Origin of the sequence: Nocardioides sp. YIM 152315, assembly GCF_029210375.1 — a bacterium.
GTDB lineage: Bacteria > Actinomycetota > Actinomycetes > Propionibacteriales > Nocardioidaceae > Nocardioides.
This window is the reverse complement of sequence record NZ_JARGER010000028.1, coordinates 55,719-111,841: the sequence shown is the minus strand read 5'-3', so window position 1 is coordinate 111,841 and position 56,123 is coordinate 55,719. Positions and strand designations below refer to the sequence as shown.

Annotated in this window: 56 protein-coding genes and 1 tRNA gene (2 of these 57 cut by a window edge); 22 read left to right on the top strand and 35 right to left on the bottom strand. The window is 72.1% G+C overall.

Going from position 1 to position 56,123, the window contains the following annotated elements; all coding sequences use genetic code 11:
* The 12 genes from PZ894_RS09320 to argS form a co-directional block, all read right to left on the bottom strand.
* Positions 1–477: the 5' end (the start) of an MraY family glycosyltransferase gene (locus PZ894_RS09320; protein WP_275744225.1), read on the bottom strand. Its footprint begins 735 nt before the window's first position; 477 of the gene's 1,212 nt are visible here — the first part of the coding sequence; it begins with the start codon at positions 475–477; its stop codon lies off the left edge, out of view.
* Between the two features lie 10 nt (positions 478–487).
* The gene (locus PZ894_RS09315; protein WP_275744224.1) at positions 488–1,147 is read right to left on the bottom strand and encodes an L-threonylcarbamoyladenylate synthase; all 660 of its coding nucleotides are present in this window, start codon (positions 1,145–1,147) and stop codon (positions 488–490) included.
* Positions 1,148–1,166: 19 nt separating this feature from the next.
* On the bottom strand, positions 1,167–2,009 hold the full coding sequence (prmC, locus tag PZ894_RS09310) for a peptide chain release factor N(5)-glutamine methyltransferase (protein ID WP_275744223.1): 843 nt from the start codon (positions 2,007–2,009) through the stop codon (positions 1,167–1,169).
* A gap of 7 nt (positions 2,010–2,016) precedes the next feature.
* Positions 2,017–3,102, bottom strand: coding sequence for a peptide chain release factor 1 (gene prfA / locus PZ894_RS09305; RefSeq protein ID WP_275744222.1), 1,086 nt, complete (start codon positions 3,100–3,102; stop codon positions 2,017–2,019).
* Between the two features lie 85 nt (positions 3,103–3,187).
* Positions 3,188–3,412, bottom strand: a complete 225-nt coding sequence (gene rpmE / locus PZ894_RS09300) for a 50S ribosomal protein L31 (protein ID WP_275744221.1) — start codon at positions 3,410–3,412, stop codon at positions 3,188–3,190.
* Positions 3,413–3,593: 181 nt separating this feature from the next.
* On the bottom strand, positions 3,594–3,965 hold the full coding sequence (locus PZ894_RS09295; protein ID WP_275744220.1) for a response regulator: 372 nt from the start codon (positions 3,963–3,965) through the stop codon (positions 3,594–3,596).
* Positions 3,966–4,066: 101 nt separating this feature from the next.
* Positions 4,067–5,884, bottom strand: a complete 1,818-nt coding sequence (gene rho / locus PZ894_RS09290; protein ID WP_275744270.1) for a transcription termination factor Rho — start codon at positions 5,882–5,884, stop codon at positions 4,067–4,069.
* Between the two features lie 345 nt (positions 5,885–6,229).
* Complete coding sequence (thrB, locus tag PZ894_RS09285) at positions 6,230–7,132, bottom strand: homoserine kinase (RefSeq protein WP_275744219.1); 903 nt, start codon at positions 7,130–7,132, stop codon at positions 6,230–6,232.
* 5 nt (positions 7,133–7,137) lie between these two features.
* Positions 7,138–8,226, bottom strand: a complete 1,089-nt coding sequence (gene thrC, locus PZ894_RS09280; RefSeq protein ID WP_275744218.1) for a threonine synthase — start codon at positions 8,224–8,226, stop codon at positions 7,138–7,140.
* Positions 8,223–9,548, bottom strand: coding sequence for a homoserine dehydrogenase (locus PZ894_RS09275; protein ID WP_275744217.1), 1,326 nt, complete (start codon positions 9,546–9,548; stop codon positions 8,223–8,225). Before PZ894_RS09275 ends, thrC begins: the two co-directional genes overlap by 4 nt.
* Complete coding sequence (gene lysA, locus PZ894_RS09270; protein WP_275744216.1) at positions 9,548–10,945, bottom strand: diaminopimelate decarboxylase; 1,398 nt, start codon at positions 10,943–10,945, stop codon at positions 9,548–9,550. Before lysA ends, PZ894_RS09275 begins: the two co-directional genes overlap by 1 nt.
* A 4-nt stretch (positions 10,946–10,949) precedes the next feature.
* Positions 10,950–12,626: an arginine--tRNA ligase gene (gene argS / locus PZ894_RS09265; protein WP_275744215.1), complete on the bottom strand. Its 1,677-nt coding sequence runs from the start codon at positions 12,624–12,626 to the stop codon at positions 10,950–10,952.
* 139 nt (positions 12,627–12,765) lie between these two features.
* Here argS and PZ894_RS09260 point away from each other — a divergent pair.
* Positions 12,766–12,838: transfer RNA gene (locus PZ894_RS09260), tRNA-Arg, on the top strand.
* A 42-nt stretch (positions 12,839–12,880) separates the two neighbouring features.
* On the opposite strand, the gene PZ894_RS09255 is transcribed toward PZ894_RS09260, so the two are convergent.
* The 4 genes from PZ894_RS09255 to PZ894_RS09240 all read right to left on the bottom strand — a co-directional run bounded on the left by PZ894_RS09255 (position 12,881) and on the right by PZ894_RS09240 (position 18,215).
* Positions 12,881–13,996 carry an NDMA-dependent alcohol dehydrogenase gene (locus PZ894_RS09255; RefSeq protein WP_275744214.1) on the bottom strand — a complete coding sequence of 372 codons (1,116 nt, stop codon included), beginning with the start codon at positions 13,994–13,996 and terminating at the stop codon, positions 12,881–12,883.
* Between the two features lie 79 nt (positions 13,997–14,075).
* Positions 14,076–14,675, bottom strand: coding sequence for a cupin domain-containing protein (locus tag PZ894_RS09250; protein ID WP_275744213.1), 600 nt, complete (start codon positions 14,673–14,675; stop codon positions 14,076–14,078).
* A 1-nt stretch (position 14,676) separates the two neighbouring features.
* Positions 14,677–16,275 carry an AMP-binding protein gene (locus PZ894_RS09245; RefSeq protein WP_275744212.1) on the bottom strand — a complete coding sequence of 533 codons (1,599 nt, stop codon included), beginning with the start codon at positions 16,273–16,275 and terminating at the stop codon, positions 14,677–14,679.
* Positions 16,269–18,215, bottom strand: a complete 1,947-nt coding sequence (locus tag PZ894_RS09240; protein ID WP_275744211.1) for an alpha-ketoacid dehydrogenase subunit alpha/beta — start codon at positions 18,213–18,215, stop codon at positions 16,269–16,271. Before PZ894_RS09240 ends, PZ894_RS09245 begins: the two co-directional genes overlap by 7 nt.
* 217 nt (positions 18,216–18,432) lie before the next feature.
* On the opposite strand from PZ894_RS09240, the gene PZ894_RS09235 reads away from it, so the two are divergent.
* From PZ894_RS09235 to PZ894_RS09210, 6 genes are all read left to right on the top strand, one after another.
* Positions 18,433–19,362 (top strand): alpha/beta fold hydrolase, encoded by a 930-nt coding sequence (locus PZ894_RS09235; RefSeq protein WP_275744210.1) that lies wholly within the window; start codon positions 18,433–18,435, stop codon positions 19,360–19,362.
* Between the two features lie 66 nt (positions 19,363–19,428).
* Entirely contained in the window at positions 19,429–20,721 is a 1,293-nt protein-coding gene (locus tag PZ894_RS09230) for a sugar ABC transporter substrate-binding protein (RefSeq protein ID WP_275744209.1), read from the top strand.
* Complete coding sequence (locus PZ894_RS09225) at positions 20,718–22,250, top strand: sugar ABC transporter ATP-binding protein (protein WP_275744208.1); 1,533 nt, start codon at positions 20,718–20,720, stop codon at positions 22,248–22,250. Before PZ894_RS09230 ends, PZ894_RS09225 begins: the two co-directional genes overlap by 4 nt.
* A 7-nt stretch (positions 22,251–22,257) precedes the next feature.
* Positions 22,258–23,292 (top strand): ABC transporter permease, encoded by a 1,035-nt coding sequence (locus PZ894_RS09220; RefSeq protein WP_275744207.1) that lies wholly within the window; start codon positions 22,258–22,260, stop codon positions 23,290–23,292.
* Entirely contained in the window at positions 23,289–24,131 is an 843-nt protein-coding gene (locus PZ894_RS09215) for a mycofactocin-coupled SDR family oxidoreductase (protein ID WP_275744206.1), read from the top strand. Before PZ894_RS09220 ends, PZ894_RS09215 begins: the two co-directional genes overlap by 4 nt.
* Positions 24,132–24,233: 102 nt before the next feature.
* Entirely contained in the window at positions 24,234–25,067 is an 834-nt protein-coding gene (locus tag PZ894_RS09210; RefSeq protein WP_275744205.1) for a mycofactocin-coupled SDR family oxidoreductase, read from the top strand.
* 8 nt (positions 25,068–25,075) lie between these two features.
* Here PZ894_RS09210 and PZ894_RS09205 read toward each other — a convergent pair whose 3' ends face one another.
* Genes PZ894_RS09205 through PZ894_RS09195 form a run of 3 tightly spaced genes read right to left on the bottom strand, consistent with a single transcriptional unit; the run spans position 25,076 to position 27,273 of the window.
* A complete protein-coding gene (locus PZ894_RS09205; RefSeq protein WP_275744204.1) occupies positions 25,076–25,759 on the bottom strand; it encodes an HNH endonuclease family protein in 684 nt (227 codons plus the stop codon).
* Complete coding sequence (locus PZ894_RS09200) at positions 25,753–26,661, bottom strand: LCP family protein (protein WP_275744203.1); 909 nt, start codon at positions 26,659–26,661, stop codon at positions 25,753–25,755. The genes PZ894_RS09205 and PZ894_RS09200 overlap by 7 nt, the downstream gene beginning before the upstream one ends.
* Positions 26,662–27,273 carry a hypothetical protein gene (locus PZ894_RS09195; RefSeq protein ID WP_275744202.1) on the bottom strand — a complete coding sequence of 204 codons (612 nt, stop codon included), beginning with the start codon at positions 27,271–27,273 and terminating at the stop codon, positions 26,662–26,664. It lies immediately after the preceding gene.
* Between the two features lie 187 nt (positions 27,274–27,460).
* Between PZ894_RS09195 and PZ894_RS09190 the strand changes: the two genes are divergently transcribed.
* The gene (locus tag PZ894_RS09190; protein WP_275744201.1) at positions 27,461–31,219 is read left to right on the top strand and encodes a multifunctional oxoglutarate decarboxylase/oxoglutarate dehydrogenase thiamine pyrophosphate-binding subunit/dihydrolipoyllysine-residue succinyltransferase subunit; all 3,759 of its coding nucleotides are present in this window, start codon (positions 27,461–27,463) and stop codon (positions 31,217–31,219) included.
* Positions 31,219–31,395, top strand: a complete 177-nt coding sequence (locus PZ894_RS09185; RefSeq protein ID WP_168929319.1) for a DUF6104 family protein — start codon at positions 31,219–31,221, stop codon at positions 31,393–31,395. Before PZ894_RS09190 ends, PZ894_RS09185 begins: the two co-directional genes overlap by 1 nt.
* Before the next feature lie 100 nt (positions 31,396–31,495).
* Here PZ894_RS09185 and PZ894_RS09180 read toward each other — a convergent pair whose 3' ends face one another.
* Together PZ894_RS09180 and PZ894_RS09175 are read right to left on the bottom strand one after the other, a co-directional pair.
* Positions 31,496–32,053, bottom strand: a complete 558-nt coding sequence (locus PZ894_RS09180; RefSeq protein ID WP_275744200.1) for a TetR family transcriptional regulator — start codon at positions 32,051–32,053, stop codon at positions 31,496–31,498.
* Positions 32,046–34,322 (bottom strand): arylsulfatase, encoded by a 2,277-nt coding sequence (locus tag PZ894_RS09175; protein ID WP_275744199.1) that lies wholly within the window; start codon positions 34,320–34,322, stop codon positions 32,046–32,048. Before PZ894_RS09175 ends, PZ894_RS09180 begins: the two co-directional genes overlap by 8 nt.
* A gap of 62 nt (positions 34,323–34,384) precedes the next feature.
* On the opposite strand from PZ894_RS09175, the gene PZ894_RS09170 reads away from it, so the two are divergent.
* Entirely contained in the window at positions 34,385–35,026 is a 642-nt protein-coding gene (locus tag PZ894_RS09170; protein WP_275744198.1) for an acetoacetate decarboxylase family protein, read from the top strand.
* Between the two features lie 8 nt (positions 35,027–35,034).
* On the top strand, positions 35,035–35,439 hold the full coding sequence (locus PZ894_RS09165; RefSeq protein ID WP_275744197.1) for an MmcQ/YjbR family DNA-binding protein: 405 nt from the start codon (positions 35,035–35,037) through the stop codon (positions 35,437–35,439).
* Positions 35,440–35,449: 10 nt separating this feature from the next.
* Here the strand turns inward: PZ894_RS09165 and PZ894_RS09160 are convergent, their stop codons facing one another.
* The 5 genes from PZ894_RS09160 to PZ894_RS09140 form a co-directional block, all read right to left on the bottom strand.
* The gene (locus PZ894_RS09160) at positions 35,450–36,019 is read right to left on the bottom strand and encodes a G5 domain-containing protein (protein ID WP_275744196.1); all 570 of its coding nucleotides are present in this window, start codon (positions 36,017–36,019) and stop codon (positions 35,450–35,452) included.
* A gap of 114 nt (positions 36,020–36,133) precedes the next feature.
* On the bottom strand, positions 36,134–36,811 hold the full coding sequence (locus PZ894_RS09155) for an SDR family oxidoreductase (RefSeq protein WP_275744195.1): 678 nt from the start codon (positions 36,809–36,811) through the stop codon (positions 36,134–36,136).
* A complete protein-coding gene (locus PZ894_RS09150; protein WP_275744194.1) occupies positions 36,811–37,779 on the bottom strand; it encodes a zinc-binding dehydrogenase in 969 nt (322 codons plus the stop codon). The genes PZ894_RS09155 and PZ894_RS09150 overlap by 1 nt, the downstream gene beginning before the upstream one ends.
* Before the next feature lie 102 nt (positions 37,780–37,881).
* Positions 37,882–39,066: an NADP-dependent malic enzyme gene (locus tag PZ894_RS09145; protein ID WP_275744193.1), complete on the bottom strand. Its 1,185-nt coding sequence runs from the start codon at positions 39,064–39,066 to the stop codon at positions 37,882–37,884.
* A 105-nt stretch (positions 39,067–39,171) separates the two neighbouring features.
* Positions 39,172–39,549 (bottom strand): S24/S26 family peptidase, encoded by a 378-nt coding sequence (locus tag PZ894_RS09140; protein ID WP_275744192.1) that lies wholly within the window; start codon positions 39,547–39,549, stop codon positions 39,172–39,174.
* A 77-nt stretch (positions 39,550–39,626) separates the two neighbouring features.
* Here PZ894_RS09140 and sodN point away from each other — a divergent pair, with 77 nt between their 5' ends.
* The 3 genes from sodN (at position 39,627) to PZ894_RS09125 (ending at position 41,651) form a co-directional block, all read left to right on the top strand.
* The gene (gene sodN / locus PZ894_RS09135) at positions 39,627–40,031 is read left to right on the top strand and encodes a superoxide dismutase, Ni (protein ID WP_275744191.1); all 405 of its coding nucleotides are present in this window, start codon (positions 39,627–39,629) and stop codon (positions 40,029–40,031) included.
* Positions 40,032–40,405: 374 nt separating this feature from the next.
* Positions 40,406–40,837, top strand: a complete 432-nt coding sequence (locus tag PZ894_RS09130; protein WP_275744190.1) for an anti-sigma factor — start codon at positions 40,406–40,408, stop codon at positions 40,835–40,837.
* Position 40,838: 1 nt separating this feature from the next.
* Positions 40,839–41,651, top strand: a complete 813-nt coding sequence (locus PZ894_RS09125) for an RNA polymerase sigma factor SigF (RefSeq protein ID WP_275744189.1) — start codon at positions 40,839–40,841, stop codon at positions 41,649–41,651.
* A 60-nt stretch (positions 41,652–41,711) separates the two neighbouring features.
* Here the strand turns inward: PZ894_RS09125 and PZ894_RS09120 are convergent, their stop codons facing one another.
* Entirely contained in the window at positions 41,712–42,110 is a 399-nt protein-coding gene (locus tag PZ894_RS09120) for a hypothetical protein (RefSeq protein WP_275744188.1), read from the bottom strand.
* Between the two features lie 221 nt (positions 42,111–42,331).
* Here PZ894_RS09120 and PZ894_RS09115 point away from each other — a divergent pair, with 221 nt between their 5' ends.
* Positions 42,332–42,583, top strand: coding sequence for a WhiB family transcriptional regulator (locus tag PZ894_RS09115; protein ID WP_011755173.1), 252 nt, complete (start codon positions 42,332–42,334; stop codon positions 42,581–42,583).
* 5 nt (positions 42,584–42,588) lie between these two features.
* On the opposite strand, the gene PZ894_RS09110 is transcribed toward PZ894_RS09115, so the two are convergent.
* On the bottom strand, positions 42,589–44,064 hold the full coding sequence (locus PZ894_RS09110) for a PAS domain-containing sensor histidine kinase (RefSeq protein WP_275744187.1): 1,476 nt from the start codon (positions 44,062–44,064) through the stop codon (positions 42,589–42,591).
* A 116-nt stretch (positions 44,065–44,180) separates the two neighbouring features.
* On the opposite strand from PZ894_RS09110, the gene PZ894_RS09105 reads away from it, so the two are divergent.
* The 4 genes from PZ894_RS09105 to PZ894_RS09090 are packed head-to-tail and all read left to right on the top strand — an operon-like array spanning position 44,181 to position 47,546.
* Positions 44,181–45,008: a DUF2785 domain-containing protein gene (locus PZ894_RS09105; protein ID WP_275744186.1), complete on the top strand. Its 828-nt coding sequence runs from the start codon at positions 44,181–44,183 to the stop codon at positions 45,006–45,008.
* Between the two features lie 9 nt (positions 45,009–45,017).
* On the top strand, positions 45,018–46,694 hold the full coding sequence (locus tag PZ894_RS09100; RefSeq protein WP_275744185.1) for an acetolactate synthase: 1,677 nt from the start codon (positions 45,018–45,020) through the stop codon (positions 46,692–46,694).
* Positions 46,687–47,187, top strand: coding sequence for a GNAT family N-acetyltransferase (locus tag PZ894_RS09095; protein ID WP_275744184.1), 501 nt, complete (start codon positions 46,687–46,689; stop codon positions 47,185–47,187). The genes PZ894_RS09100 and PZ894_RS09095 overlap by 8 nt, the downstream gene beginning before the upstream one ends.
* On the top strand, positions 47,187–47,546 hold the full coding sequence (locus tag PZ894_RS09090; protein WP_275744183.1) for a hotdog domain-containing protein: 360 nt from the start codon (positions 47,187–47,189) through the stop codon (positions 47,544–47,546). The genes PZ894_RS09095 and PZ894_RS09090 overlap by 1 nt, the downstream gene beginning before the upstream one ends.
* A gap of 335 nt (positions 47,547–47,881) precedes the next feature.
* Here PZ894_RS09090 and rsrA read toward each other — a convergent pair whose 3' ends face one another.
* The 7 genes from rsrA to PZ894_RS09055 all read right to left on the bottom strand — a co-directional run bounded on the left by rsrA (position 47,882) and on the right by PZ894_RS09055 (position 52,977).
* On the bottom strand, positions 47,882–48,175 hold the full coding sequence (gene rsrA / locus PZ894_RS09085) for a mycothiol system anti-sigma-R factor (protein ID WP_275744182.1): 294 nt from the start codon (positions 48,173–48,175) through the stop codon (positions 47,882–47,884).
* Positions 48,172–48,831 (bottom strand): sigma-70 family RNA polymerase sigma factor, encoded by a 660-nt coding sequence (locus PZ894_RS09080; protein ID WP_275744181.1) that lies wholly within the window; start codon positions 48,829–48,831, stop codon positions 48,172–48,174. The genes rsrA and PZ894_RS09080 overlap by 4 nt, the downstream gene beginning before the upstream one ends.
* A 105-nt stretch (positions 48,832–48,936) precedes the next feature.
* Complete coding sequence (locus tag PZ894_RS09075) at positions 48,937–49,587, bottom strand: alpha/beta family hydrolase (protein WP_275744180.1); 651 nt, start codon at positions 49,585–49,587, stop codon at positions 48,937–48,939.
* Complete coding sequence (locus tag PZ894_RS09070) at positions 49,584–50,363, bottom strand: SOS response-associated peptidase (protein ID WP_275744179.1); 780 nt, start codon at positions 50,361–50,363, stop codon at positions 49,584–49,586. Before PZ894_RS09070 ends, PZ894_RS09075 begins: the two co-directional genes overlap by 4 nt.
* Positions 50,364–50,413: 50 nt before the next feature.
* Positions 50,414–51,598 carry a hypothetical protein gene (locus PZ894_RS09065; protein ID WP_275744178.1) on the bottom strand — a complete coding sequence of 395 codons (1,185 nt, stop codon included), beginning with the start codon at positions 51,596–51,598 and terminating at the stop codon, positions 50,414–50,416.
* A 61-nt stretch (positions 51,599–51,659) separates the two neighbouring features.
* Complete coding sequence (locus PZ894_RS09060) at positions 51,660–52,103, bottom strand: hypothetical protein (RefSeq protein ID WP_275744177.1); 444 nt, start codon at positions 52,101–52,103, stop codon at positions 51,660–51,662.
* 151 nt (positions 52,104–52,254) lie between these two features.
* On the bottom strand, positions 52,255–52,977 hold the full coding sequence (locus tag PZ894_RS09055; RefSeq protein ID WP_275744176.1) for a hypothetical protein: 723 nt from the start codon (positions 52,975–52,977) through the stop codon (positions 52,255–52,257).
* Between the two features lie 160 nt (positions 52,978–53,137).
* Between PZ894_RS09055 and PZ894_RS09050 the strand changes: the two genes are divergently transcribed.
* The 3 genes in view from PZ894_RS09050 to aroA are tightly spaced (at most 19 nt apart) and all read left to right on the top strand, a layout consistent with a single transcriptional unit that may run on beyond the window.
* Positions 53,138–54,601 (top strand): sigma-70 family RNA polymerase sigma factor, encoded by a 1,464-nt coding sequence (locus PZ894_RS09050; protein WP_275744175.1) that lies wholly within the window; start codon positions 53,138–53,140, stop codon positions 54,599–54,601.
* Positions 54,602–54,611: 10 nt separating this feature from the next.
* Positions 54,612–55,136, top strand: a complete 525-nt coding sequence (locus tag PZ894_RS09045) for a DoxX family protein (protein WP_275744174.1) — start codon at positions 54,612–54,614, stop codon at positions 55,134–55,136.
* A gap of 19 nt (positions 55,137–55,155) precedes the next feature.
* Positions 55,156–56,123: the 5' portion of a 3-phosphoshikimate 1-carboxyvinyltransferase gene (aroA, locus tag PZ894_RS09040; protein WP_275744173.1), read on the top strand. 328 nt of this gene lie beyond the right edge of the window; 968 of the gene's 1,296 nt are visible here — the first part of the coding sequence; its start codon is at positions 55,156–55,158; its stop codon lies off the right edge, out of view.

Sequence of the window (56,123 nt, the reverse complement as noted above, 5' to 3'; positions counted from 1 at the left end):
CACCGCGTTCACGGTCGCGACCACCACGAAGCCGGTCAGCAGCGCCCCCTGGGCAGAGTCGATCGTGTACTGGACGTTGTCCGGGCCCGGGAAGAAGAAGAACTGGATGCCGAACGCGATCAGGAAGCCGGCGGCGAGGACCTGGCCGCCCAGCTTGGTGAGGGCGTCGATCTCGAAGAGGTCGTCGAGCACGCCGACCGCACAGATGAGGGCCCCGGCGATGAGCACGATGCCGGCGTCGCGGAAGACGAACGGCTGGCTCGTGGAGAGGAACGGCAGCTCACGGGCGACGACGTAGGCGGTCACCAGCCCGCCGAGCATCGCGAGGCCCCCCAGGTACGGGATCGGCACGGCGTGCACGTCGCGGTCGCGGACCTTCGCCACCGCGCCCGTGCGCAGCGCGATCTCGCGCGCGATCACGGTGAGCAGGTAGGTCGCCGCCGCGGCGACGAGGAAGACGAGGAGGTACTCCCGCATGCGCCGTCCGCTAGCCCTCGTCGGTGAGGGTCGCTCCGAGAGGCTCGAGGACCTCGTTGAGCCGGTCGAGGGAGAGCGCCCCGCGCCGCAGGATGCGCCCCTGGTCGCCGGTGCAGTCGACGATCGTGGACGCCTCTCCCCCCGGGCTCTCCCCGGCGTCGACGACGACCGAGACCTCGTCGCCCAGCATCTCGACGGCCTGGTCGGCGTCGGTGGCGGCGGGCATGCCGGTCTTGTTGGCGGAGCTCACCGCGAGCGGGCCGGTGCGCTCCAGGAGCGCGATCGCGACCGGGTGGTCGGGCATCCGGACGGCGACCGTGCCACGGGTGTCGCCGAGGTCCCACTGGAGCGAGCTCTGCTGGTGGCACACGACGGTGAGGGGTCCGGGCCAGAACGCCTCGACGAGCGCCCGCGCGTAGCCGGGCACGCGCACGGCGAGCGCGTCGAGCGTGGTCGCGGCGCTCACCAGCACCGGCGGCGGCATCTCCCGCCCCCGGCCCTTGGCCGCCAGCAGGTCGCGCACCGCGACGGGGTCGAAGGCGTCGGCCCCGAGGCCGTAGACGGTGTCGGTCGGCAGCACGACCAGCTCGCCCTGCTGCACGGCCAGGGCCGCGGCCTCGACCGCAGCCTCGCGCTCCTCCTCGGTCCCGGTGGGGTAGCGGCCACTCACTGCTCGGTCCTCACGAAGGTCATCGTGCCAGCCGGGCCGTCGTGAATCGCGCACGACCTGCCAGGTCGAGGTGGTCGCGGACGTCGACCCAGTGCCCGGTGGCGGCGAGCACGCCGGGCGCGGACTCGCCCTGCACGTCGGCGTGCTCGAAGCCGAGCACCCCGCCCGGGCGCAGCAGCTGCGCGGCGCGGCGCGCGAGCACCCTGATCGCGTCGAGGCCGTCGTCGCCCGAGAAGAGCGCCAGGTGCGGGTCGTGGTCGCGTGCCTCCGGTGCGACGGACTCCCAGGCCTCGAGCGGGATGTACGGCGGGTTGCACGTCACCACGTCGACCGTGCCGCGCAGGTCGTCGAACGCCGTCGCGAAGTCGCCGTGCCGCAGGTCGACGCCGGTGCCGACCAGGTTGCGCTCGGCCCAGGCGTGCGCCGGGTCGTCCAGCTCGACGGCGTGCACGGTGGCAGCCGGGACCTCGTCGGCGATCGCCTTGGCGACCGCGCCCGATCCCGTGCACAGGTCGACCACGACCGGCGCGTCGAGCAGCGCCGCCCGGTCGATCGCCCACCCCGCCAGCAGCTCGGTCTCGGGCCGTGGCACGAACACGCCGGGGCCGACGAAGAGCTCCACGTGCCGGAAGTGGGCGACGCCGGTGAGGTGCTGGAGGGGCACCCGTGCGGCGCGGCGCGCGACCAGCGTGTCGTACTCTCCCAGCAGGTCGAGGGGCACGTCGTCGACGAGCGGCAGCCGGCTCCTGGCGGTGCCGAGCACGTGCGCGAGCAGCTCGGCGGCGTCGTGCTCGGGGCTCGCGACCCCGGCCTCGCCCAGCCGCGTCGCGGCCCCGGCGAGCACCTCGCGGGGTCGCGTCACTGCGGCCTCACTGCTCGAGCGCCTCGAGCCGGGCGGCCAGGTCGGCCTCGACGCAGGAGTCGAGCACCGGCTGGAGGTCGCCGTCGAGCACCTGGTCGAGGTTGTAGGCCTTGTAGCCAGTGCGGTGGTCGGAGATCCGGTTCTCCGGGAAGTTGTAGGTGCGGATCCGCTCGGAGCGGTCGACCGTCCGCACCTGGCTGCGGCGCGCCTCGCCGGCCTCGGCGTCCGCCGCGTCCTGGGCGGCCTGGAGCAGGCGGGAGCGCAGGATGCGCAGCGCCTGCTCCCTGTTCTGGAGCTGGCTCTTCTCGTTCTGGCAGCTGACTACGATGCCGGTCGGCAGGTGGGTGATGCGGACCGCCGAGTCGGTGGTGTTCACGCTCTGCCCGCCCGGGCCGCTGGAGCGGAAGACGTCGATGCGCAGGTCGTTGTCGTCGACCTGCACGTCGACCTGCTCGGCCTCCGGCAGCACCAGCACGCCGGCGGCGCTCGTGTGGACCCGGCCCTGCGACTCCGTCACGGGCACCCGCTGCACCCGGTGGACGCCACCCTCGAACTTCAGCAGGGCGTACGGCGCCTCGACGGGGCTCTGCGTACTCTGGTGCGCCCCCTTCGCCTTGACCGCGACCGTGACCGACTTGTAGCCGCCCAGGTCGGACTCGGCGGCGTCGAGGACCTCGACCTTCCAGCCGCGCGCCTCGGCGTACCTGGTGTACATGCGGAGCAGGTCGCCGGCGAACAGCGCCGACTCCTCCCCACCCTCCCCGGACTTCACCTCGAGGATCGCGTCCTTGTCGTCGGCGGGGTCCCGGGGCACGAGCAGGCGACGCAGCCGCTCTTCGGCGTCGTGGTGGCGCGCGGCCAGTGCCTCGGCCTCCTCGGCGAACGCCGGATCCTCCCCGGCGAGCTCGCGGGCGGCGCCGATGTCGTCACCGAGCTGCTGCCACTCCCGCCAGGCGCCGATGATGGACGACAGCGCGGCGTACCGTTGGTTGAGCTGCTTCGCCAGGCGCGCGTCGGCGTGCGTCTCCGGCTCCGCCAGCCGGCCCTCCAGTTCGCTGTGCTCGGCCAGCATGCCCTCGACGGCTTCGAACATCAGGTGCCTCCCTCGACGCGCATCCTCCGAACAGACGACGAGCGCCGGCCCTGCCACGGGGGCAGGAGCCGGCGCTCGGAGACAGCTACTTCTTGGCGTCAGCGGCCTTCTTGGCGTAGCGGGCCTCGAAGCGGGCGACGCGGCCGCCGGTGTCGAGGATCTTCTGCTTGCCGGTGTAGAACGGGTGGCACTGCGAGCAGACGTCGGCGTGGATGACGCCGGAGGTCGCGGTGCTGCGGGTGGTGAACGAGGCGCCGCAGGTGCAGGTCACCTGGGTGTCCACGTACTCCGGGTGGATGTCCTTCTTCATGGGGTGTCCTCTCGATGGCCGCCGGGTCGCCCACTCCCTGCGAGTGTGGCGTGAACCGGAGCCGACAGACGATTGTGGCATGGGCTGCAACGCCGCGGTAATCGGTGGCATTCCCGCCGTGCGGGGACCCCCTTCCGGGAGAGCGACTGGGTCTCGACACGCCGGTCGCGACCGCGCAAGCTCAGCTGGAACGGGTGAGCAGCGCCTGCACGCGCGAGGCCAGCTCGCGGGGGCTGAACGGCTTGGTGATGTAGTCGTCGGCGCCCGAGTCGAAGCCGGTCTCGACGTCGGACTCCTGGGCCCTGGCCGTCAGCAGGATCACCGGCAGGTCCGCCAGCGCCGGGTCGGCGCGGATCGCGCGGATCGCGTCGAGGCCGGACACGCCCGGCATCATCACGTCCAGCACGGCGAGGTCCGGGCGCTCGGCCTGGCAGGCATCGATCGCCGCCGCGCCGTCCGCCACGGCGACGACGTCGTGCCCGAGGGTCGAGAGCTTGAACTCGACGAGCTCGCGGATGTCGACGTCGTCGTCAGCGACCAGGATCCGAGCCACGCGGCTCCCCTTCCGTTCTCATGTGCGGTGTCACCCTAGCCGGAGACGGCGCACCGGCGCGCACGATGGGCCACGCCGGACGCGGAGTGCCGCGGCGCTCCTCACTCCTCCCGACCGGACACGGTCGGCGTGCTCTGCTGGACCTGCCTGAGGAACTCGATGTTGGTCTGCGACTTCTTCAGCCGCTCCAGCAGCAGCTCGAGCGCCTGCTGCCCGTCGAGCGAGCTCAGCACGCGGCGCAGCTTCCAGACGATCGCGAGCTCCTCCTTGCTCATCAGGAGCTCCTCGCGACGGGTGCCGGACTGGACCGCGTCGATCGCGGGGAAGAGCCGCTTGTCCGCGAAGTCGCGGCGCAGCCGGATCTCCATGTTGCCGGTGCCCTTGAACTCCTCGAAGATCACCTCGTCCATCTTCGACCCGCTCTCGATGAGCGCCGTGGCGAGGATGGTGAGCGAGCCGCCGTTCTCGATGTTGCGGGCCGCGCCGAAGAACTTCTTCGGCGGGTAGAGCGCGGCGGAGTCGACGCCACCGGAGAGGATGCGGCCGCTGGCCGGGGCGGCCAGGTTGTACGCGCGACCCAGCCGGGTGATGCCGTCAAGCAGCACCACCACGTCGTGCCCGAGCTCGACCAGGCGCTTGGCCCGCTCGATCGCGAGCTCAGCGACCGTCGTGTGGTCGCTGGGCGGCCGGTCGAACGTCGACGAGATGACCTCGCCCTTGACCGACCGCTCGAAGTCGGTGACCTCCTCGGGCCGCTCGTCAACCAACACCACCATCAGGTGGCACTCGGGGTTGTTGGTCGTGATCGACTTTGCGACCGACTGCATGACCATGGTCTTGCCGGCCTTCGCCGGAGAGACGATCAGGCCGCGCTGGCCCTTCCCGATGGGCGCGGCGATGTCGATCACCCGGCCGACGAGGTTGTCGGGACCGGTCTCCAGGCGGAGCCGCTCCGAGGGGTAGAGCGGGGTGAGCCTGGAGAACTCCACCCGGTTCCTTGCGGTCTCGGGGTCAGCACCGTTGACGGCGTCGATGCGGACCATCGGGTTGAACTTCTCCCTGCGCTCGCCCTCCCTGGGCTGGCGCACCTGGCCGACGATCGCGTCACCGCGACGCAGCCCGAACTTCCGCACGATCGACAGCGAGACGTAGACGTCGTCGGCGCCCGCGAGATAGCCGCTGGTGCGCACGAACGCGTAGTTGTCGAGCACGTCGAGGATGCCCGCGGCCGGCACCAGGACGTCGTCCTCGAGGATCGTCGTGTCGGGCTCGTTGCGCCCGCCGGCCGGGCGGTTGCGATCGCGGCCGCGGCGACGCCGGTTGCGACGGCTGCCGCCCTCTTCGTCGTCGCCGTCGTGGTCGCTCTGCTGATGCTCCTGCTGCCGGTCCTGCTGCCGGTCCTGCTGCCGGTCCTGCTGCCGGTCCTGCCGCCGGCCCGTCTGCTTGTTGTCGTCGGACCTGTCCTGCTGCCGGTCGCGCTGCTTGTCCGGCTGCTGCTTCTCCGGCTGCTGCTTGTCCGGCTGCTGGCGCTGCTGCTTGTCCTGCTGCTGGCCCTGTGCACGGTCCCTGCGGCCCTGCTCCTGCGGGGCCCGGTCCGAGGACCTCTCCCGCGGCTGGTCGCCGGACGAGTCCGGCGCCGCGCTCTCGGGGGTCTGCTGCGGCCGGTCCTGCGACCTGGCCTGCGCGGGGCCCTGCGACCTGGCCTGCGAGCGGGTCCGGGTCCTGACCTGGGGCTTGTCCGGCGCGCTGTCCGGCGTGCTGTCCTGCGTGCTGTCCGGCGTGTCGTCCTGGGGCTTGGCCCGGCTGGAGCCCCCGCCCTGGTGGGCCTTGATGGCCTCGACCAGCTGGGCCTTCTTCATCGAGCCCGCACCGGCGATCCCCATGCCGGCGGCCATCGACTTGAGGTCCGCGAGGAGCATGGAGTTGAGCCCGCCGCCGCGCTTGGTCGTCGGCTTCTTCGCCGGCTTCCGGTCGGCCGCGCCGCCCTGGTCGCCCGCGCCGTCGGCGTCGCCCGCGGTGGCTCCGATGGTTTCCGTCACGTGAGGTCCTTCCCACGTATCAGCGCCGGCCGGCGTCGGGCCGGCGGCTTCTGGTCATTGGCTCCTCGCCCGTCGTCGCTCTCGTCACGAGGCGGCCAGGGACAGGACGGCGGCCCCCATGAACACGGGACAGCGCCGCCGATCGAGGAAGAGGGTGCACGATGCCGGTGACTGGACCGGCGGTGCCACGCCGAGTGACCGGCGCGGCTTCAAGATACCACCGGCTCAGGCGATGCGGGCCCCGACCGTCTCGATGCCGAGGGCGTGGCACGCCCAGCCCTGCGGACACCGCCCCCGCATCCCTTCGGCGCCGGCGGCATCGGTGAACGCGAGCACGGTGGGCCCGGCCCCCGAGACCAGCGCCGGTACGCCGTCGCCGCGCAGCCGGTCGACGAGGTCGACGGATTCCGGCATGGCGGGGCGGCGGTACTGCTGGTGCAGGTAGTCGCGCGTCGCCCGCAGCAGCTGTTCGGGCTGGCCGGCCAGCGCCGCGACGAGCAGCGCGGTGCGGCCGGCGGCGGCGGCCGCGTCGGCGTGCGGTACCTCCGCGGGCAGCAGCCCTCGGGCGACCTCGGTCGAGACCGGGGTCGGCGGCACGAACACGACGGCCTGCACCCGCGGGTCGACGGGTGATGACACCGTGAAGAACTCGCCGTCCTCGTCGCGGCCCGAGATGGTGAACCCGCCGAGGAGGGCCGGCGCGACGTTGTCGGGGTGGCCCTCGAGACGCGCGGCCAGCCGGAAGAGCGCGTGATCGTCGGCCAGCAGCGACCCGCCCGCCACGAGGCCGCGAGCGAGCGTCACGCCGGCGACGATCGCGGCGGACGACGACCCGAGACCGCGTGCGTGGGGCACGACGTTGGTGCACGTCAGCCGCAGGCCCGGCGGCTGCGCGCCCATCAGGTCGAACGCCGCGCGCATCGACCGGACGACCAGGTGCGACTCGTCGCGTGGCACGTCGGCGGCGCCCGCGCCCGTCACCTCGACGTCCAGTCCCCCGCCGGTCACCTGCGCGGTGAGCTCGTCGCGCAAGGAGAGCGCCAGGCCGAGCGAGTCGAAGCCGGGGCCGAGGTTGGCGGAGGTCGCGGGGACGGTGACCCGCACCGGGCCGTCGACGAAGGTCGCCACCGGCGTCAGGTCAGACCGGCGGCCGCGGCCGCCGCCGTCACGTCGGCGTCGACGACCGTGTCGACGATGCTGTGGCCGCTCTCCGTGAACCCCTCGAGAGCGGTCGCGATGTCCTTGAGCCCGTGGCCCGTGACCGTGATGGCGACGGTGCTGCCGCGGTACGACGTGCCGCCCGCGAGCTCCTGGAGCAGCCCGGCGACACCGGCCGCCGAGGCCGGCTCGACGAAGACACCGTCGCGGGAGGCGAGCTCGCGCTGGGCCGCCAGGATGTGGTCGTCGCTGACGGCGGCGAAGGCACCGCCGGACTCGTCGCGGGCCGCCTCGGCGAGCTTCCACGACGCGGGGTTGCCGATCCGGATCGCGGTCGCGCGGGTCTCGGGGTCCGGGAACGGCTCGCCGGTCACCAGCGGCGCCGCACCCTCGGCCTGGAAGCCGCGCATCACCGGGGTCCGCGTGGCCAGGCCGGCGTCGGCGTACTGCGTGTAGCCGAGCCAGTACGCCGAGACGTTGCCCGCGTTGCCGACCGGCAGGAGGTGGTAGTCGGGGGCATCGCCGAGGAAGTCGACGATCTCGAACGCCGCCGTCTTCTGCCCCTCGAGGCGCACCGGGTTGACCGAGTTGACCAGCGCCACGGGGTAGTCCCAGGAGAGGCCCTTCGCCATCGCGAGGCAGTCGTCGAAGTTGCCGCGCACCATGATCACCTGCGCGCCGTGCAGGATCGCCTGCGCCATCTTGCCCGCCGCGATCTTGCCCTCGGGCACGAGCACCAGCGGCTTGAGGCCGGCCCTGGCGGCGTACGCCGCCATCGAGGCCGAGGTGTTGCCGGTGGACGCGCAGACGACCGCCTGCGCGCCGTCGTGCTTCGCGACGGAGATGGCCGCGGTCATGCCCCGGTCCTTGAACGACCCGGTCGGGTTGTCGCCCTCGACCTTGAGCCAGACCTCGGCGCCGGTCAGCTCCGACAGCCATCCCGAGTGGACCAGGGGCGTGCCACCCTCGCGGAGGGTCACCGCGGCGGTGCCCTCGGGGATCTGCAGCAGCGGGCGGTACTCCTCGATGACGCCGCGCCACTGGCGCGTCTTCTCGATGGTCATTCCGCGATTCCCTCCACCCGCATCACCGAGGTGACCTCGCGGACCGCGTCCATGCCGCTCAGCGTCGCGACCGTCGCCGCGAGCTGGGCGTCGGACGACTCGTGCGAGACGACGACGAGCTGCGCGTCCTCCCCGCGGCCCTCCTGCCGCACGGTCTGGATCGACACGCCGTGCTCGGAGAAGGCCATGGCGACGGCGGCCAGCACGCCGGCCCGGTCGTCGACGTCGATCGCGACGTGGTAGCGGGTGACCGTCTCCCCCATCGGCAGCACGGCCCGGTCGGCGTACGCCGACTCGCCGGCGCCCCGGGTCTCCGCGAGCCGGTTGCGGGCGACCGTGACGAGGTCGCCGAGCACGGCCGAGGCGGTGGGGGCTCCGCCGGCGCCCGGTCCGTAGAACATCAGCTGGCCGGCGGCCTCGGACTCGACGAACACCGCGTTGTAGGCCTCCCGGACCGAGGCGAGCGGGTGCGACCGGGGGATCATCGCCGGGTGGACCCGCACGGCGACCGCACTCTGGCCGTCGTCGGTGGGTCGCAGCTCGCAGATGGCGAGCAGCTTCACGACGCTGCTCATGTCGCGGGCGGAGGCGACGTCGGCTGCCGTGACCTCCGAGATGCCCTCGCGGTAGACGTCGTTGGCGGTCACCCGCGAGTGGAAGGCGAGCGAGGCGAGGATCGCGGCCTTGGCGGCGGCGTCGAATCCCTCGACGTCCGCGGTCGGGTCGGCCTCGGCGTACCCGAGCTCCTGGGCCTCCTCGAGCGCCTCGGCGAAGCCGGCGCCGGAGGTGTCCATCCGGTCGAGGATGAAGTTGGTGGTGCCGTTGACGATGCCCAGCACCCGGGTGACCTTGTCGCCGGCGAGCGACTCGCGCAGCGGGCGCAGGATCGGGATGGCGCCGGCGACCGCGGCCTCGTAGTAGAGGTCCCGGCCGACCTTCTCGGCGGCCTCGAAGAGCGTCGGGCCGTCCTCGGCGAGCAGCGCCTTGTTGGCGGTGACGACCGACTTGCCGCTCTCGAGCGCGGCGAGGATCAGCGACCGCGCGGGCTCGATGCCGCCGATCACCTCGACCACGAGGTCGACGTCGTCACGCGTGACCAGCCCGGTGGCGTCCGTCGTGAGGAGCCCGTCGGGGACCTCGACGTCGCGCGGGGCGTCGAGGCGGCGTACGGCGACGCCGGCCAGCTCGACCGGCGCCCCGACGCGGGCCGCCAGGTCACGTGCCTGCTCGTCGAGCAGCCGCACCACCTGCGAGCCCACCGAGCCGCAGCCGAGCACCGCCACCCGCAGTCGATCGGGCAGAGCAGGCTTGTCGCTCTCCATCACGTATCACCCATGTCCGTCGCCAGCAGGTCGTCCTCAGTCTCGCGGCGCACGACGACGCGCGCGACCCCGTCCCGCACCGCGACCACCGGCGGGCGCAGGACGTGGTTGTAGTTGGAGGCCATGGACCGGCAGTAGGCGCCGGTGGCCGGCACGGCCAGCAGGTCGCCCGGACGCACGTCGCCGGGGAGGAACTCGTCCTTGACCACGATGTCGCCGGCCTCGCAGTGCTTGCCGACGACGCGGGCCAGCACCGGCGGGGCGTCGGAGGGGCGGGAGGCGATCGTGCAGGAGTAGTCGGCGTCGTAGAGCGCGGTGCGGATGTTGTCGCTCATGCCGCCGTCGACGCTGACGTAGGTGCGCACGGCGCCGCCGTCGAGCTGCACCCGCTTGACCGTGCCGACGGTGTAGACGGTGCACATCGCCGGACCCACGATCGCGCGGCCGGGCTCGATCGAGAGCCGGGGCTCCGGGATCCCGAGCGCGCGGCACTCGTGCTCGACGATCTTGCTCATCTCGGTCGCGAGCTGGGCCGGGTCGGACGGGTCGTCCTGGGTCGTGTAGGCGATGCCGAACCCGCCGCCCAGGTCCATCTCCGGCAGCGTGACGCCGAGCTCGTCGCTCACCCGGGCCTGCAGGGCGAGCACCCGGCGGGCCGCGACCTCGAACCCGGAGGAGTCGAAGATCTGGCTGCCAATGTGGGAGTGGAGCCCGAGCAGCTCGATGCCCGGCGCGTCCTGCAGCCGGCGTACGGCCTCGAAGGCGTCGCCGCTGGTGATCGAGAACCCGAACTTCTGGTCCTCGTGGGCGGTCGCGATGTACTCGTGGGTGTGTGCCTCAACCCCGGCGGTGACGCGCACCATCACCCGGGCGGACATGCCGGGCTCGGCCGTGATCGTCTCGAGCCGCTCGATCTCGTCGAACGAGTCGACGATGATCCGGCCGACGCCCGCGGCCACCGCGCGGCGCAGCTCGGTCAGCGACTTGTTGTTGCCGTGATACCCGATCCGCGCCGGGTCGAAGCCGGCCCGCAGCGCCACGGTCAGCTCACCATCGGAGCACACGTCGAGGCAGAGCCCCTCCTCCTGCACCCACCGCGCGACCGCGGTGCACAGGAAGGCCTTGCCGGCATAGAAGACGTCGTACGCCGCGAACGCGTCGCGGAAGGCACGGGCGCGGGACCGGAAGTCCTGCTCGTCGAGCACGTACGCCGGGGTGTTGACGTTGGCGACGAGGTCGGGGACCGCCAGCCCGCCGACGCGCAGCTCGCCGTCGACCTTGTGGGCGGTCTGCGACCACAGGTGCGCGACGAGGGCGTCGGGATCGGTCGGCTCGCGCAGCCAGGCGGGCCCCCTCAGGGCGCCCGGCGCGTGCGCCCAGCCTGCTTCGTGGGACATGCGGCTACATCCGCTCCGGGGCCGACACGCCGAGCAGGCCGAGTCCGTTGGCGAGCACCGTCTGGGCGGCGACGGTCAGCACGAGCCGCGCCCGGTTGATCGGCGCGACCGGCTCGTCACCCTGCGGGAGCATGCGGCACTCACGGGTGTCGTACCACTTGTTGAACACCGCGGCGAGGTCCTCGAGGTACCGCGCGACCCGGTGCGGTGCGCGCAGCTCGGCGGCCGCGGACACGACGCGCGGGAGCTCCGCGAGAGCTCGCAGCAGGTCGCCCTCGCGCTCGTGGGAGAGGAGCGCGGGGTCGAAGGACGCCACGGCGTCGGCCAGCGACATGCCCAGGTCGGCGGCGTTCTCCACCATCCGGCAGGTGCGCGCGTGCGCGTACTGCACGTAGTAGACCGGGTTGTCGTTGGTCGCCCTGGCCCACAGCTCCAGGTCGAGGTCGATGTTGACGTCGGTGGAGTAGCGCGAGAGCGCGTAGCGGGCGGCGTCGACGCCGATCGCCTCGACGAGGTCGTCGATCGTGACGACCGTGCCGGCGCGCTTGGACATCCGCAGCGGGGCGCCGTCGCGGAGCAGGTTGACCAGCTGGCCGATCAGGATCTCGAGGTTCCTGCCGGGCTCGTCGCCGAACGCGGCGCACATCGCCATCATCCGGCCGACGTAGCCGTGGTGGTCGGCGCCCAGCATGATCAGGCAGCGGTCGAAGCCGCGTTCGCGCTTGTCGAGGTAGTAGGCGAGGTCGCCGGAGAGGTACGCCGGCTGCCCGTTGGACCGCACGACGACCCGGTCCTTGTCGTCGCCGTACTTCTCGGTGCGCAGCCAGAGCGCCCCGTCCTGCTCGTAGGTGTTGCCGAGCTCGGTGAGCCGGGCGATGGCGCGGTCGACCGCTCCGCTGCGGTGGAGGTTGTTCTCGTGGAAGTAGACGTCGAAGTCCACGCCGAAGTCGTGGAGGCTCTTCTTGATCTCCTCGAACATCATCTCGACGCCCTCGGCGCGGAAGACCTCCTGGGCCTCCTCGTCGGTGAGGGTCAGGACCTGAGGCTCCTTGGCCACCACGGCGGCCGCGATGTCGTGGATGTAGGTGCCGCCGTAGCCGTCCTCGGGCGCGGGCTCGCCCTTGGCGCTGGCCAGCAGGGAGCTGCTGAACCGGTCGATCTGGGCGCCGTGGTCGTTGAAGTAGTACTCGCGGGTGACCTTCGCACCGGACATCTCGAAGACCCGGCCGAGCGCGTCGCCGACCGCGGCCCACCGGACGCCGCCGATGTGGATCGGGCCCGTCGGGTTGGCCGAGACGAACTCCAGGTTGACCTTCTCGCCCGCGAACGAGTCGTTGGCGCCGTACGCCGCGCCGGCCTCGACGATCCGGGCCGCGACGACGCCCTGGGCGCCGGCGGAGACCGAGATGTTGAGGAAGCCCGGTCCGGCGATCTCGACCGCGGCGACGCCCTCCACCTGCTCCAGGCGCCGCTGGACCAGGGCCGCGAAGTCGCGCGGGTTGCTCCCGGCCGACTTGGCGAGCTGGAGGGCCACGTTGGTCGCGTAGTCTCCGTGACCCTTCTGTCGCGGGCGCTCCACCGTCACGTTCGTCGGGACCCCGTCCGGCAGGGTGATCGCACCCTCGGCGGACAGGGTCGTCAGGACGTCGACGATCGCGGTGGAGAGCTGCTCGGGAGTCACCGGGCAAGGGTATCGGCGCGCCCGGCCCGCTCCCGCATCGGTTTCCGGGGTGGGACGGCCGGGCCGATCACCCGACCGATTGCACCCTCCCCGCGGGTCGGCTGTAGGGTTCTGCGCAGTCCCGTCGCGGCGGGGCGATGCCTCCGTAGCTCAGGGGATAGAGCACTGGTTTCCGGTACCAGGTGCCGCAGGTTCGAATCCTGCCGGAGGCGCCCATCGACGACCCGGCCTGGACGACGAAGCTCTCGCCCCCGTCAGTACTGGATCACCCCGCGCAGGTTGCGGCCGGCATGCATGTCCTCGTAGCCGAGGGCCACCTCGTCGAGCTTGTAGGTGCGCGTCACCAGCTCGTCGAGCTTGAGGCTGCCCTCGCCGTAGAGCCGCAGCAGCTTGAGGATGTCCGTCTTCGGGTTGGAGGCGCCGAAGAGCGAGCCCTGGATGCGCTTCTGGAAGAGCGTGACGTCCGCGAGGGAGATGGGTGCGCCGATCTCGGCGATGTTGCCCAGCCCGGTCACCACGACCGTGCCGGCCTTGCGGATCGCCGCCATCGCCTGGGCGAGGTGCTCACCGGTGGTGACGCCGACGGTTACGATCGCCGAGTCCGCGCCCTGGCCGTTGGTCACCGAGTGGGCCAGCTCGGTCGCCTCCTCCATCGTCGCCACCGCGTGCGTCGCGCCGAACTCCAGGGACCGCTCCCGCTTGAGCTCGACCGGGTCGACCGCGATCACCATCGACGCCCCGGCGTGCGCGGCACCCTGGACCGCGTTGATGCCGATGCCGCCGATGCCCATCACGACGACCACGTCGCCGGGCCGCACCTCGGCCGAGTTCACCGCGGAGCCCCAGCCGGTGCCGACACCGCACCCGATCAGGCACGCCTTGTCGAGCGGGACGTCGTCGGGGACCTTCACCGCGGAGTCCACGGCGACGGTGGTGACCTCGCAGAAGGTCGAGATGCCGCACATCTGGCCGACCGGCCTGCCCTCGTACGAGAGCCGGAAGTCCTCCGGGTCCTCCCAGCGGGAGCCCACGAGCAGGGTCGCGCCGAGGTCGCAGAGGTTCTGCATGCCGCGCGAGCACCACGTGCACCGGCCGCACGACGGCAGGAACGAGAAGACGACGTGGTCGCCCTCCTTCCACCCGGGCGTGTGCGGACCGACCGCGGTCACGATCCCGGCACCCTCGTGGCCGCCAGCGAACGGATAGACCCCGACCGGGATGTCCCCCGTCGCGATGTGGTCGTCGGAGTGGCACAGCCCCGAGGCCACCATCTGGACCTGGAGCTCGCCCTGCCTCGGGTCGTCAACCTCGAGGTCGACGACCTCGTAGGTGCCGGGTGCTTCCTTGATGATCGCGCCGCGTGTGTGCATGGGTCCTCCCGGGTCGGTGTGACGGGCGTCACCCCGATCGTGGACCTTGCCCGTTGGCGATCGGTTGGTCGCGGGGCCCTCAGCTCGTGACGAACCAGATCGCCCGCACGAGCGAGTCGGTCTCGTTGCGCAGCCGGTGCGGGACGTCACCCCGCATGTGGATCGACTCCCCGGCCTCGAGCTCCCGCCGCTCCCCGTCGATGTCGATCGTGAGCGTGCCCTCGAGGACGTAGCCGTAGTCGTCGCCCGGGTGGTGCTGCGGTGCGCCCTCGGGTGCGGAGTCCGAGCCGGGGTCGTACTCGGTGAGCAGGAACTGCACGTGGTGCTCCGGGGTCGTGTTCGCAAGCCGCTTCCAGCGGACGCCGCTCTGGAAGGAGAGGTACTCCTGGAACGCCTCGGCGTCCTCGCGGCTGAGCCTCCCGTTCCGCGATCCCTCGCGATCGACGTCGTTGCCCAGCAGGTCGTCGAGGGACAGGTTCAGCTCGGTGGCGATCGCGAAGAGCGTGCTCACCGCGGCCTGGCTCTGGCCCAGCTCGAACTGCGAGAGGAACGAGGCCGAGACGCCCAGACGGCGCGCGAGCTCGCGCACGGAGATGCCGAGGCGTTCGCGCTCGGCGCGGACGTTCTGGCCGACGGACACTCCGAGCCCGCCACCGCGGCGCTCTCCCGACGTGGCCATCTCAGAATCCCCCTTCTGACTCGGACCGCCGTTCCGGCGGAGGCTGCGCACCGATCCGACCGCGAAGCAGGAATTTTTGGACCTTACCACTGGAGGTCCGCGGCAACGCGTCGATGACGACCACCCTCTCCGGAGCCTTCTGCACGGCCAGCCCGTGCGCCACGAGATGTTCGCGAAGCGTCGCGACGTCGGGTGCTGCGCCGTTGCGCGGCACCACGAACGCGCACGCTCGCTCGCCCAGCTCGGGGTCCGGGAACCCCACGATCGCGACCTCCTCGACGTCGGGATGGTCGAGCAGGGCGAACTCGACCTCGGCGGCGCTGTACTTCTCACCACCCCGGTTGATGATCTCCTTGATCCGCCCGACGACACGCAGCACGCCGCCACGGATCGTCGCCGTGTCGCCCGTGCGGAACCAGCCGTCGTCCGTGAACGCCGCGGCGTTGAGCGCGGGGTCGAGGTAGCCCACGAAGAGCTCGGGCGCCCGGGCCAGGAGCTCGGGCACGCCGGCCTCCGACTCCCGCAGGATCATCTCGGCGCCGCACATGACGTGCCCCTCGACGTCGGGCAGGGCGGCGCCGCGGTCGAGCGGCACCATCGCCAGTGTGGGCAGCTCGCTCGACCCGTAGGTCCGGAGGACCGCGCAGCCGAGCACCCGCTGCGCCTCCTCGACGAGCTCGGGCGGGATGTCGGCCCCGCCGCACACGAAGGTGCGGAGCGCCGAGCGGGTGCCGCGCTCGGCGTACGCCGTCGTGAGGCCGCGCAGGAAGGGTGTCGCGCTCACGGTGAAGCGGCACTCGTGGCGCTCGACCACGTCCACGGCGACCGCCGGGTCCCACCGGTCCATCAGCACGGAGGTGGCGCCGAGGCCGGCCGGCAGGAGCACGCCGTACGAGATCCCGGTGACGTGGGTGAGCGGCGATGGCATGAAGACCCGGTCGTCGGGGCCGAGCTCGCAGTGCTCACGCATCGCCGCCAGCTCGGCGAGCAACGTGCGGTGGGTGTGGAGCACGCCCTTGGGGTCGGCGGTCGTGCCCGACGTGTAGAGCACGAGGGCGACGTCGTCCGGCCCCGGCTCGGGCGCGGGGTCGTCGCGGGCGGGCGCGCTCGCCGCCAGCGCCTCGAACGCGTCCGGCTCGCCGCCCGGCCCGCGGACAACGACGACCGTGGCCGGGACGCCCGCCTCGGCGAGCACCTCGCGCAGCAGCGCCGCGTGGCGGTGGCCGCGATGCCCCTCGGGTGCGACGGCGACCCGTGGGCGCACCTGGCGCACCACGAAGGAGAGCTCGTGGCGACGGTAGATCGCGACCACCGGCAACACGACGCCACCCGCGAGCCAGGTGCCCCAGGCCGCGACGACGGTCTCCCACCAGTTTGGCAGCTGGAGCAGGGCGACGTCGCCGGCACCGAACCCTCGTTGGCGCAGGCCCGCCGCGAACGAGCGGGCCCGCGCGTACAGCTCGTCGTAGGTCAGGATGTGGTCGCCGTCGACGACGGCGGGGGTCGCGTGACGGTCGCTGGCCACCCGCGACAGCAGGTCGCCGACCAGGCCGTCGCTGCCCGGCGCGGCGACCCCGTGCGGTCGGGTCGGAGTCAGCACGCGACCACCCGGCGGACAGCGGCCGCGATCTCGTCGGGGCCGGCCTCCCAGGCGTGTTCCAGCACCGGCGCGTACGGCGCGGGGCCCGGCCGCGCCCCGACGCGCACCACCGGCGCGTCGAGCGACCAGAAGCCCTGGTCGACGGCGAGCGCGGCCACCTCCGCGCCGACCCCGAAGTCGCTGACCGCCTCGTGCGCGACCACCATCCGGTTGGTGCGAGCGAAGGACGCGAGCACGGTCTCGCGGTCGAGCGGCGCGATGGTCCGGAGGTCGACGACCTCCGCCTCGACCCCCTCGGCCGCCAACGTCTCCGCCGCGGCCAGGGCGTGATGCACCATGCGCGACCACGCGACGACGGTGACGTCGGTGCCTGGCCTGAGGACGGCCGCCTTGCCGATCGGCACGCGGTGGCTCGGCGGTGGCACGGGCGACTTCTGGTCGTAGAGAAGCCGGTGCTCGATGAACACCACGGGGTTGTCGTCCTCGATCGCCGCTCGCAGCAGGCCGTAGGCGTCCGGGCCCGAGCTCGGCATCACCACGGTCAGCCCGGGCAGGTGGGCGAGCAGCGCCTCGAGGCTCTGGGAGTGCTGACTGCCCGATGAGCGACCCGATCCGAACTGGGTGCGCAGGACGAGCGGCACACTCACCGCGCCGCCCGTCATGAAACGCAGCTTGGCTGCCTGGTTCATCAGCTGGTCAAGGCAGACGCCGACGAAGTCGAGGTACATCAGCTCCACGACAGGCCGCAGACCCGACATCGCGGCGCCGACCCCGAGGCCCACGATCGCGGTCTCAGCGATCGGGGTATCGAGCACCCGGCCGGGGTGAGTCTCCGCGAGGCCGCGGGTGATGCCGAAGACGTTGCCGCCGGCGACGTCGATGCCGGCGAGGAAGACGCGCCCGTCGTCGGCGAGGGCGTCCCCAAGGGCTGCGCGGAGGGTGCGCGACTGGTTCTGCAGCTCACCGTCGGGTGTCAGCGGCGCCTCGACGACGGGGTGGCGCGGAGCGACCACGTCGTCGAGCACACCGGCGGCGTCGGGCAGCGGTGCCGCCCGGGCGAACGCCTCGGCGTCGTCGACAACCTCCGTCGCCCGGCGCTCGGCCGCGGCGACCGACTCCTCCGGCACGCCGCGCGCGAGCAGCCGACGCTGCGCCAGATCGAGGGGGTCGACCGCCGCCTCGTCCCGTCCGTCGCGGTAGCGCTGCGGGTCACCCTCGTAGTGCCCGCGGACGCGGAGGGTGAGCGCCTCGACGAGCACGGGGCCACCACCGCTCCTGACGTGCGCCAGCACCTCGGCCATCGTGCCGGCGACCGCCTCGACGTCGTTGCCGTCAACGTGGCGGTAGCCGATGCCGTAGCCCCGGGCGCGCTGGGAGATCGGCACGGGGTGCTGGTCCGACGCCCTCGAGAACTCGGAGTACTGGTTGTTCTCGCAGAAGAGGACCAGCGGCAGCCGCCAGAGGGCGGCGAGGTTGGTGGCCTCGTGGAACGCCCCGGTCGCCACGGCGCCGTCGCCGAAGAAGGCAACCGCCACGGCCCCGGCACCCGCCGCGGCTCGAGCGTAAGCGGCGCCGACGGCGATGGGGAGCCCGGCGCCCACGATGCCGTTGGCGCCCAGGATGCCGAGCGCGGGGTCGGCGACGTGCATCGAGCCGCCGCGACCGCGACAGGCGCCCGCCTCCTTGCCCATCAGCTCGGCGATCATGCCGCGCGGCGACAGGCCCTTGGCGAGGACGTGGCCGTGGCCGCGGTGGGTCGAGGTGATCGCGTCGTCGGCCCGGGCGTGCCACAGGGCGCCGACCGCGCTGGCCTCCTGGCCGACCGACGTGTGCACGAAGCCCGGGATCGCGCCTTCGGCGTACAGCTTGGCGACCCGCACCTCGAGGTGGCGGATCAGGCACATGCGCTCGTACGCCGCGAGCAGCTCGTCGTCGTTCATCCGCGCACGCTCCCGTCCCGGTCGATGGAGCATCCAGTCCCGTCGACCGCTGTCCAGTGATGCTTTACGCTAGCGTGAATCGCCACTTAACAGAAGTGTCCAGTGCCACTTGACACTCGAGGGTGACCGTCGTCACGATGGAGCCCGCTCGAGACCGCGATCCGGTCACGGATCCGCGGCCGGGCCCCGACCACGAACGGCTCACGACGGAGGGCCCATGCAGCGAGAAGACGTCGAGTTCCAGAGCGAGGGCACCACGGTGCGCGGTTGGCTCTACCGGCCGGACACGGACGGTCCGACTCCGGCCGTCGTCCTCGCCGGCGGGTGGTGCTACGTGCGCGAGCTGGTGATGCCCTACTACGCCGAGGCCTTCGCCGCGGCCGGCATCGCCGCCCTGGTGTTCGACTACCGCAACCTCGGCGTGTCCGACGGCGAGCCCCGCCAGCACCTCGACCCCGTCGCCCAGGTGCGCGACTACCAGAACGCGCTGAGCTTCCTCGAGCGCCAGCCCGGCGTCGACGCCGAGCGGCTCGGCGCCTGGGGCATCTCCTACTCAGGCGGACACGTGCTGATCCTCGCGGCGACCGACCCGCGGGTGAGGGCGATCGTCAGCCAGATCCCGGTCGTCGACGGCTACCGCAACATGCGGCGCGTCCACGGCACGATGGGCTACCGGCGGCTGTGGGACGCGATCCTCGAGGACCGCCGGCTGCGGTTCGACGACCAGGCGAAGCGGCTCTACCTGCCGCACGCGACCGAGGACCCCGAGCACGAGCTCTCCGCGTGGCCGTTCCCGGAGACCCTGCGCACGTTCGCCCAGCTCCAGGCCACCGAGGCGCCGCTCTACCAGAACCTCAGCACGATGGAGTCGGTCGACCTGCTGCTCGACTACGACGTCAACTACTTCGTCCCGCGGATCTACGACACGCCGACCATGATGATCGTCGCCGAGGGCGACGACCTGACGCTGTGGGACCTCGAGATCGAGTCGTTCAACGCGATCCCGACGTCGAAGAAGGAGCTCGTCGTGCTCCCCCACACGAGCCACATGACCCTCTACAGCGATCGCGACAAGCTCGGGCGCGCCGCCAAGCACGCGACGGAATGGTTCGTCGCGCAGCTGCTCACCCCCGCCACCCACACCTGACGGGCACCACTCCACCACTCCTCTCCGGCCGGCCGTGCGCCGCCCGTCAGTCCCAAGGAGGGACCCATGGCTTCCACCGAGTCCAAGCTCGTCGACTTCGCCAAGAACGCGCCGTTCCCCCACCCTCTCTCGCGACGGTCGTTCCTCTCCGCGATGGCGGCCGCGGGCATCGTCGTCGGCGTCTCCGCCTGCGGGGACGACAGCGCGTCGGGCTCCGGCGGCACCGGCGGCTCCGGATCGACGGTCACCGACCCAACCTGGTGTCAGGTGACGACCCTGTCCAACGACTTCTTCGTGGCCTTCGCCGACGGCGGCAAGCAGGCGATGGAGGCACTCGGCGTCAAGACCAACACCGTGGAGGACGGCGGCAACGTCAACACCGCGATCGGCCAGGTCGGCAACGTGCAAGCCGCCGGCGGCAAGTCGATCTTCGGTACCCCGGCGACCGAGGCGCAGGCCGCCGCCGTCACCAAGGCGTGCCAAGCCGCGGGCATCCTCTACGCGAGCTCCTACACCGCCCCGCCTTGGTACACCCCGGCCGACGCCGACAAGTGGATCCGATTCCTCACCCCACCGTCGGTCAAGATCGCCGAGGCGACCGCCCGCGCGCTCTTCGATAAGGTCGGTGGCTCGGGCACCGTCATCCACGTCCCCGGCCAGAAGGGCTCCTCCGCCGACGACCAGCGGACGGCCGGCATGCGGACGGCGCTCAAGGACTTCCCGGACATCGAGATCGTCACCACCTCGCCGGGCAACTGGACGTCGGAGGACGCGCGCAAGGCCTTCGAGAACACGCTGCCCTCGGTCTCGGACTTCGTCGGCGTCTTCGCGCAGAACGACAGCGAGGCCGCGGGCGTGATCGCCGCCCTCGACGCGCAGGGCATCAAGGGAAAGTTCGTCACCGGCTTCGACGGCAACCAGCAGAACGTCGAGTACATCGCCGAGGGCAAGCAGTACCTCACGAGCGCCACCATCGGCGGCCTCACCGCCGGCCTGCTCGGCATCACCGCCTTCGACGCGCTGAACGGTGTGGAGTTCAGCCTCCCGGAGCGGTTCATGTCGCAGGGCGCCCTGCTGGTCGACCCCGACTCGGCCGACACCGTCCTCAAGACGATCTACGGCGGCCAGCTGCCGTTCGAGTGGGAGAAGATGAGCCGGGTCCTCAACCCCGACAGCTGGGACCCGCAGACCCTGCTCAATCCGATCGACCCGAACGAGTACTACGCGGGTGTCGCGCAGGACGAATACCAGCTCAACTCGGCATGGGACGACGCCGACATCGCCGGCGTGCGCACGACGTACGAGCAGGCCTTCAAGTCCGGCCCCCTCTTCGAGTTCAAGGACTCGCTGGTCGCATGACGGCTGCCCCGACCCTCCACCTCACCGGCGTCTCGAAGTCGTACGGCCCCGTCCGCGCGCTGCAGGACGTGTCGCTGGAGGTCCGGCCCGGCGAGGTGCTCGGCCTGATCGGCGAGAACGGCGCCGGCAAGTCCACGCTCATCGGGGTCGTCGCCGGCACCGTGCGACCCGACGCGGGCGTGGTGCGCGTGCACGGGCGGGACGCCCCGCTGGGGGACGCCCGCGCGATGAGCGCGTCGGGCGTCTCGGTGGTCGTCCAGGAGCAGGCACTGGTCGAGTCGCTGCGGGTCTACGAGAACCTCTACCTCGGCCGCGAGGTCGACCTCGTCGGCCGAGCCCCGGGGCGCGGGCGCCGCCTCCGCAGGCTGGCCCGCACCCTGCTGGCCGAGCTGCACCTCGACGAGATCGACGCCGACGCCGTCGTCGCCGACCTCACCTATCCCCAGCGCCAGCTGGTCGAGATCGCGAAGGCGTTCGCGATCGCCGGTGGCAGTGACGCGCCGCCGATCATCCTGCTCGACGAGCCCACCAGCGCGCTGACAGAGCACGAGGCCGAGATCCTCTTCGACCTCATCGCCCGCTGGCGCGACCGGGTCGCGTTCATCTACGTCTCCCACATCCTCCAGGACGTGCTGCGGCTCAGCACCAGGCTGCTCGTGCTCCGCGACGGCCGCGTCGTCGACACCCTCGCCAACGACGAGGTGACCGATCAACAGCTCCACGCGCTGATGGTCGGCCGCGCGCGCAGCACCGACTACTACCGCGAGGAGGAGCAGTCCGGCGCACAGGACGACACCCCGGTCGCCGAGCTGCGGTCGGCGTCGAGCGCGGCGGACTTCACCCAGGTCGACCTCGTGGTCCGGCCCGGCGAGATCGTTGGGCTGGCCGGCGTCGTCGGCTCGGGCAAGTCGTCGGTCGCGGCCGCGATCGCCGGCGCCCTCCCCCTCTCCGACGGCGAGGTGGTGATCGCCGGCCGGACCCGGCGACGGTGGAGCGTGAGCCACGCCGTCCGGCAGGGCGTCCTCTACGTCCCACCGGAGCGGGCCCGCGACTCCCTCTTCCCCAACGCCTCCGTGCGCAGCAACATCACGATTGGGTTCCTCGACCTGCTCGCCCGACGCTCCGTGCGGCTGCTGCGGATCCGCGACGAACGGGCCCGGGCGACGGAGCTGAGCCGCCGGCTGGCGGTCAAAGCCAGTTCGCTGTCGGTGCCGGTGCGCGAGCTGAGTGGGGGCAACCAGCAGAAGACCGTCTTCGCCCGGTGGATCGGGCGCGGCCACTGCCAGGTCCTCGTCCTCGACGACCCGACCCGCGGCATCGACGTCGGCACCCGTGAGGAGATCTACGGCCTGATCCGCTCGTTGGCCGCCGACGGCATCGGTGTGGTCCTGTGCACCGAGTCGCTAGAGGAGGTGATCGGTCTCGCCGACCGGGTCGTCGTCATGCGCGACGGTCGGGTGAGCGCCGAGATCGACGCCCCCGGATCCACCAAGCCCACCGAGATCGACATCGTCGAGCACATGATGTGAGGACCGGATGACCCAGAACCTGATGGACGAGACGGCGACGGCCCCACGGCAGTCACGCGGCTCCGGCGCCCCGGGCGGCGGGCCGCTCGCGGTCGCCGGGAGCCTGTGGGGGCGATACCGGAACATGCTGGTGCCGGTCCTCGCCCTGGTGGGCCTCGTCCTCTACTTCCAGTCGCAGTCGCCCGCCTTCGTCTCAGAGGGATCGGCGCAGAACATCCTGCGCCAGATGGCCTTCCTGACCGTCCTCGCGCTGGCCGGCACGTTCGTCATCCTGATCGGCGGCATCGACCTGTCGGTCGCCGCCAACGCGACCCTCGCGGGCATCCTGATCGCCACCTGGATCGACGACTACGGCGGCGCGCTCGCGATCGCGATGGTGATCGCGGTGGGCGCGCTCGTCGGCCTCGCCAACGGGCTGATCACGACGGTGCTCAAGGTGCCGTCGTTCCTGGTGACGCTCGGCATGATGTCGATCCTCAACGGCATCTCCAACCAGATCTCCGACGGCGGCCCGGTCTCCTTCGCCTCCGGCCTGCTCCAGACCCTCGTCAACGAGTCGACGGTCGGGAGCATCCCCAACGGCGCCCTGATCGCCATCGGCCTGACGGTGCTGCTCACGGTGATCGCGTTCGCGACGTCCTACGGCCGGCACCTGTACGCCGTGGGCGGCAACGAGCGCGCCGCCGCGCTGAGCGGGATCCGGGTGCGCGCGGTCAAGCTGTCGGTCTTCGCGCTGGCCGGTGCGATCGCGGCGATCGCGGGGATCATCTTCACCGGACAGGCGAGCACCGGTGTGCCGATGGGCGCCGATGCCAGCCTGCTCAACTCCATCGCGGCCATCGTCGTCGGGGGCACCGCGCTGTCGGGCGGCATCGGCGGCCCGCACCGCACGCTGCTCGGGGCGCTCGTCATCGTCATCCTCGGCTCCGGCATGGACATCACCGCGGTCGACCCCTACACCCAGCTCGTCGTGAAGGGCATCGTCGTGATCGCCGCGGTGGCGCTGACGATCGACCGGCGACGCTACGGGGTGATCAAGTGAGCACGCGGACCGGCCGGGTCGCCGGCCTCGTCGCCCTCGTGACCGGCGCCGCGCGCGGCCAGGGCCGCAGCCACGCCGTACGCCTGGCCGAGGAGGGTGCCGACGTCATCGTCGTCGACGTCTGCGCCGACCTGCCGGAGGTGCCCTACCCGCTCGGCACCCGGGCCGACCTCGAGGACACTGTGGCGGCCGTCGAGGAGGCAGGCGGCACGGCGATCGCCCGCGTCGCCGACGTCCGCGACGGTGCCGCGCTACGCGAAGCGGTGGACGACGGCGTCGGCGCCCTCGGGCGCCTCGACGTCGTCTGCGCCAACGCCGGAGTCAACGCGCCCGGACCGGCCCACGAGCTGTCCGAGGAGACCTGGCAGTGCGTGGTCGACGTCGACCTCTCCGGCACCTGGCGCACCGTCGCGGCGAGCGTGCCGCACCTGCGGGCGGGCGGGCGGGGCGGGTCGATCGTGCTGACCAGCTCGGCGGCGGGGCTCACGGGCTACGCGAACATCGCCCACTACACCGCCGCCAAGCACGGGGTGAACGGGCTGATGAAGACGCTCGCGCAGGAGCTGGCGGCCGACCGCATCCGGGTCAACAGCGTCAACCCAACCCAGGTCGACACCCCCATGATCATGAACGACCCCATGTACGCCCTCTTCTGCCCCGACCTCGAGCACCCCGGGCGCGAGGACTTCGCGCCGGTCTCGCAGGCCATGAACGCCCTGCCGGTGCCGTGGGTCGAGGCGAGCGACATCAGCGACGCCGTGCTGTTCCTGGCGTCGCCCGAATCGCGCTACATCAGCGGCGTGGCGCTGCCCGTGGACGCGGGCGTGCTGGTCAAGTGAGCGTCGTCACAGGAGCGTGAGACAACCCCGGGGACCCTGGGGTCCGAGCAGGTCCGCAGCAACCATCCCAACGAGCAGCACCCGACTGGAGGGACGAGAACAATGGCAGGACGCGTCGAAGGCAAGGTCGCATTCATCACCGGCGCAGCGCGCGGCCAGGGCCGCAGCCACGCTGTCCGCCTGGCGCAGGAGGGCGCCGACATCATCGCGGTCGACGCGATGAAGGACATGGACACCGTCCCCTACCCGATGGCCACCGAGGACGACATGGCGGAGACGGTGCGCCTGGTCGAGGCGCTGGGCCGCCGCATCGTCACGGCCCACGCCGACGTCCGCGACTACGACTCGCTCAAGGAGGCCGTCGACACCGGCGTGGCCGAGCTCGGCCACCTCGACATCGTCTCCGCGAACGCCGGCATCCTGTCCTTCGGCTCCGTGGAGGAGCTCGATGAGGCCACCTGGGGGCAGATGATCGACATCAACCTCAGCGGCGTCTGGCGCACGGCGAAGGCCGCCGCGCCCGTGATGGTCGCGCAGGGCACGGGTGGCTCGATCGTGCTGACGTCGTCGGTCGCCGGCCTCCGCTCGTACGGCGGCGTCGGCCACTACGTCTCGGCCAAGCACGGGGTCGTCGGCCTGATGAAGACCCTGGCCCAGGAGCTCGCCGAGCACCGGATCCGGGTCAACTCGGTGAACCCGACCCAGGTCGACACCGAGATGGTCCAGCACCAAGCGATGTACGACCTCTTCTCCCCCGACCTGGAGCACCCCACGAAGGACGACTTCGCCGCGGCCTCCGGCGAGACGATCCTGCTGCCGATCCCGTGGGTGGAGTCCATCGATGTGAGCAACGCCGTCCTCTTCCTCGCCTCCGACGAGTCGCGGTTCATCACCGGCGTCGCGCTCCCGGTCGACGGCGGCGTCCTGGTCAAGTAGGCGTCCGCTCAGCAGGCGCCGAGCATCTCCTCCAGGCCCGCGACCTCGCTGCGGTCGGCGGTGAGCGACCAGGTCGACTTCACCGCGACCCAGCGCGCGGCGTACTCGCACTGGAAGGAGCGGCGCGGGCGCCAGGCCGCGGGGTCGTCGTCGGACTTGGCGGCGTTCGTCGGCCCGTCGACCGCGAGCAGCACTGCGAGGTCGTTGGCGTAGGCCTCGCGGCGTCGCTCCGACCACGACGCGGCGCCGGAGCGCCAGGCCTCGGCGAGCGGGACGACGTGGTCGATCTGGATCGCCTGCGCCTGCGCCGGCGCCTTGAGGTCGTCGAAGGTCAGGGTGCGGCCGGTGTAGGGGTCCGGCCAGGAGCCGGCGAGCACGTCGTGGTCGCAGGCCCCCTGCGTCGCGACCGTGACGGTGCCGGGCAGCGCGTCGCGCAGGAGCACGTCGTCGCGCTGGTTGCAGCCGTTGCCGTCGGTGTCCGCCCATGCAGTGCCGAAGGCGTCGCGGTCGTACGCCGGGCCGGCGGCGGAGCGCGGCACGACGTCGAGCCGGTCGAGCGCCCGTGTCGCCTCGGCCGGCCGGATCGCCCCGGCCGGCGCGGGATCGCCCGCCGGCGCGGTCTCGCCGCCGGTCACCGTGCACGCCGCGAGCAGGAGCACGCCCGCGGCAGCCGCGGCGACCCGGGTCAGCACCGCTCGATGGTCGCGTCCTGGCGGGCCGCGTCGCCGTAGCGGCGTGCCTGGTCGACGTTCGGGATCACGACGCTGGCGCCCCCGACGTTGCCGATGCCGCCCTGGACCACGCAGTTGGTGATCTTCGCGGGCACCACCTGCGCGGCCGCCTGGGCGAGCCGGAAGAGCTCGGCCGGGGACAGGTCGGTGTGCATGTGGGCCATCACGGAGAGCACACCGCGCTCGATGAAGCCGGGGACGGCCGCACGGGCGCGGATCTTCCCCTGGATGCCGCGCAGCACCCGCTGCTGGTTGGCGGACCGGTCGAAGTCGCCGCCGATCAGCTGGTGCCGGCTGCGCGAGAACGCCATCGCGGCGTACCCGTTGAGGTGGATGCGGCCCTTCTTGAAGCCCTTGCGGTTGAGGTTCTCGTCGAAGAACCACCGCGGGTTGGACACCTCGATGCCGCCGATGTCGTTGACCATGTCCTCGAAGAACGGGAAGCGGGTCACGAAGACGTAGTCCGGCTGGACGCCGACGAGGTCGCCGACGGTCTGGCCGAGCAGCTGCGGCCCGCCGTACGCGAGCGCGGCGTTGATGCGGCTCGACCCGTAGCCCGGGATCGACACCCAGGAGTCCCGCGGGATGCCGATGGCGGTGGCCGCACCGGTCTTGGTGTTCATCCCGACCAGCTGGAGGGCGTCGCCGCGGGTCCGGGTCATGTCCTCGCCCGGCCGGGCGTCGGAGCCCACGGCCAGGATCCAGACCACGTCGGGGGTGAGGTCGACGCCGTCGGCGCGCTGCACCTTCACCAGCTCGACCTCGGTGCTCTTCACCGCCGAGTCGGGGATCACCAGGCCGGCGACGGCGAGCACCGCGCCGATCGCGACGACGCGGAGCACGCGGGGGAACCGGGCCCTCATCTAGATCGCCTCCTTCGTGACGTCGTAGCCGAAGACCTGCCAGCCCTGGCCGCCCTTCGTGAGGTAGAGCCGCCCGGCGACCTTGACCCGCTCGGAGGTCGCGCCGGTGGTGTCGAACTTGAGGATCACGTGCGCGGTCACGCCGACCGGCTTCCGCTTCACGGCGAGGACGTCGATGCGCACCGCCCGGCCGACCGGCTCGACCCCGTCGATGTCGGCACCGAGGTCGCGGTTGCTCATCAGGCCGGCGTCGCGCTTCGCCTCGGCCCGGGCGCCGGACGTGAAGCCCGGCCACGCCTGGTCGAAGTCGGTGCGCGGGTAGTCGCCGCCGACGTACGCCGCGTCGAGCCAGCCGTCGACGACGGCCTGGACGTCGGCGGACAGCCGGTCCCGGCGGGCACCGCCCAGCTTGCCGGTCACCTCGCCGAAGGACACCTGTGTCTCGACGGCGGGCGCGTCGTCGGCCCCCGTCGAGGCGGTCGTCGCCCCGTCCGGCGCACCGGCGGGATCATCGTCGCCACCGCTGCAACCCGCCAGCGCGAGGGTCGCCGCGAGCGCGGTCCCGACCGTCGCCGCGACCGCACCTGACCTGCGTCGGACTCTCTGACTCATGCTCCGAAGCTCTCCCCGGGAATTGGATCCGTCTCTGCCGATCCGGACGAAGTCTGCAACGTCACCTTGTGGCCCTCGGCACACCACGCCGAATTGCCCTGCGGGCAGTCTGCATTTGCTGGGGCGGGGGTCTAGCCTTGACGTCTGACACTCCCCCGCGCACGTACCGGAAGAGGCGAATCAACCCGTGCCGCAGTCCCCAGGTAGTCAGTCCGAGCTCGCGTCTGCCGACTTCGGCGCCAACGAGTGGCTCGTCGAGGAGATGTACGAGCAGTACCAACGGGACCCGGACAGCGTCGATCCGACCTGGAAGAAGTACTTCCAGTCCAACGGCACCCAGTCCGCCAGCACCGAGGCCGGAGCCGGCGCCGCCAACGGTACGACGCAGACCGCCCCCGAGAGCAAGTCGACGGCGTCGCCAACGCCGGCCGCGAAGCCCGCCCGGCAGTCCGCTCCGGCGCAGGAGCACAAGCCGGACCCGACGCCGACCCCCGCCCCCGTCGCGAAGCCGCGCCCGGAGTCGAAGGCCGCCGAGCCGGCGAAGGGCACCACGAGCCCGGTGCCGAAGGAGTCCCGGCCGGCCGCTCCGGCCCCCGCGAAGGACGAGCCGACCTACACCGTGCTCCGCGGCGCGCCGGCCCGCACGGCCCAGAACATGGACGTCTCCCTGTCGGTCCCGACCGCCACCTCGGTGCGCTCGGTGCCCGTGAAGCTGCTGTGGGACAACCGCACGGTCATCAACAACCACCTCGCCCGCGCCCGCGGCGGCAAGGTCTCCTTCACCCACCTGATCGGCTACGCCCTGGTCCAGGCGCTGAAGGCGATGCCGGAGATGAACGCCGGCTACGACGTGGTCGACGGCAAGCCCAACCTGATCACCCCCGCCCACATCAACCTCGGCCTGGCGATCGACGTCAGGAAGTCCGACGGCAGCCGGCAGCTGCTCGTGCCGAGCATCAAGGCCGCCGAGACGATGGACTTCGCGGCGTTCTGGACGGCGTACGAGGAGATCGTCCGCAAGACCCGCGACAACAAGCTGACGCTCGAGGACTTCCAGGGCACCACGATCTCGCTGACCAACCCGGGCGGCATCGGCACGGTCCACTCGGTGCCGCGCCTGATGAAGGGCCAGGGCGCGATCCTCGGCGTGGGCGCGATGGAGTACCCCGCCGAGTGGCAGGGCGCGTCGGCCGACGCGATCGCCCGCAACGGCATCAGCAAGGTCATGACGCTGACCTCGACGTACGACCACCGGGTCATCCAGGGCGCGCAGTCAGGCGAGTTCCTCAAGCGGCTCCACGAGCTGCTGCTCGGCGGAGACGACTTCTTCGACGAGATCTTCCGGTCGCTGCGGATCCCCTACCAGCCGATCCGCTGGAACGCTGACATCGCGACCTCGCACGACGACGAGATCTCAAAGCAGGCGCGCATCCTCGAGCTGATCCACGCCTACCGGGTCCGCGGCCACATGATGGCCGACACCGACCCGCTGGAGTACCGCCAGCGCACCCACCCCGACCTCGAGGTGGAGTCGCACGGGCTGACCCTGTGGGACCTCGACCGCGAGTTCGCGACCGGCTCGTTCGGCGGCGAGGGCCGGCGCTTCATGAGGCTGCGCGACATCCTCGGCATCCTGCGCGACTCCTACTGCCGCACCACCGGCATCGAGTACATGCACATCATGGACCCCGAGCAGCGCCGGTGGATCCAGGAGCGCGTCGAGCAGCCCCACACCAAGCCGCCCCGCGAGGAGCAGCTGCGGATCCTGCTCAAGCTCAACCAGGCCGAGGCGTTCGAGACCTTCCTGCAGACCAAGTTCGTCGGCCAGAAGCGCTTCTCCCTCGAGGGCGGCGAGACCACGATCCCGGTCATCGACGAGATCTGCGAGGCGGCCGCCGAGGCCGGCCTCGACGAGGTCACGATGGGCATGGCCCACCGCGGCCGTCTCAACGTGCTCGCCAACATCGTCGGCAAGAAGTACAGCCAGATCTTCCGCGAGTTCGAGGGCAACATCGACCCGCGCACCGTCCAGGGCTCCGGCGACGTGAAGTACCACCTCGGTGCCGAGGGCGCGTTCACCGCCGGCTCGGGTGCCGAGATCAAGGTCTCCGTCGCCGCGAACCCCTCCCACCTCGAGGCCGTCGACCCGGTCCTGGAGGGCATCGCCCGCGCCAAGCAGGACGTGCTCGACCAGGGGGCGGCGTACCCGGTGCTTCCCCTGCTGGTGCACGGCGACGCGGCGTTCGCCGGCCAGGGCGTCGTCGCCGAGACCCTGAACCTGTCCCAGCTGCGCGGCTACCGCACCGGCGGCACGATCCACGTGGTCGTCAACAACCAGGTCGGGTTCACCACCTCGCCGGGCTCGTCGCGCTCGTCGCTCTACTGCACCGACGTGGCGCGCATGGTGCAGGCGCCGATCTTCCACGTCAACGGCGACGACCCCGAGGCCTGCATCCGGGTCGCGCGGCTGGCCTTCGAGTACCGCCAGGCGTTCAACAAGGACGTCGTCATCGACCTGGTCTGCTACCGCCGACGCGGTCACAACGAGGGCGACGACCCGTCGTACACGCAGCCCCTGATGTACGACCTGATCGAGCAGAAGCGCTCGGTGCGCAAGCTCTACACGGAGTCCCTCATCGGTCGTGGCGACATCACGATCGAGGAGGCCGAGCAGGTCCTGCGCGACTACCAGCAGCAGCTCGAGCGGGTCTTCACCGAGGTGCGCGAGGCCAGCAGCCAGCCCTCGGAGTGGACGACGGTGCCCGACTACCCGGACAAGCCGATCGGCGAGACGCGCACCGTCGTGACCATGGACGTGATGAAGCGGATCTCGGACGCCTACGTCACCCCGCCGGAGGGCTTCACGGTCCACCCGAAGGTGATGCCGCAGCTCCAGCGCCGCGCCGCCGCGATCGCCGAGGGCCCGATCGACTGGGGCACCGGCGAGATCCTCGCCTTCGGCTCGCTCCTCATGGAGGGGCGGCCCGTGCGCCTGGCCGGCCAGGACTCGCGTCGCGGCACCTTCGTCTCGCGGTTCGCGACGATCATCGACCGGCAGAACGCCGACGAGTGGACGCCGCTGGCCAACCTGACCGAGGAGCAGGCGAAGTTCTACGTCTACGACTCGCTGCTCTCGGAGTACGCCGCGCTCGGGTTCGAGTACGGCTACTCCGTGGCGCGTCCGGAGGCGCTCGTCCTCTGGGAGGCGCAGTTCGGCGACTTCGTCAACGGCGCGCAGACCGTGATCGACGAGTTCATCTCGTCCGGCGAGAGCAAGTGGCGCCAGCAGTCCGGCGTCGTGCTGCTGCTGCCGCACGGCTACGAGGGCCAGGGTGCCGACCACTCCTCCGCCCGGATCGAGCGGTTCCTGACGATGGCCGCCGACGAGGCGTTCGTGGTCGCGCAGCCGTCGACGCCCGCGTCGTACTTCCACCTGCTGCGCCAGCACTCGCTCGGCGAGGAGCACAAGCCGATGATCGTCTTCACGCCGAAGTCGATGCTCAAGCGCAAGGAGGCGGCGTCCCGCCCGGAGGACTTCACCGAGGGCGCGTTCCGGCCGTTCATCTCCGACGCCGCCGCCGACGCCGAGAAGGTCGACACCCTGCTGCTCTGCTCGGGCCGGGTGACCTGGGACCTCATGGTCGAGCGGGCCAAGCGGGAGGACGGCGAGCGCTTCGCGATCGCGCGGGTCGAGCAGCTCTACCCGCGCCCCGAGGCCGAGATCCGCGACGAGATCGCCCGGTACCCGCACCTGCGGACCGTGCGCTGGGTCCAGGACGAGCCGCAGAACATGGGCGCGTGGCCGCACTACGCGCTCACTGTGTGGCCGCACGTCGACGCGCGGGTCGAGCTGGTCTCGCGCCCCGAGTCGTCCTCTCCCGCCGTCGGCACGATCAAGCGTCACGGCGAGGAGCAGAAGGACCTCGTGGCCCGCGCGTTCTCCTGATGTACTTCACCGACCGAGGCATCGAGGAGCTCGAGAAGCGCCGGGGCGACGACGAGGTCACCCTGGCGTGGCTCGCCGAGCGACTCCAGGAGTTCACCGACACCCACCCCGAGTTCGAGACCGCCGTCGAGCGGTTCGCGACCTGGCTGGCCCGGCTGGACGACCCGGAGGACTGACGCCGGGCGTCGCGGGGGCGGAATACCCGGTTCACCGGGTACTCCCGCACTTCTCGGCCGTTGCAACACCCGAGGAGTGCGGGTTCTGCCCGAGAAGTCCTCACGCGAGGGATCGGAAGCCCTGCTCCACGATCTCCGGCAGCGACCCGCCGTCGTCGACCCAGGTCGCGGTGGAGGCGCGGAACACGGCGAAGCCGACGGCCGCGAGCGTGCGGGCGGAGACGTCGTCGCCGAGCTCGCGCGCCACGACGTGCTCCCACGAGTGGAACGTGTCGTAGAGCCTGCCCCGCAGGAGTGGCGAGGTGGCAGCCGCGCGCTGGCGCAGCAGGACGCGCTCACGGTCGGACTCGAAGCCCCGGGCGAGCTCGACGACAGCCGTGCGTACGACGTCGAGCGGGCCGAGGTCGGTCGTCGCCAGCTCGCGGATCCGGCCGCGCAGCTCGGCCTGCCGCTCCGCGCGGCCCATGTCGAGCACCTCGTCCTTGGTGGCGAAGTAGCGGAAGAAGGTGCGGCTGGACACACCGGCGTCGGCGGCGATCGCGTCGACCGACGTGTCGTCGTACCCCTCGTCGGCGAAGCGCCGCAGCGCGGCGTCCTCGAGCGCCCGGCGGGTGCTCGCCTTGCGGGCCTCGCGGCGACCCGTCGCCTGCTCAGTCACCGGCCAGCGCCACCCGCAGCTCGGCGCTCCGCGCCGGCCCGGCCCCCGGCCGCCCGCTGCGCAGCTCGACCCGCCGCAGCGCGCCGTTGAAGGCGAAGGGCGGGCGGTAGTCGGGGCTCACCGCGAGCCCGCGGTCGCGGCCCACCAGCATGCCCGCGCCCGACGAGCCGAGGTTGGGGAAGAACAGCAGGCCGGGCAGCGGAGCGTCAGCGACGTCCGACCCGTCGACGGCCAGCACCAGCCGTGCCTCGCGGCCGGGCTCGTACCGCACCGACAGCACGTGCTCCCCCGCCGGCACCGGGTCGGGCGCGGCGAGCCGGGTGGACCGGTCGAGCAGGGCGAAGGTGGCGACGAGCCGGCCGCCGAGGAGGTACGTCGCCCAGCCGCCGTGGCGGTCGCCGACCGCCGTGATGACGCCCTCGGTGCCGCCAGCCGGCACCTCGACGTACGCCGTGAGCTCGAAGCCGCCCATCAGCGCCGGCAGCTGGCTCTCCTGGATCGGTCCACCGCCGGGTGCGTAGGTCCCCATGGTCGGTGGCGGGAACTCGCCCGGGTGCATGTGGGCCATGGAGCCCGGGAACTCGAAGAGCGGCAGCACCTGGTTGCGACCCGCCTCGGCCCACCACAGCGCCTCCATCCGGCGCACCTTCTCGGGGTGCCGGTCCGCGAGGTCGCGGGCCTGCGAGAAGTCCTCGGCGACGTGGAAGAGCGACCAGCGGTCGGTGTCGTGGTCGAAGCTGCCGGTCAGGTGGGCGCGCTCGTCGAACTGGTTGGCGACGTGGTCGGTCACCGCCATCCAGCCGTCGTCGTAGATGCCGCGGGAGCCGAACATCTCGAAGTACTGCACCTGCCGGTGCTCGGGGGCCTGCGCCGCCGCGAAGCTCGGCAGCAGCGAGGCGCCCTCGACCGGTTGCTGGGTGACGCCGTCCACGGTCTCGGGCACGCCGATGCCGGCCGCGTCCAGCACGGTCGCGTAGAGGTCGACCGCGTGGCAGAACTGCGGGCGTACGCCGCCGAGGCCGCTCAGGCGGTCGCCCCAGCGGATGACGAGCGGCGTGCGCACCCCGCCCAGCCAGGCGTAGCGCTTCCAGAGCCGCAGCGGCGCGTTGCCCGCCCAGGCCCAGCCGAAGGGGTAGTGGTTGTAGGCGTCGTGGCCGCCGATCTCGTCGATGCGCGCGATGGACTCCCCGACGTCCTCGGCCATGCCGAGCCAGCCCGCGGCCTCGTTGAGCGTGCCGGCCGGGCCGCCCTCGGCGCTGGCGCCGTTGTCGGAGAGCACCATCACCATCGTGTCGTCAGCGATGCCACGCTGCTCCAGGTGGTCGAGGAGCCGGCCGAGATGGTGGTCGGTGTGCGTGACGAAGCCCGCGAAGACCTCCATGTAGCGGGCGAACAGCCGGCGCTGGTCGGCCGGGAGCCCGTCCCACTCGGGGATCCACGGCGGTCGCTCGGGCAGCTCGGTGTCGGCCGGGATGATGCCCTCCGCGACCTGTCGGTCGAAGGCCCGCCGCCGCCACGCCTCCCAGCCGTCGTCGAACTGTCCGCGGTAGGGCTCGACCCACTCCTGCGCCACCTGGTGCGGGGCGTGCGCGGCGCCGGGTGCGAAGTAGAGGAAGAACGGCTTGCGTGCCTCCGCCTGCTGCTGGTCCTGCACCATCCGGATCGCCTGGTCGACCAGGTCCTCGGTGAGGTGGTAGCCCTCCTCCGGCGTGTACGGCGGGTCGATGTGGGTGTTGTCGCGGACCAGCTCCGGCGCCCACTGGCTGGTCTCGGCGCCCAGGAATCCGTAGTAGCGCTCGAACCCCTGGCCCAGCGGCCAGCGGTCGAACGGCCCGGCGGCGGAGTACTCGTTCTTGGGCGCGAGGTGCCACTTGCCCACCGCGAGCGTGTTGTAGCCGTGGTCCCGGAGCACCCGGGCCAGGGTCGCTGCCGAGCGCGGGATCCGCCCCGTGTAGCCCGGGAAGCCGAGCGCGGCCTCCTGGGTGACGCCCATGCCGACCGCGTGGTGGTTGCGTCCGGTCAGCAGCGCCGCGCGGGTCGCGGAGCAGACCGAGGTCACGTGGAAGCGGTTGTAGCGCAGGCCCTGCGCGGCCAGGCGGTCGATGTGGGGGGTCGCGATGCCGGAGCCGAAGCACCCGAGCTGGGCGAACCCGACGTCGTCGAGGACGATCATCAGCACGTTCGGGGCGTCCGGCCGGCCGGGCCGCGGGTACTCCGCGAACCGGGGCTCCGACGCCGTGGCCCGCGTCGTGATCCGCTGAGTCTGCACGAAGGCATTCTGTCAGTTGACTGACACTTTCGCCAGCACGCCGGGTGCGGCAGGATGCCCGCATGACCATCGAGTGGGTGGCGTCCCGGGACGCCGAGGTGTCCTATCCCGCGGCGCCGTGGCACATGGTCGGCCAGCTGTGGCTGTCGATCCTCAGGCTCGCGACGCCGGTCGACGGGCTGCGGCCCGCCGGCGTGTACGGCGCGGCGTTCGTCTCGTACGAGCCGGGCAGCCCCCTCACCTACTCCGAGCTCCTCGTCGCCCGCCTGGTGCCGACGGAGCGGCACGGTCGGTGCGTCTCCATCACCGACATCTGGGTGGACTCGCCCGCGTCGGTGGCCGGGGGTCGCGAGCTGTGGGCGATCCCGAAGGGGCTGTGCGACTTCGACCTCGACACCAGGCGCCGCGGTCCGCTGTCGTCGACCGCGTGGTCCACGTCGGTGGAGCGGCGGCCCATCGCGAGCGCGTCCTTCACCGACGTGAGCCGGGCGATGGTGCGGATCCCCTTCAAGGGGATGACCTGGCAGCCGGGCATCGACGACACCGACGGCGAGGAGCGCACCGCGACGCTCCGGGGTTCGTCGAAGGCGCTCCCCTGCCGTGGTCGCTGGGACTTCGCCGCCGACGGCCCCCTGGCCTGGCTGCGCGACGCGCGACAGCTCGCGTCGTTCCGCCAGGCCGACTTCCGGATGTCCTTCGGCTGACGCGCACCGTGCCGAGACGCATCGAGCCCGAGGTCGAGGTCGTACGCCGGATCGGCGCGATCACCCGGCGGCTCCCGGAGGTCCGCGAGGAGGAGGCGTGGACCGGCATCCGGTGGCGGATCCGGTCGAAGACCTTCGCGCACGTGATGGTCGCGCAGCCCGGCTACGAGTCGGCCTACCGTGACATCACGGGCGACCACTCGATCCGCACCGTGCTCACCTTCCGCGCGGTCGGCGACGAGCTGCTCGCCCTCACCCACGCCGGCCCGCCGTTCTACCAACCACCGTGGTCGCCCACGGTCGTCGGCATGGTGCTCGACGACGACACCGACTGGACCGAGGTCGCCGAGCTGGTGACCGAGTCCTACCGCGACTGCGCGCCTCAGAAGCTCGTGCGACTCCTCGACGACTGAGACGTCGAGGTCAGTCGCAACCCCACCCGTCGCCGTCGGCGTCCAGGTCGTAGATGTCGTTGCCGATCACGCGCACCGGACCCTGGGCATAGGCCGGTCCGTTGCCGCTGCCTCCCGCACAGTCGACGTCGGACGCGATCGGGACGCACCCGCTGTAGTTCGGATCGCACCGCTTCGTCGGCTGCGGTGCCTTGGTCCCGTGGAGAACCAGCCTAGTGACCGGCTTGCGCTTGACGACGTTGTTCACGAGCCTGCGGTCGACCCGCAGCCCGTCCTCGAGCGTCAGCCGGAACACCTTGACCCGCAGCCCGGGCCGGCCCTGGCGAGCCACCTTCGTGACGCCCTTCTTGAGGGAAGGCGCCTTGCGGTGCACGGTCCGGAAGGGAATCTTGATCGCCTTCCGGACGCGCTCGTGCGTGACGACGACCTCGACGCCCGGATCTGGCTGCGCACTCGGGCTCTCCGTGGCGACGGCACCAACCGGAGCCGCGGCGATCCGGTCACTCTGGCCGCAGCCCGCCAGCCCGAACATCGTCAATGCCGTGGCCGCGACCGCCACCATGATGCGCTGTCGTCCCATCGTCCCTCCCGGTGTGTGCACTGATGGCGAGGGTAGAGAGCGTTCGCTCCGGGCGAGGCGAGTTGGACCAGAGGCCCGGATCGGTCTAGACCATGCCGGCTGCAGAGAGCCGGCTCAGCCCGCCGGCCGCACGGTCACGTCGGTGATCGTCGCGTCGCGGGGCAGGTCGACCACGCGCACGATCGCGTCGGCGACGGTCTGGGGGCGGATCCAGTCGCCGGCGTCGTACTCCTTGCCCTCCTGGGCGTGCACCTTCTGCTGCATCGGGGTGGCGGTGCGGCCGGGGTAGACCGTCGAGACGCGGACGCCGTGCGCCGCCTCCTCCGAGCGCAGCGAGTCGGCGAGGGCGCGCAGCCCGTGCTTCGAGGCCGCGTAGGCCGACCACCCGGGGTGGGCGACCAGGCCGGCGCTGGAGTTCACGAAGACGACCGTGCCGCGCGCCGACCGGAGCGCGGGCAGGGCGACCCGGGTGAGCGCGGCGGGTGCGACGACGTTGACCCGCAGCTGCGCCGCCCAGTGCTCGATCGACAGGGTCGAGACCGGGCCGAGCTCGACGACGCCGGCGGCGTGCACCACCGAGTCGAGCGAGCCCGGCGGCGTCAGCGACTCGACCGACTCGGGGAACGCCAGGTCGGCGACGAGCACCTCGGCGCCGTCGTACGTCGCCCGCAGCTCCTCGGCACGCGAGTCGGAACGCGCGACCAGCACGACGTCGTCGCCGCGGTCGAGCAGGGTGCGCGCGACGGCCGCCCCGATGCCGGAGCCGGCCCCGGTGACGAGGTGGGTCGTCATCAGCGCGTGAAGACGATCTTGCCGAACTGCTCGCCCTCGAGCATCGCGGCGAAGCCGTCCCGGGCGTCGGTCAGCGGCAGCGTGCGGTCGATCAGCGGCCGGGCGCCGGTGGCGTCGAGCATGGCCACCAGGCCCGCGAGCTCGTCGCGGGTGCCCATCGTGGAGCCGATGACGCTCAGCTGGAGGAAGAAGATCCGGGTGAGCTCGGCGTCGTCGAGGTTCGGGCCGGACGTCGTGCCGGAGGTGACGATCCGGCCGCCCGGCCGCAGGGAGCGGATCGAGTGCGACCAGGTCGCGCGGCCGACGGTCTCGATGACGGCGTCGACCTTGACCGGCAGCCGCTCCCCCGACTCGAACGCGTCGTGCGCTCCGAGCTCGAGCGCCCGCCTCCGCTTGGCCTCGTCGCGGCTGGTGACCAGCACCCGCAGGCCCGCGGCCCGGCCGAGCACGATCGCGGCCGTGGCCACGCCGCCGCCCGCACCCTGGACGAGCACGGTCTCGCCCGCCCGCAGCTGGCCGCGCGAGAAGAGCATCCGGTACGCGGTGAGCCACGCGGTCGGCAGGCAGGCGGCCTCCTCGAAGGAGAGCGACGACGGCTTCGGCACCACGTTGCGGCGCGGCACAGCGACCTTCTCGGCGAACGTGCCCTGGTGGCGCTCCGAGAGCAGCGAGCGCCTCGGGTCGAAGGTCTCGTCGCCGGTCCACGAGGGGTCGCTGATCACCGCGTGGACGACGACCTCGTTGCCGTCCTCGTCGTGGCCGGCCGCGTCGCAGCCGAGGATCATCGGCAGCGACTCCTCGCGCAGCCCGACCCCCCGCAGTGAGAACAGGTCGTGGTGGTTGAGCGACGCCGCCTTGACGGTGACCGTCGTCCACCCGTCCGGTACGTCGGGGTCGGGCCGCTCCCCCACCTGCAGGGCGGAGAGCGGGTCGTCCTTGGAGAACCGGTCGGCGTAGACGGCGAGCATTCCTCGAACCTACCGGTGGTTTCGAGACGGGCGCAGAACGCCCTCCTCAACCACCGACGAACGGTGGTTGAGGAAGGACGAAGTCCTGTCTCGAAACCACAGTCACCGCAGTCGCGCCACACCGTCCCGGCGTGCGGCATCGGCCACAGCGGCCGCGACCGCGGGCCCGACCCGCGGGTCGAACGGCGAGGGGACGACGAGGTCCTCGGTCAGGTCGTCGCCCACCAGGTCGGCCAGCGCCTGCGCCGCGGCGAGCTTCATGCCCTCGGTGATCGCGGTGGCGTGCACGTCGAACGCACCCCGGAAGATGCCGGGGAAGGCCAGGACGTTGTTGATCTGGTTCGGGAAGTCCGAGCGACCCGTCGCGACCACGCGGGCGTGCCGGTGGGCGACCTCGGGGTGCACCTCGGGGTTCGGGTTGGCCATCGCGAAGATGATCGCGTCGGGTGCCATCCGCGCGACGTCCTCCTCGGGCACCGTGCCGCCCGAGACGCCGAGGTAGACGTCGGCGCCGTCGAGCACGTCGGCGAGGCTGCCAGTGCGCCCCGTCTTGTCCGCAGTCATCTCGGCCAGCGCGCGCTTGACCGGCGTGAGGTCGTGGCGCCCGGAGTGCACCACACCCTTGCGGTCGGTGACCGCGATGTCGGTGATGCCGGCCTCGAGGAGGATCTCCGCGATCGCGACGCCAGCCGCTCCGGCCCCGGAGATCACCACGCGGGTGGTCTCGGCGGCGCGGCCGGTCAGGCGCAGCGCGTTCTGCAGCGCGGCCAGGGCGACCACCGCCGTGCCGTGCTGGTCGTCGTGGAAGACCGGGATGTCGAGCCGGTCCTTGAGCCGCGCCTCGATCTCGAAGCACCGCGGCGCGGAGATGTCCTCGAGGTTGATCCCGCCGAAGCTCGGCGCGAGGCGCACGACGGTCTCGATGATCTCCTCGGTGTCGGTGGTGTCCAGGCAGATGGGGACGCCGTCGACGTTCCCGAACTGCTTGAAGAGCACCGCCTTGCCCTCCATCACGGGCATCGCGGCGGACGGCCCGATGTCACCGAGGCCGAGGACGGCGGTGCCGTCGGTGACGACCGCGACGGTGTTGGGCACCCACGTGTAGTGCTGGGTCATCGCCGGGTCCTCCGCGATCGCCTCGCAGACGCGCGCGACGCCGGGCGTGTACGCCAGCGACAGGTCGTCGGCGCCCCCGAGCGCGACGGTCGACCGCACCTCCATCTTCCCGCCTACGTGCAGGTCGAAGACGGGGTCGCCGGCGTGCGGGTGGGAGCGGTCGAGGGTCATCGCGAGACCTGGCTTTCCAGACGAGGGGCGTGCAACGAAGGGGGTCCGGTTCGACGCGCGGGGTGTGCGCGGATGGTCTCGGACCGCGGGGGATCTCCCTCGTCGTCAGTCTCGCACAGGGGCGCGGGCGAGGAGACGAGGCCGCGGCCAGATCCGGGCAACGGTGACCGCCCTCACGTCGCCGTCGGCCACGACGCCACGGTGGCGCGAGTCGACGCCCGCCCCCGCGTTGTCGCTGAGCAGCCACCATCCCGGGGCGCCCGCCCGCGTCGTACGACGCTCGGCGGCGCGCTTCACGGCGACGGTCCCGTCCGCGAACCTGGCGACCACGACGTCGCCCACCCGGGGACCGCGACGGTAGGAGACGAGCAGCCGGTCGCCCGCCCGCAGCGTCGGCAGCATCGAGTCGCCCCGCACGACGGCGAGGCCCCACCGGCGGGTGTCTCCCGGCGTGGACCGGGTACCTCGTTCGTGCTGCGGCACGCGGAGTAGTGTCGCAGCCAAACGCCTCCGTGAAATCACCGGTGGCACCGAGGACAACCGAAGACGAGAGGACCCGCATGTTCGCGCGACTGTTCGCACCCACCCTCGAGGTTTCCGCCCACTGCGACCTTCCCTGCGGCGTCTACGACCCGGCGCAGGCGCGCATCGAGGCCGAGTCGGTCAAGGCCATCATCGCCAAGGTCGCCGACAACGACGACCCCGACTTCCGCTCTCGGGCGATCCTCATCAAGGAGCAGCGCTCCGAGCTGGTCAAGCACCACCTCTGGGTGCTGTGGACCGACTACTTCAAGCCGCCGCACTTCGAGAAGTACCCCCAGTTGCACACCCTCTTCAACGAGGCGACCAAGCTGGCCGGTGGAGGCGGCGGCACCAAGGCCGTCTTCGACGCCGACGTGGCCGACCAGCTGCTCGCCAAGATCGACGAGATCGCCGAGATCTTCTGGGAGACGAAGAAGGCCTGAGCGAAGCGAAGGCCTTCGAGTCTCAAGCGCTACTGAGCGAAGCGAAGTAGCGACCGTCCACCGCAACCAAGGACGGCGTCGAAGCGAAGGCTTCCCGCTCTCAGGGCACACCCCATGGAGGTCACTCCCTGGAGGTCACTCCCTGGAGCGCACTCCCTGGAGCGCACGCCCCCGGATCGCCCTGGGTGCTGGGACCGCCGTCGGTGCGCGGTCTCCGGCCACCCGGCGTCGCGACGGACCACCGGACGGCAGGCGGATCAGACCAGCGGTTAACGGGACCGGTCCCGCGGGTACGACAACCCGCAGGGGCCGGTCCCGCTACATTGCGCAGGGCCGGGTCCCCCGGCCTGACGACCCAGCCCCAAGGACGACACATGGCATCGATCGGCGCGACCACCGGCCCGACCGCGACGGAAGGGGTGCGCCGAGCCGACGTCGAGCTCCGGCTGCCGGCGGACCGGGCGTACGCCTCCGTGCTGCGCACCACGACCGCCGGCCTGGCCGCCCGTCTGGACTTCCCGATCGACGACATCGAGGACCTGCGCATCGCGATCGGCGAGGCGAGCGCGATGGTCCTGGGCGAGGCGGCGCCGGGCACGGACCTCGTGTGCCGCTTCTACCAGTCCCCGGGCGAGCTGGCCGTGGAGGTGTCGGCCAGCGTCGACGGCGCCGTCGAGCCCGACACCGACAGCTTCGCGTGGCAGGTGCTCACCACCCTCGCCACCACCGCCTCCGCCGACTCCGACGACGACATCTTCACCGTGACGCTCACGATGGTGTCCTCCCACCAGGAGCCCGGTCTCTGACATGGCGATCTCGCTCGACGACGACGGGACGACCGACGGACCCACGGGCGTCGAGCTGACCCGTCAGCGCAGCGCGGCGCTGTTCGCCGTCTTCGGTGACGACGAGGGCTCCGCCGCCAGCCGGGAGTCGGCGCGCGAGTCCCTCGTGCACCTCCACCTCCCGCTGGTCGAGCACTGCGCCCGGCGCTTCCGCAACCGTGGCGAGCCACTCGAGGACCTGGTGCAGGTCGGCACGATCGGGCTGATCAAGTCGATCGACCGCTTCGACTCCGACCGGGGCGTCGAGTTCTCCACGTACGCCACGCCGACGATCATCGGCGAGATCAAGCGCTACTTCCGCGACAAGGGGTGGGCGATCCGGGTGCCGCGGCGGCTGCAGGAGCTGCGGATGCAGATCGGTACGGCGAGCGCCGAGCTCACCCAGTCGCTGGGCCGCTCCCCGACGCCGCGCGAGCTTGCCGAGACGATCGGCTGCACGGTCGAGGAGATCGTCGAGGGCATCGAGTCGAGCAACGCCTACTCCACGCTGTCGCTCGACGCCAGCGACGACGGCGACGACGGCGCCGCCACCATGCTCGACGCGATCGGCGTGGACGACGAGGGCCTCGAACACGTGGAGATCCGCGAGTCCATCAAGCCGCTGCTGGACCGTCTCGCGCCCCGCGAGAAGAAGATCCTGCTGCTGCGGTTCTTCAAGAACATGACGCAGTCACAGATCGCCGAGGAGATCGGCGTCTCGCAGATGCACGTGTCCCGGCTGCTCAACCGGACGCTCGAGCAGCTGCGCACCTCGCTGGACGAGGAGTCCTCCTAGCCCACTCCTGGCCCACTCCTGGCCCACTCCTGGCCCACTCCTGGCCCACCCCAAGCCCGGCTACCCGCCCGGCTCCTCCTCGGCCGCCAGCGCGGCCAGGCTCGCCGGGTGGAACACGCCGACCAGCACGATCACCGCGACCGCCGCGACGGCGACGGCCACCGCGGTGGTCTCGCCGCCCCAGAAGCTCCAGGCGACCCCGAGCTGGATCAGCTGGGCCAGGACGACCGGGCTGCGTGCCCAGGAGCTGAGCCGGGAGAGGGCCCACGCGCAGCAGAGCAGACCCCCGCCGTACAGCGCGAAGAACACCGTGGTTGTGAGCGCCACCTCCGCGCGGTCCGCGTCGAGGCTGACCAGCTCGAGCACGGCGTACCCGAGCAGCAGCAGCGCCTCGACGGCGACCAGGGAGACGGCCACGATCAGCGGGGCCGGCGTGTTGGCGGGGGGACGTAGGCTCACCGGTGCAGCCTAGAAGAGGCCGCGGGCCGGCTCGACACGCGCGCGACCCCTGTGACGGACAAGACCATGTCAGGGGGTTGTTTAACGGTAAAAAGATTGCCAGTCTTGGTGAAGAACGCGTGAACTTGCGCGTGTTTCGTCGTGCCCATTGCGCACCGGCAGTCCGGGATCACCCACCGGCTTGCCCACCTGTTCGTTGAAGAAAGAGGGATCGCCCAGCCATGGATTGGCGCCACCGTTCCGCGTGCCTCGACGAGGATCCGGAGCTGTTCTTCCCGATCGGCAACACCGGTCCGGCCATCCTCCAGATCGAGGAGGCCAAGCAGGTGTGCCGTCGCTGCGAGGTGCGCGAGCAGTGCCTCGCGTGGGCGCTCGAGGCCGGGCAGGACCACGGGGTGTGGGGCGGTCTCAGCGAGGACGAGCGGCGCGCGCTCAAGCGTCGCAACGCTCGCGCCCGGGTGCGCACCGCCTGAGCCAGCTATTCGAGAGGTACGTCGAGCGCCGCCCGCGTGCCACGACCGCCGGGCGCCGGTCCGAGCTCGAGCTGGCCGCCCAGCTCGGACTCCACCAGCGTGCGGACGATCGAGAGGCCCAGGCTGCTGGAGCCGTCGAGGTCGAAGTCGCCCGGGAGCCCGAAGCCGTCGTCGTCGACGGTGACGTGGAGCCGTCCGACCAGGCGCCGCGCCGACAGCACGATCTCGCCGGTCAGGCCGGCGTCGGCCGGGTCGTAGCCGTGCTCGACGGCGTTCTGGAGCAGCTCGGTGACCACCATCGCGAGCGCGGTCGCGGCTTCTGAGGGCAGCTCGCCGAACGATCCCGACCGCCGCACGCGCACCCGGCCCCCGACCGCGCTCACCTCGGTGACCATCCGGCCGAGGGGGTCCACGACGTCGTCGAAGTCGACCCGCTCCTCCACCGCCTGGCTGAGGATCTCGTGGACGATGGCGATCGACCCGACCCGGCGTACCGCCTCCTCCAGGGCCAGCCGCGCCGACTCGTTGTCCATCCGGCGCGCCTGGAGCCGCAGCAGCGCGGCGACGGTCTGGAGGTTGTTCTTCACCCGGTGGTGGATCTCGCGGATCGTCGCGTCCTTGGTGACCAGCTCGCGGTCGCGACGGCGCAGGTCGGTGACGTCGCGGACCAGCACGAGGGCGCCGATGTGGTCGCCCTGCGGACGCAGGGGGATCGAGCGCACGATCAGCGCGACCTCGTCGGTGCCGATCTCCGTGTCGCGGTGCGCCCGGCCGCCGAGCGCCGCGCTCAGGGTCTCCTCGTCGGGCCTGCGGCGCGGGGGCACCAGGTCGCGCGTGGTCTCGGCGAGCGACAGCCCGGCGAGGTCGCCGGAGAGCCCGAGACGACGGAAGACCGACAGGGCGTTCGGGCTCGCGTAGGCGACCCGACCGGCCGCGTCGACGCGCAGGAAGCCGTCTCCGACGCGCGGGGTGTCCGCATGGTCGCTGCGCTGCCCCGTGGCCGGGAAGTAGCCGTGGGCGATCATCTGGGTCAGGTCGGCGGCGGTCTGCAGGTAGGACAGCTCGAGGCGGCTCGGCGTGCGCACGCCGAGCAGGTTGGTGTTGCGGGCGACCACCGCGATGATCCGGCCGGCGCGCCGCACCGGGATCGTCTCCACCCGCACCGGCACGTCGTCGCGCCACTCCGGGTCGCCCTCGCGGACCAGCCGACCCTGGCCGTACGCCGCGTCGATCAGCGGTCGCCGGCCGACCGGCACGAACGTGCCGATCACGTCGTCGACGTACGCCGTCGGCCCGGTCGTCGGCCGCATCTGGCCCCCCGCCCAAAAGCCCTTGCCCTCCCGGTCCGGGAGCCACAGCACCAGGTCCGCGAAGGACAGGTCGGCGATGATCTGCCAGTCCGCCATCAGCAGCTGGAGCCACGCCACGTCCTCGGCGTCCAGATCGGTGTGGCTGCGCACGAGGTCGCTCAGGGACGGCACGATCGCAAGGGTAGGGCGTTCCGGGTGCCCCGCCGCCACACGGGAGTGGACCGCCTCTGGACGAACGGCCAGGCTTTCGTAGGATCGCCCCTATGTCCGGGTCATACTGGCGGAACGTGCATGCAACGGGGCTGGCGGTCCCGTCGGATCGTCCGCTCGACGATCTCACCGCCGAGCTGACCCGGATGCTCGGCGACCCCGACCCGGCCCTGCGCGACGGCACCGCCTATCCCGCCCTGACGACCTGGGTCGAGCGCGGCGTCTACGACGACCTGCTCTCCGGGCTCGGCGACGGGATGGCAATGGGGCTGCTCGTCGGGCTCGGCGAGCGCGGCACCGACACGGTCTTCCGGCGCAGCTTCTCGGCGCTCGTCCTGGGCGAGTGCATCGCCCGCGACAACACGCGGCCGCTGCTGCCCGGCGGCAAGATCCTCGAGTGGGGCGACCGGCTCACGACCTGGCTGCTGCGCGAGCGCGACCTGCGCGGCTGGGTGCGCGGCAACGGCTGGGCGCACGCGGTCTCCCACGGCGCCGACACCCTCGCGATCCTGGCCCGGTCGCCGCACCTGGCGACCCCCGAGCTCACGGTGCTGCTCGACGTCATCGCCGATCGGCTGCTGCTCCCGGTGGACCGGCTGTTCAGCAACGGCGAGCCCGACCGCCTCGCGTTCGCGACGATGGCGGTGCTGCGCCGCAACGTGGTGCCGCTGCGGGTGCTCGAACCCTGGGTGGCGCGGATCGCAGCCGGCGCGGGGACGCGGTCGACGTACGACGACCGCGACCCCTACCTGGCCGGCGGCAACGCCGAGGCCTTCCTGCGCGCCCTCTACCTGCAGCTGTCGCTGGGCAGCCGACCGCCGCAGCTGCGCTCCGACCTGCTCCTCGTCGTCGTGGACGCGCTGAAGTCGACCAACCACGGGTACCTCGTCACTACGGGTGAGTAACCTGCGGGCATGCCCGACGACGTGAACCCGACCGACGTCCCCCCGGACTCCGACACCGACCTGAGCGGCCACGCCGGCGAGCTCGCGGTCGCGGTGGCGCGCGCGCACGGCGTCGAGACCATGTTCACGCTGTCGGGCGCGCACGTGTTCCCGCTGTACGACGGGGCGGTCAAGGCCGAGCGGCCGATGCGACTGCTCGACGTACGCCACGAGCAGACCGCCGCGTTCGCCGCCGAAGCGACCGGCAAGCTGACCCGGGTGCCGGGCCTCGCGGTGCTGACGGCCGGTCCCGGCGTGACCAACGGGCTGAGCGCGGTCGCGCAGGCGCAGTTCGCGGGGTCGCCGATGGTCGTGGTCGGCGGCCGGGCGCCCCAGGGCCGCTGGGGCACCGGGGCACTCCAGGAGCTCGACCAGCCGCCGATCTTCGCGCCGGTCTCGAAGAAGGCGCACACGATCCCCGCGGCGGGCGCCGTGCTCGACGGGATGCACGACGCGTTCGCCACCGCCGGCTCGCCACACCGCGGACCGGTCTTCGTCGACGTCCCGATGGACGAGCTCTTCAACAGCGCGGCCGGGCCGCTGCCCCGGGTGGCCCCCCTGCGCGGCACCGACCCCGACCCCGACGCGATCACCGAGGTGGCCGAGCTGCTCGCCTCCGCCGCCCGCCCGGTGCTCATCCTCGGCACCGACGTGTGGGCCGACCACGCCGAGGAGGCCGCGCTGCGCTTCGTCGAGGCCGTGGGCGTCCCGACGATCACCAACGGGATGGGCCGCGGGGTCGTGCCCGGCGGCCACCCGCTGCTGGCGACCAAGGCCCGCGGTCAGGCGCTCAAGGGCGCCGACCTGGTCGTGGTGGTGGGTACGCCGCTCGACTTCCGCCTGGGGTACGGCGTGTTCGGCGACGCCCAGGTCGTGCACGTCGCCGACTCCCCCGGGCAGCTCTCCGGCCACGCCCAGCTGGCCGCCTCCGTCTCCGGGGACCTCACCTCGGTGCTCGACGGGCTGCTCGCGGCGATGGACCAGGTCGTGCGCCGGCCGGACTGGTCGACCTGGGTCGGCGACCTCCAGGGCGCCGTGTCGGCCGCCACCGCGCGCGACGCGGAGCTGCTCGGGGCCGAGGCCGATCCCATCCACCCGGCCCGCATCTACGGCGAGCTGCTCCCCCGGCTCGCCGACGACGCGGTCGTGATCGGCGACGGCGGCGACTTCGTCAGCTTCGCCGGCAAGTACGTCGAGCCGCGGCGCCCCGGCGGGTGGCTCGACCCGGGCCCGTACGGCTGCCTCGGCGCGGGCCTCGGCGCCGCGATCGCGGCCCGGATCGCCCGGCCGTCGGCGCAGGTGGTGCTGCTGCTGGGCGACGGCGCGGCGGGCTTCTCGCTCATGGACGTCGACACGCTGGTGCGCCACGACCTGCCGGTCGTCATGGTGATGGGCAACAACTCCGCGTGGGGCCTCGAGAAGGGGCCGATGCAGATGCTCTACGGCTACGACGTGATCGCCGACCTCGCCCCGCGCACGGCGTACGACGAGGTCGTGCGCGCGCTCGGTGGCGCCGGCGAGACCGTGACCGACCCGCGGCAGCTCGGCCCGGCGCTGGACCGGGCCTTCGCGTCCGGCGTGCCCTACCTGCTCAACGTGATCACCGACGTCGAGGCCGTCTACCCCCGGAGCAGCTTCGGTGTCTGACGTCGCCCCCGATGTCACCGTCCGGCGCGCCCGTCCCGCCGACCTCGAGGCGGTCGGCGAGGTGACCGTCGCCGCCTACACCGAGTTCACGCTCGGTCCGGCCGACCCCTACATCGTCAAGCTGCGCGACGCCGCCAGCCGCGACCGCGGGGCCGAGCTCTGGGTCGCCGAGCTCGACGGCGAGGTCGTCGGCACCGTCACGATCGCTCCCGAGGGCTCGGCGTGGCGCGAGATCGGTGAGCCGGGCGAGGGCGAGTTCCGGATGCTCGCGGTCGCACCGTCGGCCCGGCGTCGCGGCGTCGGCGAGTCGCTCATGCAGCTCGTGCTGGACCGGTTCCGCGAGCTCGGCGCCCACGCGGTCGTGCTCTCCAGCCTGGCCGAGATGACCTCCGCGCACCGCGTCTACTCCCGGCTCGGCTTCGTGCGCCTTGCCGAGCGCGACTGGTCGCCGCTGCCGGGTGTGGACCTGATCGCCTTCCGGAGGGAGCTCTGATGGAGGCCACGCTGCTGTTCGCCGTCACCGACGCCGACACCGCGAGCGCGGTCGGCTCGGGCACCCTGCCGGTGCTCGGCACTCCGCGGCTCCTCGCCTGGTGCGAGGCCACCACCTGCGCGGCCCTCGAGCCGACCCTGCCCGACGGCTCGACGAGCGTCGGCACCCGCGTCGAGCTCGAGCACCTCGCCGCCAGCGCCGTCGGCCAGGAGGTCGAGGTGACCGCGTCCCCGACGTACGTCGACGGGCGGCTCCACCGCTTCACCGTCGCCGCCCGCAACGTGGGCGGGAAGGTGGTCGGCACCGGCGAGATCACCCGGGTGGTCGTCGATGCCGCGCGGTTCATGTCGCGGGTGTGAGTGGCTTGCGGAATACCCGGTGCACCGGGTATTCCTGCTCTCCTCGGGCGTTGCAACACCCCAGAAGAGCAGGAAGTGCCCGTGAAGTCCGGGCGGCACTCGATTTCTCTCCGGCCGGCACCTTTGAGAGGATGGGCGATGGCCTTCGGGTCAACGACGTTCCGATCAGGAGGAAATCATGGGCAAGACCGGCCGCAAGCGCCGCGCTCGCAAGAAGAAGGGCGCGAACCACGGCAAGCGCCCCAACGCCTGAGCGCAGAAGTCCAGAACCCCCGAACCGTCCGGTTCGGGGGTTCTTGCCGTGATGGGCGTCGACGCGGGTCAGGACTCGCGGATCAGGACTCGCGGATCTGGACCTGGACCTCGCGGATCCGCAGCAGCACGCGCTGGCGCAGCTCGTCGGGAGCGACCTCGGAGCAGGAACGGGCGACGACGGTCTTCACCGTCCGCTGGAGGTCGTACTTCTCGAGGCACGGGTTGCAGCTGTCGAGGTGCAACCGCACCTCGGAGCAGTCGGCCTCGTCGAGCTCGTTGTCGATGAAGTAGACGATGCGCTCGAGGAAGTCCGCGCAGTCACCGGGCGTCGGCTCGCCCGCGTGGGCCGCGTGGCCGGAGTGCTCGTGGCTCACGACGCACCCCCCTTGCGGCCGGCGGTCATCAGGTCGTTGTCACGCACATAGTCGGAGAGCATGTCGCGCAGCTGTCGCCGGCCCCGGTGCAGCCGGGACATGACGGTGCCGATCGGGGTGTCCATGATCTCGGCGATCTCCTTGTAGGCGAATCCCTCGACGTCGGCCAGGTAGACCGCGAGCCGGAACTCCTCGGGAAGTCGCTGCAGCGCGCTCTTCACCTCGGAGTCGGGCAGGTGCTCGAGCGCCTCGGTCTCCGCGGACCGCAGGCCCGTCGACGAGTGCGACTCGGCCCGGTGCAGCTGCCAGTCCTCCACGTCCTCCGACATCGACTGCTGCGGCTGACGCTGCTTCTTGCGGTAGTTGTTGATGAAGGTGTTGGTCAGGATGCGGTAGAGCCAGGCCTTGAGGTTGGTGCCGGGCTTGAACTGGTGGAAGGAGGAGTACGCCTTGGCGTAGGTCTCCTGCACCAGGTCCTCGGCGTCGGCCGGGTTGCGGGTCATCCGCATCGCGGCCGAGTAGAGCTGGTCGAGGAAGGGCAGCGCCTCCCTCTCGAAGCGCGCGGAGCGCTCCGCCTCGGTCTCCGTGGCCAGGTCCACGACGGGGTCCACGACGGGGTCGACGGCCTCGGGGGTCGTCTCTGCAGGGTCGGTCATCACGTCCCAGCCTAGCCCTGCGGGGCGATCGAGCACTGCCAGCATGGTGGTGGAACGCCCGCCCTCGGCGCGTCATTCCCCGTACGGCGAGGCCGCGGCGGCGTCTCAGGCGGGCGCCTGGGCCCCGGCGATCTCGCGCACGATCCACTCGAGCGTGGACTCCACGATGATCTCCATCGCGTCGGCCTCGGTGACCTCCCCCCGCGCCGGCACCTTGAAGCCGTGGTCGGCGCCGGGGATGACGGCGAGGTCGGTGTCGCCGGGGAACTCCTCCGGCCGGCCGAAGGCGTCGCGCTCGCCCTGGATCACCAGCGTCGGCACTCGGGAACCGCGCAGCTCGTCGAGCCGGGACGACTCCGGCTTGCCGGGCGGGTGCAGCGGGAAGGAGAGCGCGAGGCAGCCGGACGCCGCCAGCCGTGTGGCGCACCGGGCCGCCGAGCGGGCACCCGCCGAGCGGCCGCCCACCACCAACGGGGTGCGCGTGCGGAGGCGGTTGGCGGCGGCGACGAGCCCGGCGTCGAGGGTGGCGGGCGGGGTGGCGACCCGGCGACCGGCGACCCTCCACGGCTGCTCGAACCGCACGACGGTGACGTCGTTGCGCGGCAGCCGCTCGGCGAGCGCAGTGAGGTCGCGGGTGTCGATGCCGTTGCCGGCTCCGTGGCTCAGCAGCAGCGTCGCGATGGGGCCGCGCGCCTGGTCGACGACCAGCCGGCCCTCCCCGTGGGGGGTGTCGACACGGCGTTCCTGCCTCGTCACGTCGGCACCTCGGCGGCGCCGGGCTCCAGCGGCAGGGGCTCGATGAGCTCACTGCCGTTGTTGCGCACGTTGCTCACCAGCGCCGACACGGGGTAGGCCTCCAGGCGCCCGGGCGCCGCCGGCTCGAGCACGTCGAGCAGGTCGGGTCCCTCGACGCGCGGGTCGAGCCACGCGCTCCAGCGCGCCCGGTCGACCATGAGCGGCATCCGGTCGTGGATGTGCCCGACGGAGTCCTCGGCCTCGGTGGTGATCACCGTGCACGTCCACCGGAAACGGTCGGGATCGTCGTCGGCCCTCGTGGGATCGCGCCAGATCTCGTAGAGCCCGGCCATCGCCAGGACGCCGTGGTCCTGCGGCCGGATGAAGAAGGGCTGCTTGCGAGGCTTGCCGCTCTTCGTCCTCTCCTCCGTCGGGTACCACTCGAAGTAGCCGTCCGCCGGCAGCAGGCAGCGGCGCCTGGCGAAGGCCCGCTTGTACGCCGGCTTCTCGGCGACCGTCTCCATCCGGGCGTTGATCATCCGATTGCCGATCGAGGGATCCTTCGCCCACGACGGCACCAGCCCCCAGGTGACCACGCGGAGCTGGCGCTGCGGCGGCTCCGCGCCCTCCTCGGAGCCGGTCGAGCTCCGGGGCGGCCGCTCGACGACGGCGTAGACCTCCTTGGTGGGCGCGACGTTGTAGTCGGCCTCCAGTGCGTCCTGGATGCGGCTCTCGACGATGTCGAACTCCTCGACGAGATCCTCGGGGCGTCGGCTGGACGCGTAGCGGCCGCACATGCGGCCACTCTAGAGGGGCCAGCCGACGCCGAGAGGTGAAGCGCAGCGGGTCAGGCGCAGTAGGCGCTGGGCTGCACGAGCCTGCCGCTGACGCTTGCTCCCGCGCCCGCGGTCATCCGGACCGTGACCTGCTGCATCGGATCGCCGCTGATCTCGATCGGACCGGTGCCGCCACCCGCCGACAGGTTCCAGCTGTCCATCGGCTGGCCGTCGACGCGGAGCGACATGGTCGCCGTCCCGCTGGCGAGCGTCATGCTCTGGAATCGGACCGTGGTGCAGGTGCCCGGGAGACCCCAGGCGACCTCCACGTGGTCGCCTGCATGCGTGTCGCAGGCCGGCGTCGGCGGACTCGGACTGGCGGGCGTGCTCGGGAGGGACAGGACGATGTCGGCACCCGCAGCGGAGGCGCCCGGCGCGCAACCTGCCTTGGAGGTGACCGTCAACCCGGCTCCAGATGTCGGCGGTGTCGAGTTCTGGAAGACCATCACCATCGTCTCGCCGGTGAGGTCGCCGCTCGTGCCGCGGTAGAAGATCATCCCCGGCTGGGCGCTCGAGTCGGGGAGGGTGACCACGCCCCTGTTGTTGGTGGTGACGGTGCCGAACGCCGTCCACGGTCCGTCGTCGACGCGCTTCTGGATGACGACCGTGCGACCCGGCAGCGGATCCTCACCCCGGACCGTCTCCGCGGCGACCGTGTAGGGCTGCCCGACGGTCACGTCGAGGCTGTTGGCGCTGACGCTCATCACGAGCTCGGGCTTCGCGGGGGCCGGCGTCTTTCCGCCGCCGCCGCCTCCTCCGCCGCCACCCTTGCCGCCGCCCTTGCCGTTGCCACCGCCGCCCTTGCCGTTGCCACCGCCGGTGCCGCCGGCAGCGCCCTTCGCTTTGATCTTGATGCGGTCGACACGGGACATCTTCGTGCCCATCTTGACGCGGAAGGCGTACCTGCCCGCCTTCGCCTCGCGCCGCTTGAACGACGTCATCCTGGTGTCCTCATCGACCTTCTTGGCGGCGACGTTGCGCCACTTCCCTCCCGGCGCGCGGCGCTGGAGCTTCACCCATCCCTCCTGCGCGCGCGGGTTGACGAGCACCTTGAAGACGGCGCCCTGGCGTGCGGCCGACGGCACCGCGATCCTGGGATCCTTGGTGATGGCGGCCTCGGCGGCGCCGTGAGCGGCGGCGAGGCCCGCGACGGTCAGCGCGACCACGGCCGCGCCGGAGACGAACTTCCTGAACATGGCTCTTCCCTCCGACCGAGCCGGTCGGGCGGCAGCTCCCGAGCGCTGCCGCCCGAGACGGTCAGCTGACGTTGACGGTCCGGGCCTTCAGGAAGGCGAAGTAGTGACCCGAGGGGTCCTCGGTCTTGAAGACCACGTTGCGCACCGCGGCCTGGCCCGCCGACCAGTCGTAGCCACCGGTGGGGCGGCGGACCGGGATCGTGATGGTCTCCTCGGCGCCGGTGCACTCGAACGCACCGAGCGAGATGACCGCGCTGGTGGCGGTCTGGGTGCCACCGGCGGGGTTGGTCTGCGAGACCTGGGCCGACACGAAGGCGTCCGTGGTCTCGTCGGGGCAGACCACGGTCACCCGGACGTTCATGATCATGCCGGACGGGGAACGCGAGGCGTTCTTCTCGATGCTGATGGCCGTGTTGTCAGCGTTGGCGGCCACGTCCGTGGCCACGACCAGCCCGGTCGCGGCGATGACCGTCGCGAAACCGGCGGCCAGGGTTCTCTTGAGCATGACTTTCCCTCCCTGGGGGATGACTGCCGGGCCGTCTACCCGACGTCGACCCACGGTCCGCTCACCCTCGCCGCTTGGCGTCGCCCCGATTGGGTAATGGGTGTTGATTTGTGGACGAGAACGTGCTATGTCCGAAATTCCCTTGCGGCGCTCAGGTGCGGGTGAGCTCGTCGAGGAGCGCCACCACGGAGTCGTCGGTCTCGGGCAGGCCCTCGATCCAGGCGCGCGGACGCGGCGGGTCGCCGGCGTCGATCATCCGGAGCAGCAGGTCGAAGCGGCGCAGCAGCAGCTCGTCGCGCCGGGCGAGGACGGCCAGCCGACCCGGGGCGAGGTGACCGATGGTCTCGACACCCGCGAACACACCGCGGACGGTCGCCCCGAGCTGGGCGTCCTCCATCGCGCGGGCGAGCGGCTCGCCGTACTGACGGGTGCCCTCGACGGTCTCGACCGTCACGACCACCAGGGCGTGGGTCTCGTGGACGGGGCCGCCGCGCCGCAGGTCGGCGATCACCGTACGCAGATGGGCGAGGCTGGCGAGCCCCGTGAGCGGGTCCTCGCACGAGACCCCGTGCAGGTAGCCGAGCGTGGCCTCGCCCCAGGCGACGGCGAGGGCGCGCGACTCGGGATGCGCCGGAGCCTCGCCGCGCACCAGCTCCCAGGTGCGGGCGAGGTCGTCCAGCGCCTCGGCCAGCGAGACTCCGTCGCGGGCGAGGATGCCCCCCAGCACCTCGCACGCGACCACCGAGCCCGATCCCGAAGCCAGGGCCTCCCCCACCGCCTCGAAGCGCGGCGGCAGCGCCGCTCGCAGCTCCTTGGTCAGCTCCTGCCCTGCTCCGGGACCGGCCGTGGTCGTGCTCCGCCTGCGCGTCGCCATCCAATCCACGGTCGGCTCCCCCTCTGGTCCGGTCTTGCCGGTGGTGTGACGGGGTCGCGGGAGCACCATGACGCGATCTCGCTCACATCTTCCGAATTCTTTTTCGGACCGTGGCGTCGCCTTTCGCGAGGACGTCCGTTGGTCCTGTGTGGGCCCCTCCGTGTCGACACTCGACGGGCGCAGCGACGCCGAGCTGATCTCGGCGGTGCGCGCCGGCGACGTCGCGGCGTACGGCGAGCTCTTCGCCCGGCACGTCGACTCCGCCCGACGGCTGGCGCGCCAGCTGGTGCCGGGGCCCGACGTCGACGACCTGGTCTCGGAGTCGTTCGCGAAGGTGCTCGGGGTCCTGCAACGCGGCGGCGGACCCGATCTCGCCTTCCGGGCCTACCTGCTGACGGCCGTCCGACGCGTCCACGTCGACCGGATCCGCGCGACGGCGCGCTTGCACACGACCGACGACCTGACGCCGTTCGATCCCGGGGTGCCGTTCCGCGACACGGCGGTCGAGGGCTTCGAGAGCGCGGCCGCGGCCCGCGCCTTCGCGTCGCTGCCGGAGCGCTGGCAGCTGGTGCTCTGGCACACCGAGGTCGAGGGGCAGAAGCCGGCCGAGGTCGCCCGTCTGCTCGGCATGACACCGAACGCCGTCTCCGCGCTCGCCTACCGGGCGCGCGAGGGGCTGCGCCAGGCCTACCTCACGATGCACGCCGCCGACGTCAGCGACGACGCGTGCGAGCGCACGCGCGCCGAGCTCGGTGCCTACGTCCGCGGCGGACTGGCCCGCCGCGATGCCGCCCGGGTCGAGCAGCACCTCGAGCAGTGCCGACCGTGCACCGCCCTCTACCTGGAGCTGACCGAGGTCAACTCCAACCTGCGCGCCGTGCTCGCGCCGCTGCTGCTCGGCGGTGCCGCGGCGGCCTACGCCGCGACCGGAGGCGGTGGGGCCGTCGCGGGGATCGCGATGCTGCTGGGGCGGGCCCGCGACCTGGTGCTCGCCCACGGCCCGACGGCGGCCGTCGCCGGCGCGGCGGCCTCGGCGGTGGTCGCCGGGGCGGCGATCACGCTGCACCAGGAGCCGCCCGAGGCACCCTCTGCCGAGCCTCCGGACATCTCGAGCACCCCGTCGGTGCTGGAGAGCGACCCACGGCCCCTGCGGCTGCGGGCGGCCGACGTCGGCCCGACCGACGCGGTCTCCGACGCGCCTGCCGTCGAGGCGCCGCCGAGCGTCCCCGGCACCGAGCCCGACCCGACCGCGCCAGCCACACCCACCGAAGAGCCCACCGGCGGGCCCGCCGACGCGCCCTCGGAGGACCCGAAGCCGTCCGACGACCCGGCGCCGTCGGACGCACCCGACCCGAGCCGGCCTCCCGAGCCCGAGCCGAGCGCGCCACCGCCGACCGTCCCGACCACCGTCCCGACCACCGGGCCGACCACCGGGCCGACCACCGGGCCCACCGCCGGCCCCCCGACCGCCGAGCCGGCCCCCACGCGACCTCCGCTGGTCGGGCTGTCGGCGAGCGTGTCGATCGGCGCCGACGGAGCCGAGGTCGGGCTGGAGCTCGGCCTCGGCGGCGTACCCGTGATTTCGGAGACGACGCTGGGAGTGCCGCTCCCGGGGTCCGGGTAAACAGGAGGGCATGACCGTCAGCAGAATGATCGCCCGCCCGATGCTCGCGTCGATCTTCGTGGTCGGCGCCGCGACCGCCCTCAAGAACAGCGCCGGCACGGCCGCCAAGGCCGATCCCGTGACGTCCCGCCTGGTCCCCCTGCTGCAGAAGGCGGGGGTCCCGGTGCCCGAGGACCCGGAGACGCTCGTGAAGCTCAACGCCGGCGTCCAGATCGCCGCCGGGCTCGCCCTCGCGACCGGCCGCGCGCCGCGACTGTCGGCGGGGGTGCTCGCCGCCTCGCTCGTGCCGACGACGGCGGCCGGCCACCGGTTCTGGGAGGCTGACGACCCGGCGCAGCGCACCCAGCAGAAGCTCCACTTCTTCAAGAACGTCTCGCTGATCGGCGGGCTGATCATCGCCAGCGGTGACACCGAGGGACGACCGGGCGTCGCCTGGCGGGCCCGCCGCGCCGCGAAGGACGCCCGGCGCGAGGCCGGCCGACTCGCCCACGACGCCCGGCGCGAGGCGAGACTCGCGGCCGCCCGGGTGCACTGACCCCACTACGCTGCTGGTCGTGACGGACGCTGCCGAAGCCCGGGCCGAGCCCTGGCCCGCCCCACGCGCGGCGCACCCCGTCGACGCCGTGGTCACGCTGCCCGGCAGCAAGTCGTTGACGAACCGGGCGCTGCTGCTGGCCGCGGTCGCGGACGGCCCGTCCGTCGTACGCCGGGCGCTCCGCTCCCGCGACACGACGCTGATGGCGGACGCGCTGACGGCTCTCGGCTCGACGGTCGACGCCTCCGCGGACGACTGGACGGTCACCCCCGGAGCGTTCGGCACCGCCGCCACGGTCGACTGCGGACTCGCGGGCACCGTGATGCGCTTCGTGCCGCCGGTCGCCGGGCTGTCGACGGGCAGGATCTCCTTCGACGGCGATCCGCACATGCGCAAGCGGCCGGTCGGCGAGGTCCTCGCGGCGCTGCGGTCGCTGGGGGTCGAGGTCGACGGTGACGCGCTCCCCTTCGCGGTCCGCGGCACCGGCTCGGTGCCCGGCGGGACGGTCGTCGTCGACGCGTCCGCGTCGTCGCAGTTCATCTCCGCACTGCTGCTGGCCGGCGCGCGCTACGACGCCGGGGTCGACGTACGCCACGACGGGCGCAGCTCGAATTCTGGGCAGGTCCCCTCCCTCCCCCACATCGACATGACGGTCGCGATGCTGCGCGAGCACGGTGTCGAGGTCGACAACGGCGATGCCAACCGCTGGCGGGTCGCCCCCGGGCCGGTCCGTGCCGTCGACACCGTGATCGAGCCGGACCTGTCCAACGCGGCGCCCTTCCTGGCGCTGGCGGCGGTGTCGGGGGGCTCGGTGACCGTGCGCGACTGGCCGCGGTCGACCACGCAGGCCGGCGACGCGCTGCGCGAGATCCTCACGACCATGGGCTGCGAGGTCGAGCTCGCCGACGAGGGCCTGCGGGTCACCGGCTCGGGCACGCTGCTCGGCATCGACATCGACCTGCACGACGTCGGCGAGCTCACGCCGGC

Coding starts and splice junctions, on each gene's coding strand:
- prfA (WP_275744222.1), bottom strand. CDS start 3,102: ATGTTCGAAGCCGTCGAGGGCATGCTGGCCGAGCACAGCGAACTGGAG.
- rpmE (WP_275744221.1), bottom strand. CDS start 3,412: ATGAAGAAGGACATCCACCCGGAGTACGTGGACACCCAGGTGACCTGC.
- rho (WP_275744270.1), bottom strand. CDS start 5,884: ATGCTCCTCGCGGACCTCAAGTCGATGGCCGCCGGCATGGGGATCGCC.
- thrC (WP_275744218.1), bottom strand. CDS start 8,226: ATGACCATCGAGAAGACGCGCCAGTGGCGCGGCGTCATCGAGGAGTAC.
- PZ894_RS09275 (WP_275744217.1), bottom strand. CDS start 9,548: ATGGAGAGCGACAAGCCTGCTCTGCCCGATCGACTGCGGGTGGCGGTG.
- lysA (WP_275744216.1), bottom strand. CDS start 10,945: ATGTCCCACGAAGCAGGCTGGGCGCACGCGCCGGGCGCCCTGAGGGGG.
- PZ894_RS09255 (WP_275744214.1), bottom strand. CDS start 13,996: ATGCACACACGCGGCGCGATCATCAAGGAAGCACCCGGCACCTACGAG.
- PZ894_RS09250 (WP_275744213.1), bottom strand. CDS start 14,675: ATGGCCACGTCGGGAGAGCGCCGCGGTGGCGGGCTCGGAGTGTCCGTC.
- PZ894_RS09240 (WP_275744211.1), bottom strand. CDS start 18,215: ATGAACGACGACGAGCTGCTCGCGGCGTACGAGCGCATGTGCCTGATC.
- PZ894_RS09235 (WP_275744210.1), top strand. CDS start 18,433: ATGCAGCGAGAAGACGTCGAGTTCCAGAGCGAGGGCACCACGGTGCGC.
- PZ894_RS09230 (WP_275744209.1), top strand. CDS start 19,429: ATGGCTTCCACCGAGTCCAAGCTCGTCGACTTCGCCAAGAACGCGCCG.
- PZ894_RS09225 (WP_275744208.1), top strand. CDS start 20,718: ATGACGGCTGCCCCGACCCTCCACCTCACCGGCGTCTCGAAGTCGTAC.
- PZ894_RS09220 (WP_275744207.1), top strand. CDS start 22,258: ATGACCCAGAACCTGATGGACGAGACGGCGACGGCCCCACGGCAGTCA.
- PZ894_RS09210 (WP_275744205.1), top strand. CDS start 24,234: ATGGCAGGACGCGTCGAAGGCAAGGTCGCATTCATCACCGGCGCAGCG.
- PZ894_RS09200 (WP_275744203.1), bottom strand. CDS start 26,661: ATGAGGGCCCGGTTCCCCCGCGTGCTCCGCGTCGTCGCGATCGGCGCG.
- PZ894_RS09195 (WP_275744202.1), bottom strand. CDS start 27,273: ATGAGTCAGAGAGTCCGACGCAGGTCAGGTGCGGTCGCGGCGACGGTC.
- PZ894_RS09185 (WP_168929319.1), top strand. CDS start 31,219: ATGTACTTCACCGACCGAGGCATCGAGGAGCTCGAGAAGCGCCGGGGC.
- PZ894_RS09170 (WP_275744198.1), top strand. CDS start 34,385: ATGACCATCGAGTGGGTGGCGTCCCGGGACGCCGAGGTGTCCTATCCC.
- PZ894_RS09160 (WP_275744196.1), bottom strand. CDS start 36,019: ATGGGACGACAGCGCATCATGGTGGCGGTCGCGGCCACGGCATTGACG.
- PZ894_RS09155 (WP_275744195.1), bottom strand. CDS start 36,811: ATGACGACCCACCTCGTCACCGGGGCCGGCTCCGGCATCGGGGCGGCC.
- PZ894_RS09150 (WP_275744194.1), bottom strand. CDS start 37,779: ATGCTCGCCGTCTACGCCGACCGGTTCTCCAAGGACGACCCGCTCTCC.
- PZ894_RS09145 (WP_275744193.1), bottom strand. CDS start 39,066: ATGACCCTCGACCGCTCCCACCCGCACGCCGGCGACCCCGTCTTCGAC.
- sodN (WP_275744191.1), top strand. CDS start 39,627: ATGTTCGCGCGACTGTTCGCACCCACCCTCGAGGTTTCCGCCCACTGC.
- PZ894_RS09130 (WP_275744190.1), top strand. CDS start 40,406: ATGGCATCGATCGGCGCGACCACCGGCCCGACCGCGACGGAAGGGGTG.
- PZ894_RS09125 (WP_275744189.1), top strand. CDS start 40,839: ATGGCGATCTCGCTCGACGACGACGGGACGACCGACGGACCCACGGGC.
- PZ894_RS09115 (WP_011755173.1), top strand. CDS start 42,332: ATGGATTGGCGCCACCGTTCCGCGTGCCTCGACGAGGATCCGGAGCTG.
- PZ894_RS09100 (WP_275744185.1), top strand. CDS start 45,018: ATGCCCGACGACGTGAACCCGACCGACGTCCCCCCGGACTCCGACACC.
- PZ894_RS09090 (WP_275744183.1), top strand. CDS start 47,187: ATGGAGGCCACGCTGCTGTTCGCCGTCACCGACGCCGACACCGCGAGC.
- PZ894_RS09080 (WP_275744181.1), bottom strand. CDS start 48,831: ATGACCGACCCTGCAGAGACGACCCCCGAGGCCGTCGACCCCGTCGTG.
- PZ894_RS09070 (WP_275744179.1), bottom strand. CDS start 50,363: ATGTGCGGCCGCTACGCGTCCAGCCGACGCCCCGAGGATCTCGTCGAG.
- PZ894_RS09065 (WP_275744178.1), bottom strand. CDS start 51,598: ATGTTCAGGAAGTTCGTCTCCGGCGCGGCCGTGGTCGCGCTGACCGTC.
- PZ894_RS09060 (WP_275744177.1), bottom strand. CDS start 52,103: ATGCTCAAGAGAACCCTGGCCGCCGGTTTCGCGACGGTCATCGCCGCG.
- PZ894_RS09055 (WP_275744176.1), bottom strand. CDS start 52,977: ATGGCGACGCGCAGGCGGAGCACGACCACGGCCGGTCCCGGAGCAGGG.
- PZ894_RS09045 (WP_275744174.1), top strand. CDS start 54,612: ATGACCGTCAGCAGAATGATCGCCCGCCCGATGCTCGCGTCGATCTTC.